The sequence below is a fragment of the Novosphingobium sp. UBA6272 genome, from assembly GCF_002440635.1.
Classification (GTDB): Bacteria; Pseudomonadota; Alphaproteobacteria; order Sphingomonadales; family Sphingomonadaceae; genus Novosphingobium.
Genome location: NZ_DJUW01000028.1, coordinates 54523 through 110913 on the forward strand (window position 1 = coordinate 54523; position 56391 = coordinate 110913).

Annotated in this window: 55 protein-coding genes and 2 tRNA genes (2 of these 57 cut by a window edge); 37 read left to right on the plus strand and 20 right to left on the minus strand. The window is 65.0% G+C overall.

Features of this window, described 5'->3' with window-relative positions:
• The 6 genes from B2V17_RS13235 to B2V17_RS13260 all read left to right on the plus strand — a co-directional run.
• Window positions 1-872, plus strand: the final stretch of a protein-coding gene (locus B2V17_RS13235) for a putative bifunctional diguanylate cyclase/phosphodiesterase (RefSeq protein ID WP_292998450.1). The gene continues 1501 nt to the left of window position 1, outside the view; only the last 872 of its 2373 coding nucleotides appear in the window; its start codon lies off the left edge, out of view; its stop codon occupies window positions 870-872.
• 92 nt (window positions 873-964) lie between these two features.
• A complete protein-coding gene (zwf, locus tag B2V17_RS13240) occupies window positions 965-2404 on the plus strand; it encodes a glucose-6-phosphate dehydrogenase (protein WP_292998452.1) in 1440 nt (479 codons plus the stop codon).
• Entirely contained in the window at window positions 2397-4211 is a 1815-nt protein-coding gene (gene edd / locus B2V17_RS13245; protein WP_292998454.1) for a phosphogluconate dehydratase, read from the plus strand. Before zwf ends, edd begins: the two co-directional genes overlap by 8 nt.
• On the plus strand, window positions 4208-5185 hold the full coding sequence (glk, locus tag B2V17_RS13250; protein WP_292998456.1) for a glucokinase: 978 nt from the start codon (window positions 4208-4210) through the stop codon (window positions 5183-5185). Before edd ends, glk begins: the two co-directional genes overlap by 4 nt.
• The gene (gene eda / locus B2V17_RS13255; protein WP_292998458.1) at window positions 5182-5796 is read left to right on the plus strand and encodes a bifunctional 4-hydroxy-2-oxoglutarate aldolase/2-dehydro-3-deoxy-phosphogluconate aldolase; all 615 of its coding nucleotides are present in this window, start codon (window positions 5182-5184) and stop codon (window positions 5794-5796) included. The genes glk and eda overlap by 4 nt, the downstream gene beginning before the upstream one ends.
• Complete coding sequence (locus tag B2V17_RS13260; RefSeq protein WP_292998460.1) at window positions 5793-8567, plus strand: phosphoenolpyruvate carboxylase; 2775 nt, start codon at window positions 5793-5795, stop codon at window positions 8565-8567. Before eda ends, B2V17_RS13260 begins: the two co-directional genes overlap by 4 nt.
• Window positions 8568-8710: 143 nt before the next feature.
• Here the strand turns inward: B2V17_RS13260 and B2V17_RS13265 are convergent, their stop codons facing one another.
• Window positions 8711-9829, minus strand: coding sequence for a phospholipase D-like domain-containing protein (locus B2V17_RS13265; RefSeq protein ID WP_292998462.1), 1119 nt, complete (start codon window positions 9827-9829; stop codon window positions 8711-8713).
• A 161-nt stretch (window positions 9830-9990) separates the two neighbouring features.
• On the opposite strand from B2V17_RS13265, the gene B2V17_RS13270 reads away from it, so the two are divergent.
• Entirely contained in the window at window positions 9991-10629 is a 639-nt protein-coding gene (locus B2V17_RS13270; protein WP_292998464.1) for a L,D-transpeptidase family protein, read from the plus strand.
• A 149-nt stretch (window positions 10630-10778) separates the two neighbouring features.
• Here the strand turns inward: B2V17_RS13270 and B2V17_RS13275 are convergent, their stop codons facing one another.
• Window positions 10779-11570: an SDR family oxidoreductase gene (locus B2V17_RS13275; RefSeq protein WP_292998466.1), complete on the minus strand. Its 792-nt coding sequence runs from the start codon at window positions 11568-11570 to the stop codon at window positions 10779-10781.
• 12 nt (window positions 11571-11582) lie between these two features.
• Window positions 11583-12365 (minus strand): SDR family oxidoreductase, encoded by a 783-nt coding sequence (locus B2V17_RS13280; RefSeq protein WP_292998468.1) that lies wholly within the window; start codon window positions 12363-12365, stop codon window positions 11583-11585.
• 82 nt (window positions 12366-12447) lie between these two features.
• Between B2V17_RS13280 and B2V17_RS13285 the strand changes: the two genes are divergently transcribed.
• Together B2V17_RS13285 and B2V17_RS13290 are read left to right on the plus strand one after the other, a co-directional pair.
• Window positions 12448-13491 carry an NAD(P)-dependent alcohol dehydrogenase gene (locus tag B2V17_RS13285; protein WP_292998470.1) on the plus strand — a complete coding sequence of 348 codons (1044 nt, stop codon included), beginning with the start codon at window positions 12448-12450 and terminating at the stop codon, window positions 13489-13491.
• Window positions 13488-14138: a 2-hydroxychromene-2-carboxylate isomerase gene (locus tag B2V17_RS13290; protein WP_292998472.1), complete on the plus strand. Its 651-nt coding sequence runs from the start codon at window positions 13488-13490 to the stop codon at window positions 14136-14138. The genes B2V17_RS13285 and B2V17_RS13290 overlap by 4 nt, the downstream gene beginning before the upstream one ends.
• Here B2V17_RS13290 and tilS read toward each other — a convergent pair.
• From tilS to B2V17_RS13315, 5 genes are all read right to left on the minus strand, one after another.
• Window positions 14135-15097, minus strand: coding sequence for a tRNA lysidine(34) synthetase TilS (gene tilS / locus B2V17_RS13295; RefSeq protein ID WP_292998474.1), 963 nt, complete (start codon window positions 15095-15097; stop codon window positions 14135-14137). The two genes, B2V17_RS13290 and tilS, sit on opposite strands and share 4 nt — an antisense overlap.
• A 9-nt stretch (window positions 15098-15106) precedes the next feature.
• Window positions 15107-16060, minus strand: a complete 954-nt coding sequence (locus tag B2V17_RS13300) for a tetratricopeptide repeat protein (RefSeq protein ID WP_292998476.1) — start codon at window positions 16058-16060, stop codon at window positions 15107-15109.
• Window positions 16061-16209: 149 nt separating this feature from the next.
• On the minus strand, window positions 16210-17184 hold the full coding sequence (locus B2V17_RS13305; protein ID WP_292998478.1) for a helix-turn-helix domain-containing protein: 975 nt from the start codon (window positions 17182-17184) through the stop codon (window positions 16210-16212).
• A gap of 164 nt (window positions 17185-17348) precedes the next feature.
• On the minus strand, window positions 17349-19625 hold the full coding sequence (gene ptsP / locus B2V17_RS13310; protein WP_292998480.1) for a phosphoenolpyruvate--protein phosphotransferase: 2277 nt from the start codon (window positions 19623-19625) through the stop codon (window positions 17349-17351).
• Window positions 19626-19731: 106 nt separating this feature from the next.
• Window positions 19732-19887, minus strand: a complete 156-nt coding sequence (locus tag B2V17_RS13315; RefSeq protein WP_292998482.1) for a YdcH family protein — start codon at window positions 19885-19887, stop codon at window positions 19732-19734.
• Between the two features lie 182 nt (window positions 19888-20069).
• On the opposite strand from B2V17_RS13315, the gene B2V17_RS13320 reads away from it, so the two are divergent.
• The 3 genes from B2V17_RS13320 to B2V17_RS13330 all read left to right on the plus strand — a co-directional run bounded on the left by B2V17_RS13320 (window position 20070) and on the right by B2V17_RS13330 (window position 21406).
• Entirely contained in the window at window positions 20070-20267 is a 198-nt protein-coding gene (locus B2V17_RS13320) for a YdcH family protein (RefSeq protein WP_292998753.1), read from the plus strand.
• Window positions 20268-20426: 159 nt separating this feature from the next.
• Entirely contained in the window at window positions 20427-20882 is a 456-nt protein-coding gene (locus B2V17_RS13325; protein ID WP_292998484.1) for a DUF1465 family protein, read from the plus strand.
• 155 nt (window positions 20883-21037) lie between these two features.
• A complete protein-coding gene (locus tag B2V17_RS13330) occupies window positions 21038-21406 on the plus strand; it encodes a hypothetical protein (RefSeq protein ID WP_292998486.1) in 369 nt (122 codons plus the stop codon).
• A gap of 15 nt (window positions 21407-21421) precedes the next feature.
• Here the strand turns inward: B2V17_RS13330 and B2V17_RS13335 are convergent, their stop codons facing one another.
• The 3 genes from B2V17_RS13335 to B2V17_RS13345 all read right to left on the minus strand — a co-directional run bounded on the left by B2V17_RS13335 (window position 21422) and on the right by B2V17_RS13345 (window position 24151).
• Window positions 21422-21730 (minus strand): hypothetical protein, encoded by a 309-nt coding sequence (locus B2V17_RS13335; RefSeq protein WP_292998488.1) that lies wholly within the window; start codon window positions 21728-21730, stop codon window positions 21422-21424.
• Window positions 21731-21744: 14 nt separating this feature from the next.
• Complete coding sequence (locus B2V17_RS13340) at window positions 21745-23040, minus strand: spinster family MFS transporter (protein ID WP_292998490.1); 1296 nt, start codon at window positions 23038-23040, stop codon at window positions 21745-21747.
• Window positions 23041-23185: 145 nt separating this feature from the next.
• Window positions 23186-24151: an SEC-C domain-containing protein gene (locus B2V17_RS13345; RefSeq protein WP_292998492.1), complete on the minus strand. Its 966-nt coding sequence runs from the start codon at window positions 24149-24151 to the stop codon at window positions 23186-23188.
• 373 nt (window positions 24152-24524) lie between these two features.
• On the opposite strand from B2V17_RS13345, the gene B2V17_RS13350 reads away from it, so the two are divergent.
• From B2V17_RS13350 to nadA, 4 genes are all read left to right on the plus strand, one after another.
• Window positions 24525-25451: an MBL fold metallo-hydrolase gene (locus tag B2V17_RS13350; RefSeq protein ID WP_292998494.1), complete on the plus strand. Its 927-nt coding sequence runs from the start codon at window positions 24525-24527 to the stop codon at window positions 25449-25451.
• Complete coding sequence (locus B2V17_RS13355; protein ID WP_292998496.1) at window positions 25430-26095, plus strand: DUF4230 domain-containing protein; 666 nt, start codon at window positions 25430-25432, stop codon at window positions 26093-26095. The genes B2V17_RS13350 and B2V17_RS13355 overlap by 22 nt, the downstream gene beginning before the upstream one ends.
• 80 nt (window positions 26096-26175) lie before the next feature.
• Window positions 26176-26937 carry a hypothetical protein gene (locus B2V17_RS13360; RefSeq protein ID WP_292998498.1) on the plus strand — a complete coding sequence of 254 codons (762 nt, stop codon included), beginning with the start codon at window positions 26176-26178 and terminating at the stop codon, window positions 26935-26937.
• Window positions 26938-26989: 52 nt separating this feature from the next.
• The gene (nadA, locus tag B2V17_RS13365; RefSeq protein WP_292998500.1) at window positions 26990-27976 is read left to right on the plus strand and encodes a quinolinate synthase NadA; all 987 of its coding nucleotides are present in this window, start codon (window positions 26990-26992) and stop codon (window positions 27974-27976) included.
• 10 nt (window positions 27977-27986) lie between these two features.
• Here the strand turns inward: nadA and B2V17_RS13370 are convergent, their stop codons facing one another.
• The gene (locus B2V17_RS13370; RefSeq protein WP_292998502.1) at window positions 27987-29771 is read right to left on the minus strand and encodes a DUF885 domain-containing protein; all 1785 of its coding nucleotides are present in this window, start codon (window positions 29769-29771) and stop codon (window positions 27987-27989) included.
• A 62-nt stretch (window positions 29772-29833) separates the two neighbouring features.
• Entirely contained in the window at window positions 29834-30715 is an 882-nt protein-coding gene (locus B2V17_RS13375) for a DMT family transporter (RefSeq protein ID WP_292998504.1), read from the minus strand.
• A 43-nt stretch (window positions 30716-30758) separates the two neighbouring features.
• On the opposite strand from B2V17_RS13375, the gene B2V17_RS13380 reads away from it, so the two are divergent.
• A complete protein-coding gene (locus B2V17_RS13380) occupies window positions 30759-31862 on the plus strand; it encodes an alkene reductase (protein WP_414690813.1) in 1104 nt (367 codons plus the stop codon).
• A 15-nt stretch (window positions 31863-31877) separates the two neighbouring features.
• A complete protein-coding gene (locus B2V17_RS13385) occupies window positions 31878-32762 on the plus strand; it encodes an HpcH/HpaI aldolase/citrate lyase family protein (RefSeq protein WP_292998506.1) in 885 nt (294 codons plus the stop codon).
• Here B2V17_RS13385 and B2V17_RS13390 read toward each other — a convergent pair whose 3' ends face one another.
• Window positions 32763-33050 (minus strand): hypothetical protein, encoded by a 288-nt coding sequence (locus B2V17_RS13390; RefSeq protein ID WP_292998508.1) that lies wholly within the window; start codon window positions 33048-33050, stop codon window positions 32763-32765.
• 4 nt (window positions 33051-33054) lie between these two features.
• Window positions 33055-33723, minus strand: a complete 669-nt coding sequence (lipB, locus tag B2V17_RS13395) for a lipoyl(octanoyl) transferase LipB (RefSeq protein WP_292998757.1) — start codon at window positions 33721-33723, stop codon at window positions 33055-33057.
• 67 nt (window positions 33724-33790) lie between these two features.
• On the opposite strand from lipB, the gene B2V17_RS13400 reads away from it, so the two are divergent.
• Window positions 33791-34603: a DUF7544 domain-containing protein gene (locus B2V17_RS13400; RefSeq protein WP_292998510.1), complete on the plus strand. Its 813-nt coding sequence runs from the start codon at window positions 33791-33793 to the stop codon at window positions 34601-34603.
• Here B2V17_RS13400 and B2V17_RS13405 read toward each other — a convergent pair.
• A complete protein-coding gene (locus B2V17_RS13405; RefSeq protein WP_292998512.1) occupies window positions 34596-34976 on the minus strand; it encodes a VOC family protein in 381 nt (126 codons plus the stop codon). The genes B2V17_RS13400 and B2V17_RS13405 overlap by 8 nt on opposite strands.
• A 13-nt stretch (window positions 34977-34989) precedes the next feature.
• Complete coding sequence (locus B2V17_RS13410) at window positions 34990-36102, minus strand: S-(hydroxymethyl)glutathione dehydrogenase/class III alcohol dehydrogenase (protein ID WP_292998514.1); 1113 nt, start codon at window positions 36100-36102, stop codon at window positions 34990-34992.
• Window positions 36103-36247: 145 nt separating this feature from the next.
• Here B2V17_RS13410 and B2V17_RS13415 point away from each other — a divergent pair, with 145 nt between their 5' ends.
• The 6 genes from B2V17_RS13415 to B2V17_RS13440 all read left to right on the plus strand — a co-directional run bounded on the left by B2V17_RS13415 (window position 36248) and on the right by B2V17_RS13440 (window position 41250).
• Window positions 36248-37633 (plus strand): RNB domain-containing ribonuclease, encoded by a 1386-nt coding sequence (locus tag B2V17_RS13415; RefSeq protein WP_292998516.1) that lies wholly within the window; start codon window positions 36248-36250, stop codon window positions 37631-37633.
• A gap of 63 nt (window positions 37634-37696) precedes the next feature.
• Window positions 37697-37770 (plus strand) — tRNA-Cys (locus B2V17_RS13420).
• A 17-nt stretch (window positions 37771-37787) separates the two neighbouring features.
• Window positions 37788-37863, plus strand: a tRNA-Thr gene (locus tag B2V17_RS13425).
• Window positions 37838-39883: a TonB-dependent receptor gene (locus tag B2V17_RS13430; protein WP_292998518.1), complete on the plus strand. Its 2046-nt coding sequence runs from the start codon at window positions 37838-37840 to the stop codon at window positions 39881-39883. The genes B2V17_RS13425 and B2V17_RS13430 overlap by 26 nt, the downstream gene beginning before the upstream one ends.
• A gap of 42 nt (window positions 39884-39925) precedes the next feature.
• On the plus strand, window positions 39926-40699 hold the full coding sequence (locus tag B2V17_RS13435) for a class II aldolase/adducin family protein (RefSeq protein WP_292998520.1): 774 nt from the start codon (window positions 39926-39928) through the stop codon (window positions 40697-40699).
• A gap of 14 nt (window positions 40700-40713) precedes the next feature.
• Complete coding sequence (locus tag B2V17_RS13440; RefSeq protein WP_292998522.1) at window positions 40714-41250, plus strand: (2Fe-2S)-binding protein; 537 nt, start codon at window positions 40714-40716, stop codon at window positions 41248-41250.
• 79 nt (window positions 41251-41329) lie between these two features.
• On the opposite strand, the gene B2V17_RS13445 is transcribed toward B2V17_RS13440, so the two are convergent.
• A complete protein-coding gene (locus tag B2V17_RS13445) occupies window positions 41330-43408 on the minus strand; it encodes a TonB-dependent receptor (RefSeq protein WP_292998524.1) in 2079 nt (692 codons plus the stop codon).
• A 146-nt stretch (window positions 43409-43554) separates the two neighbouring features.
• On the opposite strand from B2V17_RS13445, the gene B2V17_RS13450 reads away from it, so the two are divergent.
• Window positions 43555-43899, plus strand: coding sequence for an arsenate reductase family protein (locus B2V17_RS13450; protein ID WP_292998526.1), 345 nt, complete (start codon window positions 43555-43557; stop codon window positions 43897-43899).
• Here the strand turns inward: B2V17_RS13450 and B2V17_RS13455 are convergent.
• Window positions 43896-45254: an MFS transporter gene (locus B2V17_RS13455; protein ID WP_292998528.1), complete on the minus strand. Its 1359-nt coding sequence runs from the start codon at window positions 45252-45254 to the stop codon at window positions 43896-43898. The genes B2V17_RS13450 and B2V17_RS13455 overlap by 4 nt on opposite strands.
• A gap of 95 nt (window positions 45255-45349) precedes the next feature.
• Here B2V17_RS13455 and B2V17_RS13460 point away from each other — a divergent pair, with 95 nt between their 5' ends.
• Window positions 45350-45976, plus strand: a complete 627-nt coding sequence (locus B2V17_RS13460) for a class I SAM-dependent methyltransferase (protein ID WP_292998530.1) — start codon at window positions 45350-45352, stop codon at window positions 45974-45976.
• Window positions 45977-46051: 75 nt separating this feature from the next.
• Here B2V17_RS13460 and B2V17_RS13465 read toward each other — a convergent pair whose 3' ends face one another.
• Window positions 46052-47017 (minus strand): GlxA family transcriptional regulator, encoded by a 966-nt coding sequence (locus tag B2V17_RS13465; protein WP_292998532.1) that lies wholly within the window; start codon window positions 47015-47017, stop codon window positions 46052-46054.
• A gap of 122 nt (window positions 47018-47139) precedes the next feature.
• Here B2V17_RS13465 and B2V17_RS13470 point away from each other — a divergent pair, with 122 nt between their 5' ends.
• The 10 genes from B2V17_RS13470 to B2V17_RS13515 form a co-directional block, all read left to right on the plus strand.
• Complete coding sequence (locus B2V17_RS13470; protein WP_292998534.1) at window positions 47140-47823, plus strand: corrinoid protein; 684 nt, start codon at window positions 47140-47142, stop codon at window positions 47821-47823.
• 1 nt (window position 47824) lies between these two features.
• Entirely contained in the window at window positions 47825-48541 is a 717-nt protein-coding gene (locus B2V17_RS13475; RefSeq protein WP_292998536.1) for a DUF1638 domain-containing protein, read from the plus strand.
• Window positions 48525-48974, plus strand: coding sequence for a methylenetetrahydrofolate reductase C-terminal domain-containing protein (locus B2V17_RS13480; protein ID WP_292998538.1), 450 nt, complete (start codon window positions 48525-48527; stop codon window positions 48972-48974). The genes B2V17_RS13475 and B2V17_RS13480 overlap by 17 nt, the downstream gene beginning before the upstream one ends.
• On the plus strand, window positions 48967-49998 hold the full coding sequence (locus tag B2V17_RS13485) for a methylenetetrahydrofolate reductase (RefSeq protein WP_292998540.1): 1032 nt from the start codon (window positions 48967-48969) through the stop codon (window positions 49996-49998). Before B2V17_RS13480 ends, B2V17_RS13485 begins: the two co-directional genes overlap by 8 nt.
• A 10-nt stretch (window positions 49999-50008) precedes the next feature.
• Window positions 50009-50914 (plus strand): dihydropteroate synthase, encoded by a 906-nt coding sequence (locus B2V17_RS13490; protein ID WP_292998542.1) that lies wholly within the window; start codon window positions 50009-50011, stop codon window positions 50912-50914.
• Window positions 50907-51314 (plus strand): GFA family protein, encoded by a 408-nt coding sequence (locus B2V17_RS13495; RefSeq protein ID WP_292998544.1) that lies wholly within the window; start codon window positions 50907-50909, stop codon window positions 51312-51314. The genes B2V17_RS13490 and B2V17_RS13495 overlap by 8 nt, the downstream gene beginning before the upstream one ends.
• Entirely contained in the window at window positions 51314-53272 is a 1959-nt protein-coding gene (locus B2V17_RS13500) for an ASKHA domain-containing protein (RefSeq protein ID WP_292998546.1), read from the plus strand. Before B2V17_RS13495 ends, B2V17_RS13500 begins: the two co-directional genes overlap by 1 nt.
• A 13-nt stretch (window positions 53273-53285) precedes the next feature.
• Window positions 53286-54821: a trimethylamine methyltransferase family protein gene (locus tag B2V17_RS13505; RefSeq protein ID WP_292998548.1), complete on the plus strand. Its 1536-nt coding sequence runs from the start codon at window positions 53286-53288 to the stop codon at window positions 54819-54821.
• A 184-nt stretch (window positions 54822-55005) separates the two neighbouring features.
• Window positions 55006-55860, plus strand: coding sequence for a bifunctional 5,10-methylenetetrahydrofolate dehydrogenase/5,10-methenyltetrahydrofolate cyclohydrolase (locus B2V17_RS13510; RefSeq protein WP_292998550.1), 855 nt, complete (start codon window positions 55006-55008; stop codon window positions 55858-55860).
• A gap of 77 nt (window positions 55861-55937) precedes the next feature.
• On the plus strand, window positions 55938-56391 hold the beginning of the coding sequence (locus tag B2V17_RS13515; RefSeq protein ID WP_292998552.1) for a BCCT family transporter. 1112 nt of this gene lie beyond the right edge of the window; the window shows 454 of its 1566 coding nt (coding positions 1-454); it begins with the start codon at window positions 55938-55940; its stop codon lies beyond the right edge, outside the window.

The window sequence follows — 56391 nt, forward strand, 5'->3', positions numbered from 1 at the left end:
AGATGTTCGAGCCCGGGATGGATGCCCAGTTGCACGAACGGCACAGCCTGGCGCGCGACCTGCGCCATGCAGTAGGGCGCGGTGAACTGCGTCTGTTCATCCAGCCGTTGGTCGATGTCGCCAGCGAAACGATGACCGGTTACGAAGCCTTGCTGCGCTGGCAGCATCCCGAACGCGGGATGATCGCGCCCGACAACTTCATCCCGATCGCCGAGGAAACCGGGCTGATCGTGCCGATTGGCGAATGGGTAGTCCGCAGCGCGCTGGCCGAAGCCGCGCAGTGGAGCGGCAACGAGACCATCGCGATCAACCTTTCGCCGGTCCAGATCGAGAGCCCCGGCCTTATGCCGATGGTGATCAACGCCCTGGCCGAAAGCGGGATCGATCCGGCCCGGGTTGAATTCGAAATTACCGAGGGCGTGCTGCTCAGCAATTCGGAAGCCAATCTCGAAGTGCTGAAGCGCCTGCAATCGCTCGGCGTGAAGATCGCGCTCGACGATTTCGGGACCGGCTATGCCTCGCTCAACTATCTGCTGACCTTCCCGTTCGACAAGATCAAGATCGACCGCCGGTTCATTTCCGAACTGGCCACCCGCGAGGAATCGCGGGCGATCGTCAGCGCGGTGATCGCGCTCGCCAACCAGCTTGGCATGTGCACCCTGGCCGAAGGGGTGGAAGAACGCGTGCAGCTTGACCAGCTGCGCGAGGACGGCTGCCGGATGGTTCAGGGCTGGCTGTTCGGCAAGGCCCTGCCTAGCGAGGAATATCATCCCCGCCCGGTCCGCCCGGTCCAGCGCGGCCGTCCGGCCCGGGTTGCCGGGGCCCGGACCCGCCACGCCTTACAGACGTATTCACGCGCCAGCGGGGGCTGAGCGATCCTGCCCGGTCTGGCGCCGCCGTCCACCGGCTGCTAACCCGCCGCTTGCTTTCCGCCGCCTGACCGGCGGAGGCAAGAGGATATGCCATGAGCTTTACCGCAGACCGATTGCTGCTGTTCGGCGCGACCGGAGACCTGGCCCAGCGAATGCTGCTGCCTTCGCTGTGCGCACTCCATGCCGATAAACTGGTGGCCGAGGATCTGGAGATCGTTGGCACCGCGCGCCAGCCGCTCGACGATGCCGGCTATCGTAACTTCGCGCGCGAGGCGCTGGAAAAGTTCATGCCGGCCGAACGCCGCGGCGGCATGGCCACTTTCCTCAACCGGCTGCGCTACCAACCGCTCGATGCCAACGACATGGCCGGTTATGAAGCCCTGGCGGCCAAGGTCGGGACCCCCAAGCAGGGGCTGGCGATCTTCCTTTCGACCGCGCCCAGCCTGTTCGAGCCGACCATCGCCGGGCTTTCGCGCGGCGGCCTGACCGGCGAAAATGTTCGCATCGGCCTGGAAAAGCCGCTCGGCACTTGCCTTGAATCGAGCCGCGAGATCAACGACGCGGTGGCGCGAGCTTTCCCGGAGGACCGCACCTTCCGGATCGACCATTACCTGGGCAAGGAAACGGTCCAGAACCTGCTCGCCCTGCGTTTTGCCAACATCCTGTTCGAGCCGCTGTGGAACGCCGCCCATATCGATCACGTCCAGATCACGGTTGCAGAAACAGTCGGACTCGAAGGCCGCGTCGGGTTCTACGACGGCGCCGGCGCACTGCGCGACATGGTCCAGAACCACATGCTGCAACTGCTGGCGTTGGTCGCGATGGAACCTCCGGCCAATTTCGACGCGACCGCGATCCGCGACGAAAAGGTCAAGGTGCTGCGCACCCTGCGCCTGATCGCGCCGGATGAGACCGTGACCGGCCAATACCGCGCCGGGGCGATCGGCGGCCAGCCGGTGCCGGGCTATGATGACGAACTGGGCAAGGACAGCGACACTGAAACTTTCGTCGCGATAAAGGCCCATCTCGATAACTGGCGCTGGAAGGGCGTGCCCTTCTACCTGCGCACCGGCAAGCGCATGCCCGAACGCAAGACCGAAATCGTCGTCCAGTTCCGCCACGTGCCGCACTCGATCTTTGCCGGAAAGGGCGCGCTGACCGTGCCCAACCGGCTGGTGATCGGGATCCAGCCGCAAGAGAACATTACCCTCTCGCTGATGGCCAAGGTCCCCGGGCTTGACCGCGAGGGAATCCGCCTGCGCGAGGTCCCCCTCGATATCGCCATGGCCGATGCCTTTGCCGGGCCGATGAAGCGGATCGCCTATGAGCGGCTGCTGCTCGACCTGATTGAAGGCGACCAGACCCTGTTCGTTCGCCGCGACGAGGTGGAAGCGCAGTGGGACTGGATCGACGGCATCCGCGCCAGCTGGGCAACGCATGGGCTGCGGCCGAAGAACTATACCGCCGGCACCTGGGGACCCAGCGCCGCGATTGCCCTGACCGAACGCGATGGGGTTCACTGGCATGAGTAAGCTTCACCCTACCATCGAGCGCGTCACCCAGCGGATTATCGACAAGTCGAAGGACAGCCGCCGCCGCTATCTCGAGCTGATGGACGCCGAGGCGGAGCGGTTCCCCAACCGCAACGCGCTGTCCTGCTCCAACCTGGCCCATGGCTTTGCCGCCGCGCTGGAAGACAAGGGCGCGATCAAGAGCGGACGCGGGGCCAACCTGGCGATCGTCACCGCCTACAACGACATGCTTTCGGCGCATCAGCCCTATGCCCGCTATCCCGAAGCAATGAAGATCTATGCCCGCGAAGTCGGCGCCACCGCGCAGGTCGCGGGCGGCACGCCGGCGATGTGCGACGGGGTTACCCAGGGCCAGGACGGGATGGAGCTGAGCCTGTTCAGCCGTGACGTGATCGCGCTGTCCACCGCCGTCGCGATGAGCCACGCGATGTTCGACGGCATGGCGCTGCTGGGGATCTGCGACAAGATCGTCCCCGGCCTGGTGGTCGGCGCGCTGCGGTTCGGCTATCTGCCGGCGATTTTCGTGCCTTCCGGGCCGATGCCCTCAGGGCTCGCCAACAAGGAAAAGCAGAAGGTCCGCCAGCTCTATGCTGAGGGCAAGGCCACCCGCGCCGACCTGCTGGAAAGCGAAAGCGCCAGCTATCACTCGCCCGGTACCTGCACCTTCTATGGTACCGCCAATTCGAACCAGATGATGATGGAGCTGATGGGGCTGCATGTGCCCGGCGCGGCCTTCGTCCCGCCGAACACGCCGCTCCGTTCCGCCCTGACCCGCAAGGCCGTGCACCGTTTGGCCGAGATCGGCCGCGAAGGCGGCGACTATCGTCCGATGGCGCGGGTGGTCGATGAGAAGGCGATCGTCAACGCCGCGGTAGGCCTGCTCGCCACCGGCGGTTCGACCAACCATGCGATCCATATCCCCGCCATGGCCCGGGCGGCCGGGATCAAGCTGGACTGGCGGGACCTCGACGAGCTCAGCGCGGCGGTGCCGCTGATCGCCCGGGTCTATCCCAACGGCGCGGCCGACGTGAACCATTTCCATGCCGCCGGCGGGATGGGCTATGTAATCCGCGAATTGCTGGATGCCGGCCTCGCCCATGGCGATGTGCTGACCGTGGCCGAGCGCGGCATGGCCGCTTATGCCGAGGAGCCGATGCTGGATGGCGAGGCGCTGGCCTGGCGTCCGGCCCCGGCCGCCAGCCTCGACGCTACGATCCTCGCCCCTGTCGCCGCCCCGTTTCACCCCGACGGCGGCATGCGGCTGGTTGAGGGCAACCTGGGCCGCGGAACTTTCAAGACCAGCGCGGTCGAGCCTTCGCGTTACACGATCGAGGCCCCGGCCCGCGTGTTCGACAGCCAGGAAGCGGTCCAGGCCGCGTTCAAGGCCGGTGAGTTGAACCGCGACGTGATTGTGGTCGTGCGCTTCCAGGGGCCGCGCGCCAACGGCATGCCCGAGCTGCACAAGCTGACCCCGCCGCTGGGGGTCCTGCAGGACAAGGGCTTCAAGGTTGCGTTGGTCACCGATGGCCGGATGAGCGGGGCCAGCGGCAAGGTCCCCGCCGCGATCCACGTCACCCCGGAGGCGCTGGGCGGCGGTCCGCTGGCCATGGTGCAGGATGGCGACGTGATCCGGCTCTGCGCCGAGAGCGGCAGCCTTGAAGTGCTGGCCGATCTTTCAGGCCGCAGCGCCGCGAGCCGGACCGAAGGCATGCAGGGCATGGGCCGCGAGCTGTTCGCCTTCATGCGCCACCACGCTGACGGGGCGGAGCAAGGCGGGTCGGCGATGCTGGCGGAGGCGGGGCTGTGAGCACGCGCCTCGTCACCGTCGATATCGGCGGGACCCATGCCCGTTTTGCCCTGGCCGAAGTGGCCGACGATGGCGCAGTCACGCTGGGCGAGCCGGCGACACTCCACACCAAGGATCACGCCAGCTTCCAGACCGCGTGGGAGGACTTCGCGCGGATGCAAGGCGGCACCCTGCCCGCCGCGGTATCGATCGCGATCGCCGGCCCGGTTGGCGGTGAGGTGATCCGCTTCACCAACAACCCATGGGTGATCCGCCCGGCGCTGATCCCGGAAAAGCTGGGCGCGCAGCGCTATACGGTGATAAACGATTTCGGCGCGGTTGGCCATGCGGTCGCCTGCGCCGGGGACGAGCATTTCGTCCACCTGGCCGGACCCGACACGGCGCTGCCAGCCGAAGGGACACTCTCGATTGTCGGCCCCGGGACCGGGCTGGGCGTTGCTCACGTCTGGCGCGACGGGCACGGGCATTACCGGGTCCAGGCGACCGAAGGCGGGCATGTCGACTATGCTCCGCTCGACACCATCGAAGATGCGATCCTGGCCCGGCTACGCCAGCGCTATCGCCGGGTATCGGCCGAGCGGGTCGTCTCGGGTCCGGGACTGGTCGATATCTACGAAGCGCTCGCCCAGCTGGAAGGCCGCGCGATCCAGCCGCTCGACGACCGGACGCTGTGGCAACTGGGGACCAGCGGGGAAGACAGTCTGGCTGCTGCCGCGGTCGACCGGTTCTGCCTCTCGCTCGGCTCTTTCGCCGGAGACATTGCTCTGGCTCAGGGTGCCAGCGGCGTGGTGATCGCCGGAGGCCTCGGCCTGCGGATCAAGGACACCTTGCTGCGCTCGGGCTTTGCCAACCGCTTTACCGCCAAGGGCCGGTTTGCCGAACTGATGGCCGGTCTTCCGGTCAAGCTGATCACCCATCCCCAGCCCGGCCTGTTTGGCGCGGCTGCCGCCTTTGCCAAGGAACACCTGTCATGAGCCCGATCGAGACCCTGATGCGCAAGGCGCCGGTCATTCCGGTACTGGTGATCGAAGATGTCGCCCATGCCGCGCCGATCGCCGAAGCCCTGGTCAAGGGCGGCCTTCCCGTTCTGGAAGTAACCCTGCGCACCGCCTCCGCGCTCGAGGTGATCCGCGAGATGAAGCAGGTGCCCGGCGCGATCGTCGGCGCGGGGACCGTGCTCAACGAATTCGCGCTCGAAGACGCGCTTGAGGCCGGCAGCGAGTTCATCGTCTCGCCGGGCCTGACCGAGAGCCTCGCCAAGGCGGCGATTGCCTCGGGCACCGCTTTCCTGCCCGGCACCGCCACCTCGTCCGACATCATGCGCGGGCTTGATCTGGGGCTGGACCGATTCAAATTCTTCCCGGCCGAGGCCAATGGCGGGATCCCGGCACTGAAGGCGATCGCCGCGCCGTTCGGCATGGTCAAGTTCTGCCCGACCGGCGGGATAACCGCCGCGACCGCGCCGGACTGGCTGGCGCTCGACGCCGTGCTGTGCTGCGGCGGCTCATGGCTGGTGCAAAAGGGCGCGCCCGATGTCGCGGCGATCGAAGCCGCAGCCCGGGCGGCCTCGGCATTCGGCCAATGACCCTGCTCGGCGAGCTCGACGAGCGGTTGCAGGCGCTCCACGCGCACACCGCCGAGACGCCGCTGTTCAACCCGGTGTTCCAGCTCAGCCTGGAACTGTCGCGGCGGATCGAAAGTGGCGAACTGACGCTCGATCAGGTCGCGGCGCTGGTCGCCGAACTCGATTGCGAGGGGCTGCTGGCCCGCTCTGAGCGGTTGCGGCGGCTGGTCGCCCCGCTTGACCGCCAGGCCAACCACGACCGGCTTGCCGGGCTGGTCGCCAGTGCCGACTTCGATGCTTTTGCCGCCCGCTGGCGGCACCCCGGGGTGCACGTGGTATTTACCGCGCATCCCACCTTCCTGCTCACCGCGCGCCAGTCCGAAGCGGTTGCCGGTGCGGCCAGTTCGGGTGAGATCGGCGCGGCCACAGCCTGCGTCGCCCCGCACCAACGCGATGCCATAACCCTCGATTCCGAGCACCGCGCCGCGATGGACGCCGTCGCCCGCGCCCAGACCGCCCGCGATGCGATGGTCCGCACCCTGCTGGGTCAGGCACGGAAGAACTGGCCTGATCGCTGGCGCAGCCTGAACCCGATGCCGCTGCGCTTCGCCACCTGGGTCGGCTATGACATGGACGGGCGCACCGATATTTCCTGGGCCACCTCGCTGCGCTATCGGCTGGAGGAAAAGGCCGAGCGACTCGGCACTTACGCCCAGAAACTGGCCGATACAGCGCCGGACATAGCCGAGCGCCTGCGTGCTGCCGCAGGCTATGCCGCGACCCAGGCCGAGCGGATCGCCGCGACCGACATTGCCGATCCCGCCGCGCTGTCGGCTATGGCCAACCAGCTGACCGCCGACCATCCGTTCAAACTGACCAGCCTGTCCGCTATCATCACCGAGCTGGAGCACGAGGCTGCCCACGCCGACGACACGGCAGCCGAGACTCTGCTGACCGCCGCCGCCGCGATGCGCGCCGATGGCCTGGGCATGGGCTGGATCCACTTCCGGGTAAATTCCAGCCAGCTCCAGAACGCTATCCGCCGCCGGATCGATCCCGACGGCAAGCTCGATCTCGCCAGCCAGGCCGCGCTGGTCCGCATGCGCGAGCTGCTGGCCGAGGCCAAGCCGCTGCGCTCCAACTTCGCCGCACTGGCGATCGAGAACAGCACCGCAATTCGGCAGTTTCTGGCCATGGCGCAGATCCTGGCGCATATCGATGCCGATGCACCGATCCGGATGCTGGTGGCCGAATGCGAGCAGCCGACGACGGTGCTCGCCGCGCTCTACTTCGCCAAGCTGTTCGGGATCGACGGCAAGGTCGATGTTTCGCCGCTGTTCGAGACCGAGGGTGCACTGGAGCACGGCGGGCGGTTCCTCGACGCACTGCTCAGCGAAGAAGCCTACCGCGATTATGCGCGGGCGCGTGGGCGGGTGTCGATCCAGACCGGTTTTTCGGATGCCGGGCGGTTCGTCGGGCAGATCCCGGCGGCGCTCGCGATCGAACGGCTGCAAGGCCGGCTGAGCGAGGCGATGGCCAGCAACGGGCTGAGCGATGTTGCCGCGCTGATTTTCAACACCCATGGTGAAAGCATGGGACGCGGCGCGCATCCCGGCAGCTTTGCCGATCGGTTGGCCTGGCCGCTTTCCCCCTGGGCGCGGCGGCGGTTCGTTCGCGCCGGCATCCGCCTCGAGCCCGAAGTCAGCTTCCAGGGCGGCGACGGATACCTGTTTTTCGGCACACCCGAACTCGCGCTGGCCACCCTCACCCGCTTCGCCGAAATGCCACCGGGCCATACCGATGCCGAAGCGCCGACCGACCCCTTCTATCGCCGCACCGACCTAAGCCTCGATTTCTACCGCGCGATCCGGCGCTTTCAGGCCGCGCAGCTGACCAGCCGGACCTATCCGCGCGCGGTCACCGCCTTCGGGCTCGGCCTGCTCAATGACACCGGCAGCCGCAAGAGCCGGCGTCAGTCCGACCTCGCCGCTGATCGCGAGATGAGCCTGCGCCAGATCCGCGCGATCCCGCACAATGCGGTGCTTCAGCAGCTGGGCTATCCGGTCAACGTGATCGCCGGGTTCGGCACCGCAGCCGAGGGCAATTACGAGGCGCTGGCGGAACTACTGCGCGACAGTGATCGCGGCCGGCAATTGGTCCGCTTGGTGCGCAGCGCCAATGCACTGGCCAGCATCAAGACCGTCGCCGCCTTTGGCGAGCTGTTCAACTCGGCCTATTGGGCCAGCCGGCCCTATCGCGGCGGCGAAGGCCGGATCGCCGATGCCTGTCTGGCCTTGGCCGAATACCTGACCACCGATGACCGCACCGGGGTGTTCCGCCGGATGGCCAGCCGCCTGCGCGTCGATGCGCTCAAACTGCACCGCCTGCTCGCGCTGATCCCCGACGAGGCTCCGGCGCAGGACCGTGAGCATACCCGCCGGCTGCTCGGCGTGCTCCAGGCACTGCGGCTGGCGCTGATGCAGCACATGTTCCTGCGCGCGGTCTCGGTCCCGGCCTTCAGCCGCGCCAACGACATTTCGCGCGAGGACGTGCTGGAGATGGTCTTCACCCTGCGGGTCGACGAGGCTCTGGCCCAGCTGCGCCGCGCCTTTCCGGCCAGCGAGCCGCACCTGGGCGATTACAGCGTGGCCGAGCCAAGCGACTATCCGGACGAGGCGGCGGTCGGCTATTCAGCCATCCACCGAGACTTTATCGATCCGATTGCCCAGGCCCAGGCGCTGTCCCTCAGGATCACCACCGCGATCGCCAACCTGTTCGGCGCGCACGGCTAAGTTCTGTTTCCACTGATAGAATCTTCCCTCCCCGACGGGGAGGGGTTGGGGGTGGGGGCTCCCGACCTCGAGGATGAAGTACCCCCATCCCAACCCTTCCCCAGGGGGAAGGGCTTTGTGTTGCTGGGCGCACCGACAGAATTCTAACGCCGCCGCCACTCCGCGATGCGAGGGCCCTGGTCAAGCAGGCTGACCAGCATGTCAGCGATCCGCAGGCCCGCATGGGCCTTCCATGCGCGCCAGGAGGAATGTTCTTGCGGCTGGGGTACTTCGGCACCCTGGCGGAGAGCCTCAAGCACGCGGGTGGTGAATTCGCCGATCAGCGCAGGATCGCGGATTGTCGCAAGATATTCTGCATTGGCACGGTGGCTGACGAAATCGAAGTTGGATGATCCCACGACCAGCGTTCTGCCATCGACCAGCAGCGCCTTGGCGTGGGTCATCATCGGGGTCAGCCGCAGGTCGAGCCCAGATCTGCGGGCCACGCCGAGCAGATAATCGCGGATCACCGGCTTGTTGTTGGGCCGCGGGGTGTAGAGCCGCACCGGTACCCCGCGCGCCGCCACCGCCGCCAAGGCATCGACGAAGGGAAAGGTCGGATAGGCGCTGACAACTTCGATCTCGCTTTGCGCGTTGCCGATCAGCTCCAGCAACGGTTCGAACCCGGCTGCGTTGGCGGTTCCATCCAGGCTGAGCAGGTCGATATCGCTGACCGATGCCGCGTTGCTGCCGACTTCGCCGGCCCAATCGCGCTCAAACTCTCTGGCCAGCCAGTCCGCCACTTCGGAATGCTCGATCCGGACCATCATGTCGTGCCATGCAAAGTTGTGGTCGGAAAAGTTGATCCCGCCGATCCACGCCGCATCGTCGATCACCAGCAGCTTCTTGTGGTTGCGGGTGGCGTAGCGCAGCGGATTGGCGCCGACCGGGTTGGTCAGCCGCAGGCCAATGCCGCTTCTTTCCAGACTGTCGAACATCGCCCAGGTCGCTTCCGCCTCGGCAGAAAGCGCGAGGTCGCGCGAGAATGAGAGGAAGCGGTCATTGATGACGTGGCGGGTATAATCGTCGACCAGCACCCGGCGATCCTGCGCCGGACTGGCCGTGATCGCCGCCGCGACCGCCTGCCCCGCCGCATCGCCTTCGAAGGTCATCGCCTGGATCAGCACGCGGCGGCTGGCCCGGGCCAGATCGGCCTGAGCGCGCGCCAGGAATTCAACCGATCCGACCGCCAGCTCGATGTGTGATGGGTTGCCCCGTGCCATGGCCCGCGCTTGCCAGTCTGCCGCAAGCGAAGCAAGCGACGCTGCGTTAACCTTTGAAAGATAGGCAGTCCCGGCCCGGAACGCGGCTAATCGCTTGCTGGTCTTGACCATCTTGCGGCATTATCGGGCAGGATCGACGCAATCTCTTCGGGACGCAGGTGATGAAGTTCAATTCCAGCTATGCCTTGCTTGGCCTGTTCGGGGCTGCCGTAATCGGCGGCGCGGCGCTGCTGCTGAGCCAGCCGAACGAACGCGCGACCACGCTTTCGCCGCAGGCCGATCCGGCGCTGGTGCCGCAGCCGACCGCCGCGCCCGCCCCGGCCGCTCCGCCCAAGGACGAACGTTTTGTGATCAAGCGGATCCTGCCGATCACCGGCCCGATCAAGTACGGCGAATGGCATTGGGACGACAAGGGCGTCGCCGACGGCCCGATCGTCGTCACCGTCGATCTCGACGCGCGCGTGCTATCGGTGTTCAAGGGTGGTTACGAGATCGGCGCGACGGCCGTTCTGCTCGGCACCAGCGAAAAGCCGACCCCGCTCGGCGAATTTCCGATCAAGTGGAAGAAGGCCGATCACTATTCGAGCACCTATGACGGTGCACCAATGCCCTTCACCCAAAACCTCACCCCCGACGGCGTCGCAATCCATGGAACCAAGGTGGAAAAGGGCTATGCCAGCCACGGCTGCATCGGGGTGCCTGATGGCTTTGACAAGAAGCTGTTCGGAGTGACCAAGGTGGGTGACAAGGTAATCATCACCAAGGGCAAGACCGCGAAGGCGGGGGATAGCTTGATTTGAAGACGGTCCTCCCTGTGAGCAAAGCTCATGGGGAGGGGGACCGCCGCGAAGCGGTGGTGGAGGGGCTTTCCGCCCTTGCGCAATTGCCCCTCCGTCAGCCCCTGCGGGGCTGCCACCTCCCCATCGGCTGCGCCGACAGGGAGGTTTTTCTACGCCAACCCTTTTTCCGTGCTCCGCTGGGTCGCATCGCCCAGGCTGCTGCCGCCGTCGATGTCGAGGATCGCCCCGGTGATGTATTTCGCGGCGGCGCTGGACAGGAACACCGCGCCCTCGGCGATTTCCTCGATATAACCCCAGCGCTTCATCGCGATCCGGTCGAAATGCTTCTGCTTGGTCGAGGCATCGGGGGCGAGGCGGGCCATACCTTCGGTCCCTTCGATCGGGCCCGGCGAGATGCCGTTGACCCGCACATTCGGACCCCATTCGAGCGCGAGCACCCGGACCAGTTGGTTGATGCCGGCCTTGGCCGCGCAGGCGTGCGCCTGAAGCTGCATCGGCTGCTCGGCCTGCCCCGCCGTGATCGCAATCAGGGAGGCATTGGGAGCGAGCAGATCGTGGCAGCCGCGGAACACGTTGAAAGTGCCGAGCAGGTCGATGTCGACTACGGTCTTGAAGGCATTGGCGCTCATCCCCAGCGCCGGCGCGAGGAAATTTCCCGCCGCGCCTGAAACCACGATGTCGAGCGGGCCGAACTGGTCGCGAACCTGCGTCATCGCGGCGACAATCGCGCCATAATCGCGCACGTCCGCCGTCAGCCCGATCGCGTCGTGGCCGATTTCGGCAGCGGCGTTCGCCGCCTTCTCCGGATTGCGGCCCAGCACCGCGACCTTGGCGCCCAATTCGGCATAGCGCTTGGCGATGCCCAGATTGATGCCCGAAGTGCCGCCCGCGATAAAGGCGACCTTGCCGGCCAGCAGGCCGTCCTTGAAGGGTGATGTCATGTCAATCGCTCCTCAGCGCGGGGCCATGCGGATCGCGCCGTCGAGGCGGATGCATTGGCCGTTGAAATAGGAATTGCGGACCAGTTCCATGGCCAGGCTGCCGAACTCTTCGGGCTTGCCCAGCCGCTTGGGGAACGGGACCGAAGCGGCCAGGCTGTCGAGCACGTTCTGCTTGGCTCCCAACATCAGCGGGGTGGCGAAAATGCCTGGCATGATCGAATTGACCCGGATGCCCAGGTCCGACAGGTCACGGGCCATCGGCAGGACCAGCCCGTTCACGCCGGCCTTGGCTGAGCCATAGATGATCTGCCCGATCTGCCCGTCTTGCGCGGCAACCGACGCGGTGAGCGTGATGCAGCCGCGCTCTCCATCCTCCAGCGGATCGAGGCTGGCCATGCCCTCGGCCGAGATCGAAGCGATCCGGTAAGAGGCGACCAGTATGCCCTGCACCCCGTATTCGTAATCCTCGGTAGGCGTGCGGCGCAACTTGCCCAATTCCTTGTCATAGGCCAGCGTCTTGCCGCGCTTGCTGGTCATCGCGCAGTGGACGGTGATCCGTTCTTGGCCATGCGCGGCGCGCGCCTTGGCGAAGCCATCGAGCACCGACTGTTCCGAGGTAATGTCGACCCGGCAGAACAGGCCGCCGATCGCCTGGGCGACTTCTTCGCCTTTTTCCTCATTGACGTCGAAGATGGCGATTTTGACCCCGGCCGCGGCCAAAGCCTCTGCCGTGGCCCGGCCCAAACCCAATGCACCGCCGGTCACCACCGCCGCAGTCGTTGAATCAATCCGCATTTGACTCTCCTGTTAATCGAGCGATTAATGACGCGAGCGGCGATGCTGGGCAAGCACCAATCGCCGAACGGGAGAGCAAGCGATGACCGCAACCAAGGCCTATGGCGCAACAGCCCCGGATTCGGGGGTCAACCCGCTGACGATCGATCGCCGGACCTTGCGCGACGAGGACGTGGCCATCGACATCGCCTTTTGCGGAGTCTGCCATTCGGACCTGCATGCCGCGCGCAACGACTGGAGGCGGACCAATTATCCGTTCGTGCCCGGGCACGAGATCGTCGGCACAGTCAGTGCGGTTGGCGCCGGGGTAACCCAGTTCAAGGTGGGTGACCGGGTCGCTGTCGGCACCACGGTCGATTCCTGCCGCAAGTGCGATGCCTGCCACGACGGCGAAGAAAATTACTGCCGCGAAGGCGCAACCGGCACTTACAACGGCAAGGACCGGATCGATGGCAGCCCGACCTACGGCGGCTATTCCAAGGCCATCGTGGTGGCCGAACCTTATGTGCTGCGCGTGCCCGATGGCCTCGACATGGCCGCCGCTGCCCCGCTGCTTTGCGCCGGGATCACCACTTACAGCCCCTTGCGCAACTGGAACGTTGGGCCGGGGACCAAGGTTGGTGTCATCGGCCTGGGCGGCCTGGGCCACATGGGGGTCAAGTTCGCCAAGGCGCTCGGCGCCGAAGTGACCATGATCACCACCTCGCCCGAAAAGGGTGTGGACGCGCGCAAGCTGGGTGCTGATCACGTGCTGGTCTCGACCGACAAGGCCGCGATGCGTGCCGCAGGGCGCAGCTTCGACTTCCTGCTCGATACGGTGCCGGTCAAGCACGATGTCACGCCCTACCTGTTCCTGCTCGATCGCAAGGGCACGCTGTGCATCGTCGGGATGATCGAGATGATGGAGCCGTTCCATTCCGGCTTGCTGCTGCAGGGCCAGAAGGCGGTATCGGGATCGGGTGTTGGCGGAATCGCGCAGACCCAGGAAATGCTCGACCTTTGCGCAGCCAAGGGCATCGCGGCAGAGACCGAAGTGATCAGGATGGATCAGATAAATCACGCCTTCGAACGCATGGAGAAAGCCGACGTTCGCTATCGCTTCGTGATCGACATGGAGACGCTATGACGCACACCGTCGACCTCTACTGGAGCTTCCGCAGCCCCTATTCGTACATCGTCGTGCCCAAGCTGCTGGAGCTGGAGCGCGATTGGGACGCGAAGGTGAACGTCAAGCCGGTGCTGCCGATCGCGGTGCGCCAGCCGGAATTCTTCACCAATTCCGACCCGCTGTGGTTCACCTATCTGATGCGCGATTGCATTCGCAGCGCCGAATTCGCCGGAATGCCGATGCGCTGGCCGCGGCCCGATCCGGTGGTGATGGACTTTGCCACCCGGACCTATCCCAAGGAGCAGCCCTACATTCATCGCCTGACCCGGCTGGGAACGCTTGCGGCGGAGCGCGGCAAGGGTCTGGCCGTGCTGCGCGCGATCAGCCACCTGATCTGGTCGGGAGAGACGCAGGACTGGCATGAAGGCGATCATCTCGCCAAGGCGCTGGCAGCAATTGGGCTCGACCTGGCCGAGATGGATGCGGTGCAAGAGGCAGAGGCCGAACGGCTCGACGCCGCGATCAAGCAGAACGAGGCCGACCAGCGCCTCGGCGGGCATTACGGCGTGCCGCTGATGGTCTATGACGGCGAGCCGTTCTTCGGGCAGGACCGTTATGATCAGCTGGTTTGGCGGATGCAGCAGAAGGGCATGGCGGGCCGCTAGCTGCGTCGGCGCGGGGCTCTAGTGAAGGTCCAGCCTTCGGGCATAGTCCGTGCGACGAGATTGCCGATCGAGGCGGGCTGGCGGGCGATCAGACTGTCGAATAGGCGCGCTACCGCCGATCCGCGCGGAGCTTCGCCGTCCAGCTCGGTTACGATCCGCGTGATCACCCGCAAGGCCACGGCGCGGGGGGCCTGGGGGCGATAGGTCAGCCCCATCGGACCCTTGCTGACCGCTTCGCCCCACTCGCGCGCGGCTGACCAATCCAGCGCTGCGTCGGCATCCGCGAGGTTGGCGGCGCTGAGCGCAAGCGCGGGGACATCGAGCCAGTCGGCCCCGGCAATTGCCTTGCGGACCCGCGCGCGGTCGAAACGGTCATCGCGGTTGGACGGATCGTCGACTGCGTGCAGTCCGGCCACGGCCACAACCTCTGCCAGCTCGCTCCGCCGCCAGCCCAGCAGGGGGCGTACCAGCGGCAGCCGGGTGCCCGGGACAGTGCCGCGCGCGCGGACACCGGCCAGCCCCGCAACCCCGCTGCCACGGTTAAGCCGGAGCAGCAGGGTCTCCGCCTGATCGTCGGCGTGATGCGCGGTGACGAGCGCCGACAGCCCTTCGCGCTCCATCCAGCCAGCCAGCGCGGCATAGCGCGCGGCGCGGGCATTGGCCTGCACATTGCCCGGATCCACCTGCACAATCAGTGCAGCATGAGAAACCTCAACTATACTTGAGATCTGCGAAACGAAGGCGGATTCCGCCGCGCTCTCTGCCCGCAGGCCATGGTCGACAGTGGCGGCGGCAACCCTTCCGGGCAGGGCGGCAGCGGCGAGCAGCAGCAAGGCCAGACTGTCCGGCCCGCCCGATACCGCCACCCCAAGCCGCCCCTCGCCTTGCCACAGCGCGGCCAGATCGGCAGCGAAACGCGCCGTCAGATTGGGATCAGGCGAAAGCGCGGAAGCGGACAAGGCGCGGCATCAAGCCGGGCACTTCAGCCCGCCCCGGGTCGCATCGTACTGCGCCTTGAGCCGGCCGGCGGCTTCCTTGGGGAATTCGCGCCCGAACTGCTCAAGCGCCACGCAGGCGCGATTGGTGTCCTTCATCTGGCGCATCGATTCCGCCAGGTAGAGCACCGAATCCGGCGCGCGATCGCCCTTGGGGTCGGCCTTGTAGTTCTGCAGGAACCAGCTCGCCGCCTCGCGCGGATTGCCTTCGTCCAGATAGGAACGGCCCAGCAGGTTGCGGGCATAGGAGACCCGGGCATGCTTGGGGTACTTGGTCAGGAACAGCTTGAGCTGCTGCTGCGCCTCGGGCTGGAACTTCGCCTCCCACAGCCGGAAGCCATAGGAATATTCGTCGTCGCCCGGATCGCTGGTCTCCGGCTTGGCGATCGCGCGCACCGCGGCAAGGCGCTTGGCCGAAGGATCGGCGGGCTTGGCAGTGGGCGTCGATGTCGCCGGCTTGGGCGTTGCACTCGTGGTCGGGGCGGGGCTCGAGGCACCGCCTGTCATCGCCGAATGGTTGCTGCCAGTGCTTGAACCGCCAGCCTGCGCCGGAACCGCCGACTTGCCGGCTTCCAAAGCGGCAAGGCGCGCTTCGAGCTTGTCGAGCCGGTTGCGGTCTTCCTCAACCTGCGCGGTCAGACGCGAGACCTGCCCTTCCAGCCCGTCCATCCGGGTCAGCATGTCGGCGTTGGGATTGCTGGCTGGCGTGCCTGCCGGGGTCGTCCCGGACTGGCTGGGCTGCAGCTGCGGAAAGAAACGGCCGTCTCCGCCCGGAAAGACCACACGCTGCAAGGCCGAGACTTCGGCTTCAAGCTTACGGATCCGGGTTTCAAGGCCGGTATCGCCCGCGCTCTGCGCCAGGGCCGGCGCGGCGATCGCCAGCGATAGGGCCAGCAGCAAGGGCTTCTTGTGGATCAGGTGCTTCATCGTGTGCAGTCCATGCAAAAATCGAATTGACGCGGCCATGCTCCAGCCCCGCCGAACCGGAGATGAACCGGGAGTTTGGCTTAGACAGATGGACCGGGCGCTGTCGAGCAGCCGGGCAAAGCTATCCGCAGCCCAGTTGCTGGATTTCCTCAAGTTGCCGAAGCAGACGGCGCCGCGGCAGGAGCAGGTGGCGGCTCGTTGGCCGGCGCAACAGCCGGCGTTGACGCTGCCGGGCTTGCGGCCGGTTGCGCGACCGGAGCGGAACGCCGGTCCCGCTGGCGCGGCTGAGATTGCTGCTGGCGGGGTGGCTGCGCATTGGGCGTTTCGACCGGCACCGGCACAGCGGCGGCGGTACCCCGCGACAGCAGGGCGCTAGCCGTTACCGGCACATCGCGAATGGTCGTCTGCACTTCTGCCAATTTGGGTACCGATTGTCCGCCAATAGTTATTGCCAGAGCTTCGGGCCGCGCGGTCATGATCCGCACATCGGTCTGGTCAGCCGGGACGGTCCAGCTTTCACCCTGAACCATCTCTTTCTGGAACAGCTGGTTGCCGGCACCATCGGTGAATTTGACCCAGACCTTGCCATCCAGCGCGGTGAATACAACCGGACCGGTCGGGGCCGGCACAGCCGCCGGTGCAGCCTCGCTTTGCGCGGCCACGGCCGGTTCGTCAGAAAGGATCGAAGGGAGCGTCATGCCCGGGGCGATCATCGAGCGGTAGAGGAAGAACAGCCCGGCCAGCACTGCGATAATTCCCAGAGCGGACAGCCAGACCAGCCGCGAACCCGGCACCCGGGCAGGATCGCCAGGCTCAAAAGTGGGAATGCCCCGACGCGGTTCGGCCGGTTCAAAATCGACCAGTTCGCCCCGCACTGCAGTAACGATCTCATCTGCATCGAGACCCACAGCCTTGGCATAGGATCGCGAAAACCCGACTGCATAGGTCCGCGAAGGCAGGGCCGAAAAATTCCCGTCCTCGATCGAGGTCAGGTGACGTTCGGGAATTCTGGTTATGGCCGCAACCTGGGCGCGGCTCATCCCCGCCGCCTCGCGTGCGCGGAGCAGGCGTGCCCCAATCCCTTCAAGAGGCAGTTCAGCCTCTTCCACGTCAGTTTCCGACATTCCGACCCCGAAAGTTGCAACCCTGGTATTCCAGTCGGGCGGGACAATCCGCTTTTACCGCACAGAGTCAACGGAAAAGCAGCGCGGACAGGCCAACCAGACGGCAGGATGGCCCGGAAATGTGACAGGCCGGTGTCGCCCGCAGTTCAGGGCCTGTCGTGGGACTAGTCGGTATCAATCCCACGCTCCGCAGCCCAGGCTGACAGGGTGTCACGCAGGCTCGGGGGTGGGCTGGCGAGCCATTGGGTCATGGCCTGGCCCAATTCGGGCAGATCAACCTTGCGGACCAGTTCCTTGATCGGCCCGACGCTGGCCGGGGTGATCGACAGGCGGCGGATTCCGATCCCCAGCAGCGCCAGGGCTTCCAGCCGCCGTCCGCCCATTTCCCCGCAGACGGTGATATCGATCGGGTAGCCGGCCAGGTTCAGCTGAACCCGCTTGAGAAACCGCATGATCGAAGGGCTGAGCCAGTCATAGCGTTCGGCCAGTTTGGGATTGGCGCGATCGGCCGCGAACAGGAACTGAGTCAAGTCGTTGGTCCCGATCGACAGGAACGACAGCCTGGGGGCCAGCACATCGAGCTGCTCGGCCAGAGCCGGCACCTCGAGCATCGCGCCATAGCGCACCGCCTCGGGCAGCAGCTTCTTCTGGCCCTTGAGGAATTTGCGCTGAGTCTCGAACACCGCGCAGGCCGCATCGAATTCCCACGGTTCGGAGACCATCGGGAACATCACGTTGAGCGTGCGCCCGGCCGCCGCTTCGAGCAGCGAACGGGCCTGGACCTTGAGCAGCCCTTCGCGCTCCAGCGCGACGCGCAGCGCGCGCCAGCCCATCGCCGGGTTCTCCTCATGCTCGCCATCGTTGTGGCGCAGGTAGGGCAGCACCTTGTCGCCGCCGATGTCGACCGTGCGGAACACGACCGGCTTGTCGCCTGCGGCATCGAGCACGTCGCGGTACAGCCGGGTCTGCCGTTCGCGCGCCGGAAGCGTGGCGGAGACGAGGAACTGGAACTCGGTCCGGAACAGCCCGACCCCGTCGGCCCCGGCCAGGGCCAGGTTGGGCATGTCATCGCGCAGGCCGGCGTTCATCATCACGGTGATGCGGGTGCCATCGCGGGTGAACGGCTCGACATCGCGCAAGGCGGCATAGGCGGCCGCGCGTTCCTTGCTCTTGACGAAGCGCAGGTCAAAGGCCTCGACCATTGCCTCGATCGGGCGAACGGTCGCTTCGCCCTTTTCGGCGTCGAGCAACAGCGGATCGCCATCGCGGACCACCCCGCGCAGGCTGCGGACCCGGCCCAGCACGGGAATCCCCATCGCCCGGGCGACAATCACCACGTGCGCGGTAAGCGAGCCTTCCTCAAGGATCACGCCCTTGAGCCGGCGCTTGTCATATTCGAGCAGCTCGGCCGGGCCGAGGTTGCGGGCGATCAGGATCGTGTCACTGCGCAGGCCTTGCGATGCCGCCGTACCCATCTGGCCCGAGACGATCCGCAGCAGGCGGTTCGACAGGTCTTCCAGATCGTGCATCCGGTCAGCCAGCAGCGGATCGTCGATCTGCCGCATCCGCATCCGGGTGCGCTGCTGGACCCGCTCGATCGCCGCCTCGGCGGTCAGTCCGGAATCGATCGCCTCGATGATCCGGCGGCTCCAGCCTTCGTCATAGGCGAACATCTTGTAGGTCTCGAGCACCTCCTCATGCTCGCCCCCCACGCCGAACTCGGCCTGGCTCGCCATCTTGTCGATCTGCTCGCGCATCTTGTCGAAGGCGAGATAGACGCGCTGCAGTTCGGCATCGCGGTCTTCCGCCATGACGTGTTCGATGGTGATCCGCGGCTGGTGGAACACGGCGTTGCCCGCCGCCAGCCCCTTGACCAGGATCAGCCCGGGAAGCCGCGCGGGACCAGTCTGCTGGGGGCCGAGCGCGACGTCCTCATCATCAACCAGTCCGGCGCCGGCGATCAGTTCGGACAGGACCATCGCCACGGTCTGCAGCGCCTCGATTTCCACTTCCTCATAGCGGCGCGGATCGGCATGCTGGACGCAGAGCACGCCGACAGCGCGCTCACGGCGAACGATCGGCACTCCGGCAAAGGAGTGAAACTTCTCTTCGCCGGTCTCGGGGCGGTAGGAGAAGTCCGGGTGCGCGGTCGCCTCGGCCAGGTTGAGCGTTTCGATATTGTCGGCGATCGTCCCGACCAGACCCTCGCCGATCGCCATGCGGGTGACGTGGACCGCTTCCTGCGCCAGCCCCTTGGTGGCGAACAGTTCCAGCATGCCTTCGCGCAGCAGGTAGACCGAGCAGACCTCGCTATCGAGCCCCTCGCCGATCACCTCGACCACGGTGTTGAGCTTTGCCTGGGCATGACTGCGCGAAGCCATCACGTCGTGCAGGCGCGTGAGGATGGTGCGGGCGGCGGAAACGGCGCTGGTCACTGGCATAGCGCCAGCCTAGACCAAAGGTTGGCCCTTGGGAACGGACGCGGTCGTTACTGCAAACGAATTTTTGGCGGCCCCGCCGAGGCGACGGGGCGCTGCCATCTGGCGACTAGATGTGCGCCAGCTCTTCCTTGATCCTGAGCTTTCGCTTCTTGAGCGACTGGATCATCGCGACATCAGGCAACGGGCGGCTCTGTTCTTCCTGAATCTGCCGTTCAAGACCGGCATGCTTGAGCTGCAACGCGCTGGTATGCGATTGTTCCATCCGGGATTCTCCTTGTGTTAGCCCCAGGGCTGCAAGGACACCGCCGATAACCGACTCGGCATTCGGCGAGTCACTGCGATTGTCATGAAAACATATTAAGCCTATCTTGCGAAGCACCTTCGTAAAGTCCGGCGTCAGGGCGCAGCGGCTTTGCGGTGAACCGGCACATGGAGTTTGCGGGCGTGAACGAAGAGGAGATGCGCAAGCGCCTGGAAATGCTGAAGGTGGAGCATCGCGATCTTGACGCTGCCATCGATGCCTTGACGGCGGCCGGATCGAACGACCAGCTTCAGATTGCCCGACTCAAAAAGCGCAAGCTGCGTCTCAAAGACCAGATCATGATGATCGAGGACTATCTGATCCCCGACATCATCGCCTAAGCAGCGGCGCGGTGGCCGGACCGGCCCGCAGATCACCCGCAGCCGGATCGGTTCGTCCCGAAAAACCGTCCCCCCAAGGGACAGTCCCGAAATGGTGTGGCAAACTTTCCGTGAGCCTGTTGGCAAGCATGATTCCGCGCGCCTATCGCGGCCCCAGACATGGCAAGCCCGGCAAGCATCAATCCCCGGATCATCGAGGGACTCTATTGTGAGGCCCTGGTCCTTTCGGACGAGGTCCGCGCAGCCTTTGCGATGTCGGGGCGGCTTGAGCAAACCGGCGATGACGAGACAACCGTCGCGCTGAGCTGCGAGGCGCTGCGCACGACCACGCGGATGATGCACGCGGTCGCCTGGCTGCTCAACCACCGCGCCTTCTTTGCCGGAGAGCTGAGCGAATTCCAGCTGCGCCGCCATGGCAAACTGGCCGATTTCCCGGAAGCCGATCCGCACCGACTGGGCCTGATCGACGGGCCGACCCGCGAGCTGATCCAGGCCACCGAGCGTTTCCACGCCCGGCTCAAGCGGCTCGACAACGGCTGGCGCGAGCGCGATCCCGCCAGCCCCAGCGCGATCGCCGCGCTGCGCGAACGGCTGGGCGCGCAAGTCAGGGGTTAGAATTTTTCCCGCGCGCCGATTGAACCGCGCAGGTTCATCCGACGACATCTCCTGCGAAGTCGTTGTTCGGCAGAGTGGCGATCGCGCGATCAGCCGCGGCGGGACCTTTGGTTTCGATTCCCGAGGGAGACCCCAAGTCCCGAGGGAGACCCCAAGTGACGACAGTGCTTAGATCCGCCCTGGCCCTGGTGCTGTTCAGCCAGACCACCGCAGCCCAGGCCACGTGCACCCTGCCAGTGGAAACCGCGCTGCCGCGCACCCAGGTCGTGCTGGTGGCACCAAATGGCCAGACCACCACACAGGTCACCGGTGCCGACGGCAAATTGACCCTCAAACGCCTGCGCAGGGGTGCATGGCTGATGCGTCTCGCCAGCCAGACCGGCGCTGTCCCGGTCCAGGTCGGCGGCGACCGCAAGCTGGTGATCCAGACAGTGACCGTCAGTTATAGCTGCAGCGCGCCCGGTGGACCCGCGCGGCACGCGGCTCACCCCGGGCTCAGGCAGCTGAACCGGAAAGCCGACTAGACGCGGGCATCAGGACTATTCCCGATCATCCGATGGCTCGAACCGTGTTACCCAACGCGGCGCGCCGTGTTCGGACCGTTCGATATCGGGCACGGGTACCGGATCGTCCCCCGTCTCGATCCAGCCGCGCCCGTCGCACTTGTCGCAAATGCAGCGCTTTGAGCGCTGGCTGACAAGATCGAACTCGCGGTTCCACTGGCCGTGCCCCGCGCATAGCGGGCATCGCCGGTCGAGATCGCCACTGCGGTGCCGCAACGGAATCCCGTCAAAAGCATGCGGATCATGCGGGCCGGTGCAAGTGACAATCCGTTTTTCGTGCGACATGCGGCAAAGCGATCCTAGGCCTGCGCCGCATCCACCCGCGCCTTGTCGCGGTGGAACCAGTGCCCGGCCAGGAAGAAGGCCGGCAGCGCCAGCATCGATACCACGGACATGCTCAGCGCCGCGCTGCTGTAAGGCTGGGCACTGCCCGCCGCGCGGAACAGATCGATCAGCGCGCCGGTGGCGGTGATCCCGATCCCAAGGCCGACCGCGTTGACGCAGAGGATGTTGAACGCCACCACCGTCGCCCGCGAGGAAGGCGGCGAAAGCTCCTGAATGGTTGAGACCGCCGGGCCATAATAGGCGCAGAGCAGAAAGATCCCCGCGCCGATCCCCGGCACGAACCAGATCGAATCCGCCGGGACGATCCGGAAGCCCAGCGTCAGCGGGGCCAGCGCGAGGATCATCCAGAACAGCAGCATCGCCCGGCCCGATTTGCGGGTGCGGTACCACCAGTCCCCGGCATAGCCGCCGAACAGGCTGCCGGCGATTCCCGCAACCACGGTCATGAACCCGGTCAGCTTGGCGATTTCGGCCCGTTCGAACCCGCGTTCTTCCACGAACCACAATTGGTCGAACGCCGCCGCGCCAACCGCGATGTGCAGCGCCACCCCGCCGCCGATCACCAGGCACAGCGCCGGCGATTGGCGCAGCGCGGCAATCAGCACCCGCATATGCCCGCGCCAGCCGGGGCCGTGGCTGTGGACTGGCGGCCCCACCACCCGGTCATCGCGCACCAGCCACATCAGCGCCGCCAGCACCATGCCGATTGCGCCGAGCAGGTAGAAACAGTTGCGCCAGCCGATCGTCGGCCCGAGATAACCCGCGACCAGCAGGCTCGCCCCCGCCCCGATCGGCACACCAAGGTAATAGAGCGACATCGCCAGCCCCAGTTGCGACGGCTTGAACCGGTCCGCCACCAGCGACGCCGCCGCCGGGGTCAGCGCGGATTCGCCCACCCCGATCAGCGCGCGCGGCACGGCCATCGAGACAAACCCCTTGGCCGCCCCGCTCACCGCGGTCAGCAGCGACCAGGCCGCAATTGCCAGCGCAATCAGCCGCCCACGGTGCATCCGGTCGGCCAGCACCCCCATGAGCAGCCCGGCGACCGCATAAAAGACGATAAAGAACAGCCCTGTCAGAAGGCCAAACTGGGTATCGCTCAGCCCCAGCTCGGGCTTGATGAAATTGGCGAAGCTGGGCAGCAACTGGCGATCGACGAAGTTGAGCACGTTGATCACGGTGAGCAGCGCGAGCAGCCCCCAGGACGAGACGGATGAGTGCTCCGATGCGTTAGGGCCTGTGGCAGACATCGGCGCGCTCTCCTGGTTTGTGCTTTGGCGCATGGTGGCGGAGGCCGGCGGCGATGGGAAGGGGGAATGGTGGGGTGGGGGGGCATCACTCACCAGTTTGGGGTCGCCGAAGCTACCGAAGCAGTTGGTCAAGACTCTTTAGCGCTTAGGCAAATCCTCCTGCGACACAGAAAGACTTTCCTGATGGCCTAGGATCATCAAAAGATATTCTCGAGACGTAGGTCAAAGGTCGATTGAATCCTGGCAATTTAATGTAGCTTGAGCCGAATTTTCGCATGTGGCAGCTTTTGAAAAGGAGTCCGCTTCCGCACCAGCACGGATCACGCTTCTTGATCTCAGGTCCAGTCAACAAATCTTCGCCTCGGAGCATAGGTCCATATGAATACATACCCTTCGTAACAACACTGTTCGGCCCATAAACGGTACGATCAGCCTTTCCGACATGATATGTAGTTACAATGGTGGTGTCTACTCGTGCATCGATTACAGCACTATTACAATTCATCCCAATTGTCTTCATTGCATCTTTGTGTTTAGAAGCCTTTTGTAGCGAAAGGACAGCTTTACGCAGTGCGTGCTGATCTCTAGATTCAGATTTCGCAATCTTCTTTATACTAGCTCTTGTTCCCGGCTCGACCGCTGGCGTCCAACCTTCAATTTGAACAATCACACCATCTTCATCTAGAGTTCGACGGTTAATCACAAACCTGCTTGACGGCTTTCCACTTTCATCTAAATTTGAAATATTTAGACAGACAGGCTCTGTTGATTTGTCATATTTGAATCCGCAAATTAGAAACGTGAGAGAATTGGAAGTTAGCTTGTTTTTTACGAACTCAATTTCTATTTCACGTCGCAGCCCCTCCATCAAGCTGTCAAACGCGTCGTCTGTGTCGCCAGCGCGGTTCAAATAGGACATGATCCATTCGTCGGTGTCAAATCCATTGAATCTTGCTAAGCCAGTAAACGCAATCGCGACCCTAGCGTCATTGCAGCACAACACAGTCAGCTTGTTATAGTAGTCATCTACTACAGAACCGCTCGCCGTAATCCGACGATCACAAAGCAATATCGTGTATTTAGAATTCTGTATTGAAATCAGAAGAGTCACGGAATTTTCTCCTAGCACACTCTCGAGATGTCCCCATCATCCGTCCAATCTTTTGAGGTTGCAAGGGTACACGGAATACCGTGTCCCCGGCCTACGCACGCGCCCCACCAACTTTCCTACACCGCACCAATCTGCCAAACTCCGCCCCGCTCTTTCCCATTGTAACCGATCCCGCCCCCGCACAGCCGCGCCCACGGTGGAAGCTCACATAAGGTGACCAAAGGTAACAGGGTGAACGCGCGGCGTGTGGAGCTTTGTTACCTTTGCGTGGCACCCTTCGACAGGCTCAGGGTGGGCGGAACTTGCTTTAGGTTCCTTACTCGCTTCCCCATACCCCTCGACACTCGCCCCTACCCGCCCCATATCGACCGCTATGGAAGCCCCGCCCAAACCTTGGCCCACCGGCCTGTCAGAACAATGCGAGCCGCTGGTGCGGCGGGTGCTGGCGCCCAATGCTTCGCCCTATACCTTCACCGGGACCCAGACCTACATCGTCGGCGCGGGCGATGCCGTGGCGGTGATCGATCCTGGCCCGGCCGACAGCGGCGATGATGCCGATCCTTCGCCGTTCAAGGGCGCCGATACCAATGGCCGGGGCCATGTCGAGGCGATCCTCGCCGCAGTTGGCTCGGCCAAGATCGCCGCGATCCTGTGCACCCATACCCACCGCGATCATTCCCCCGCCGCCGCCGTGCTCAAGGCTCGCATCGGCGCACCGATCATCGGCTGCGCGCCCTTGGTGCTGAGCGACGACGGCCCGCGCGCCGACAGCGCCTTCGATCACAGCTATGCCCCTGACCGGGTGCTGGCCGATGGCGAACGGCTGTCTGGCCCGGACTGGACGATCGAAGCGGTCGCCACCCCTGGCCATACCAGCAACCACCTGTGCTATGCCGTGCTGGAAAGCGGCGCGCTGTTTACCGGGGACCATGTGATGGCCTGGTCGACTAGCGTGGTCTCTCCGCCGGACGGCGACATGGCCGCCTATATGGACAGCCTCGCCAAGCTCTATGAGCGCGAAGACACGGTGCTCTACCCCGCCCACGGCCCTGCCATCGACAAGCCGCGCCAGCTTGTGCGCGGGATGCTCGGCCATCGCCGCCAGCGCGAGGCGCAGATCCTGCGGCTGCTCGGCGAAGGGCCCCAAGCGATCCCGCAATTCGTCAGCGCGATGTACAAGGGCCTCGATCCGCGCCTGACCGGGGCGGCAGGGCGTTCGGTGCTGGCGCATCTCTATGACCTGAGGACGCGCGGCGTGGTGGCGGAGCAAGGCGAGACATGGCGGCTGAGCGCAGCATAACCGAGACCGAACGCCAGAACGCGCGGGCCATTGCCCGGCAGTTTGCCCTGCCCTGGTACCTGCTGTTCTTCACCGCGGCATTGGCAACCTGGGCCCTGTGGCAAGCCTATGGCCCGAAGGATCACGGCGACCCGATCGCCACCAGCCTCGCCGCCTTCGAGAAGGCCAACCGGCTGACGGTGTTCTCGGCCCAGCTGGCCCCGGTGGTCAGCGCTGATGACGAGCGCGGTTTTGGCCTGCTCAAGAGCCGCCAGGTCGCGGTGATCCCGGCGCGGGTGGACTATACGCTCGATCTCGCCAAGCTCGATTCCGGACGGTTCCGCTGGGATGCGGAGGGCAAGCAGCTGGCGGTCACCCTGCCCCCGCTGCAACTGTCCAAGCCAAATCTCGATGAGGCCCGCGCCCAGTACCTGCGCGAGGGGATCTGGATCACCGGCCCGGCCCAGGCCAAGCTGACCCGCGACAATACCCTGCTGGCCGAACGCCAAGCCGCCGAGCAGGCCGCCAACCCGGTTCTGCTGGACCTTGCCCGCAGTGCGGCCAAACAGGCGGTAGCACAGAACCTCTCGGTGCCCCTGAAGGTGGCCGGCTATGGCGACGTCAAGGTGACGGTGCGGTTCGACGGAGAGCCGAATTTGCCTTGACGAGCGGCATTGCAGTAAGGTTCATCTGGGTGTATTAGTTGCCTACAACGGGTCGCGGAGTCCAAGAGGGAGAAGCCGCGATGGCAACTGCATTCGATTCACCCGGTTCGCTGCAAGGCACGGAGGAGCGGTTCTTTTTCAAACTGGCCTGCGCGATCAGCCTGGTCATGGTCGCCGGCTTCTCGTTCCAGCTGGCCGCGGGGCGTTCCAGCTTCGCCGTGCCGCTGGTCTACCACCTCCACGCCGTTGTCTTCTTCGGCTGGATCGCGCTGTTCCTGACCCAGAGTTTCCTGGTCGCCAGCGACAACCTCGCGCTGCACCGCCGGCTCGGCTGGCTTTCCGCCCTGTGGGTGCCGCTGATGGTCGTGCTGGCCCTGGCCATTACTGTAACCTCGATGCGCCGCACCGGGGGGCCGTTCTTCTTCGATGCCAACGAATTCCTGTTCGGCAACCCGACCGGCATCCTTGCCTTCGCCATCATGGTCGGCGCGGCAGTAGCGATGCGCAAGCACACCGATTGGCACCGGCGGCTGATGCTGTGCGCCATGGCCGCAATCACCGGGCCGGGCTTCGGCCGTCTGCTGCCGATGCCGCTGCTGATCCCCTGGGCGTGGGAAATCAGCAACATGATCGGCATGATCTTCATTTTCGCCGGGATGATCCGCGACAAGCGGCATACCGGCGCGATCCATCCGGCCTGGTTCGTCGGGCTTGCCGCGATTCCGCTGTGGATCCTGGTGGGCGAACTGATTGCCTACACCCCCTGGGCGATCGACTTCACCCGCGAACTGATGGCCGGATATCCCGGCGCGGCGCGGCCGATGGAAGCATACCTGCCTTGATTAGTCGGGCCTGACGGGCCATCTGGAGCACTCTCCCAAGGAGTTGCCCCAGATGACTGTCCAGACCGAAAACCTTGCCGGGATCGACCTGCGCGCCGAGATCGAGCGGCTGCGCAAGGAGCGCAACGCGGTGATCCTGGCGCATTATTACCAGCGCCCGGAAATCCAGGACCTGGCCGACTACATCGGTGACAGTCTGGAACTGTCGAAGAAGGCGGCAGCGACCGATGCCGAGGTGATCGCGTTCTGCGGGGTCAAGTTCATGGCCGAAACGGCCAAGATCCTCGCCCCGCAAAAGACCGTGATCCTGCCCGACCTCGACGCCGGCTGCAGCCTTGAGGATTCGTGCCCGCCCGAAAAGTTCGCGCAGTTCCGCGCCGCGAACCCGGACCACATCGCCCTCACCTACATCAACTGTTCGACCGAGGTGAAGGCGCTGAGCGACATCATCGTCACCTCATCGAGCGCCGAGACGATTCTCGCCCAGATCCCGCCCGAGCAGAAGATCATCTTCGGCCCTGATCGGCACCTGGGCGGGTACCTCAGCCGCAAGTTCAATCGCGAGATGCTGCTCTGGCCGGGCGTCTGCATCGTCCATGAGGCGTTCAGCGAAACCGAGCTCTTGAAGCTCATGGCCCAGCACCCCGGCGCCCCGGTCGCCGCGCATCCCGAATGCCCGCCGCACATTATCGACCACGCCGATTACGTCGGCAGCACCAGCGGGATCCTCAACTACGCCAAGGGCTTTGAAGGTGACACGCTGATCGTTGCGACCGAGCCGCACATCATCCACCAGATGGAACTGGCGATCCCCGAAAAGACCTTTATCGGCGCGCCCGGCGCAGACGGCCAGTGCGCCTGCAACATCTGCCCCTACATGGCGCTCAACACGCTGGAAAAGCTATACCTCGCGCTGCGCGATCTGAAGCCGCAGATCCAGATCGAGGAAGGGCTGCGGTTGCAGGCGAAGAAGAGTCTGGACCGGATGCTGGAGATGGCCGGCGGGACAGTCGGCAAGGGGGATCTGGGGGCGCGGTGACCCCTGGATCCTACCGCACCGGCAATCCAAACATCAGCGCCCGCGCGTATTTCACCGGCGGCGAACCATAGCTCAGCACGGTGTCGTGATAGCGCCGCAGGGTGAAGCTCTTGCCCCAGCGCTGCTGCGCCTCGGCCCGGAGCATGCGGTGTTCTTCGTAGCCGGTGAAATAGCTCAGCAGCTGGACCGAGCTGAGGTTGGCCCGCACCCATTTGCCCGAGGCTTCGCGTTCGGCCTGGAAGGCGCCTTTCTGCATCAGCTCCATCGCCTGATCGCGGGTCATGCCTTCGGTGTGGATGCCGATGTCGAGCAGGGTGTTGGTGACCGAGCGCAGCCGCATCTTGAGCACGGTCAGCTTGAACAGCGGATCGCCATTCAGATAGCCCTGATCCTTCATCACCCCTTCGGCATAGACCGCCCAGCCCTCAACGAACGGCCCTGACCACAGCATTGCCCGCAGCGGATTGTCGGTGCGGTTGGAATGATCGAGCTGGAGGTAATGCCCCGGCATCGCCTCGTGGATCGAAAGGTCGTGGATCATGTATTCGTTGTATTCGGTGAGGAAACTGTTGGCCTGCTCGTCGCTCCACTCTTCCGGAATCGGGCTGACCGCATAGAAGTTCTGCTGGCCCTTTTCGAACGGCCCCGGCGGATCGTTGTAAGCGACCGCGTTGCCCTGCTGGAACTTGGGCATGGTGATGATCCGCACCGGCCCATCGGGCATGCGGATGAAGCCCTTTTTACGGACGAAGTTGGTCGCCTGCTCGGTCGTTTCGCGGGCGCGCTTCTCGAGCTCGCGGCGCGGCGGCTTCTTGGCATAGGACAAGGCCAGCGCCGCCTCGATTGCGGCCTGCTGCTGGCTGGCGCTCGGCTGTACGGGCAAGGCCGGAGCGCCGGGCTTGCCGGCCAGCACGGTCCGCGCCAGAGAATACATCTCGGCGCGGGTTTCCGCCTTGGCCTTGAGCGCGCGGGCTTTCAGCACCGGACGGGTCAGGTCGCTCATCAGCGCGAACTTCATCTTCTGGTCGTACTTGGCGGCACCCAGCCGGAAGTCGCCCCTGGCCTGCGGGACCAGCACCTCGTCGAGCCACTTCTGATGCTCGGCCACGGCAGTCTTGAGGCCGGCCAGCGCGGCATCGAACCGCGCCCGGTCCGCGGCGGACAGCACGCCCGCCTGCGGGGCCAGCATCGTCTCGGCGATCTCGACGATGCCGCCGTTCTGGCGCGACACGGTTTGCGCAAAGATCGCCGGGACGCGGGCCGGAACCAGCTGTGCGCGGCTTTCGGCCAGCATCGCGGGCAATGCCTCCATCCGCGCGGTCGCCGCCTTCAGCCGCACGTCCCACGGCGCGAAATCGCGGGCGGCCAGCGTGTAGAGCGCTCCCCCGGCGATATCGTTGTAGAGCTGCGGGTTCCACGCCCATTCCTGCAGCACATCATTGGCGAACAAGCGGTATTCGAGCTCGTTCCTGAGCATTGCATAGTCGACCTGATGATCGCGGCTGAGCAGCGCCGGGTTGATCCGGGTGAGTTCGCCCAGCAGCGCGCGCCATTCTGCGCTGCGGGCGGCGCGGGCCTGGGCGGTAATGCCGGGCAGCTGCGCGTCATAGTCATGCACCCCCAGCGCGGTCGCCTCGACCGGAGAGAGCCGCAACGCGGAAGCAATGAACCGCTCGCTCAGGACCTTGAAGGCGGCGTCACTCCTTGGCGAGCAGACCGCCGCGGCAGGGCGTTTGGCGGCATCGACTGGCAAAGCCGTCAGCGTCAGGGCAGCGAGCGGGAGGGCGGCAAGCAAGGCAAATGGCTTCATCTGATCTCTCCCCGGGGGAAACGCGTTCCGCTCAGGCTAGCGGGCGATCAGTCCTGCGTCGAGCGGGCAAGCGCAAGGCCCAAGCCGACCATCGCCATACCCAGGAAATCGATCGGCACCAGGGCCTCACCAAAGGCCACCCAGCCCAGCGCCACCGCGATTGCCGGCTGGGTCAGCAAGGCCAGGCCAAAGACCAGCGGCGTGAAGTGGCGCATCGCATAGATCAGCAGGCCCTGCCCGGTAACCTGCCCCAACAGTGCCAGCGCAACCAGCGGCCACCACAGCGTGGGCCAGACCGGTTCGCCCAGCAGAAGCGCCGTCACCAGCATTACCGGCGCCCCGGCCAGGCTCGACCAGGCCACCAGGGCCCATGACCCAAGCTCGGCCCGCGGTTTTTGCAGCAGCAGGATATAGCCCGCGTAGAGCAGCCCTGCGGCAATGCAGAACAGATCGCCAATCAGGGTCTGCTGCCCGATTTCCAGGCTGCGACCCAGCAGGATCGCCGAACCCGCGATCGCCAGGGCAAAGGCCAGCCATTCCCCGGCGCGCGGCGCGCGATGCAATGCGTAAAGGCCCACCGCGATCACAACCAGGCTGCCCGAATTGCCAAACAGCGTGGCATTGGCCATCCGGGTCATGCCGATGCCGATGTGCCAGCTGGCAATGTCGAGCCCGAAGAACACCCCCGCTCCGGCCATGGCCCACCAGGTCGTCGGCGTGAAACCGCTCAACTTCTCCCGGTTTAGCCGCGCCAGCAGGAACAGCACAGGCAGGGCCAGGAGCAACCGCCAGAACCCCGCACTGACCGGCCCGCTATCGGCGTGGCGGACAAACAGCGGGCCTACTGCCAGCGCCGCATTGCCGCCCATCAGCGCGGCGAAATGCAGCGCGTTCCAGCCCTTCTGCTCTGCCCCCGTTGCATTGCCCATTGGCTTGCCTTAGCGCTCGGCATCGAATTGCAAAATGAAATTGATGGAGGGATTCTTGCACGACGCCTTGTTTCTGCCGATCCAGCTTGGTGCGATCGACGCGAAGAACCGCATCCTGATGGCCCCGCTGACGCGCGGACGGTCCGACCCGGGGATGATCCCCAATGCGATGATCGCCGAATATTATCGCCAGCGCAGCGATGCCGGGCTGATCATCAGCGAGGCAACTGGAATTACCGTCGAAGGTTCGGGCTGGCCCGCCGCGCCGGGCGCCTGGAGCGAAGCGCAGCGCGATGGCTGGAAGCTGACCACTGAAGCGGTCCATCAGGTCGGCGGCAAAATCGTGCTGCAGCTGTGGCACATGGGCCGGCTGGTGCACCCCGATTTCCTGGGCGGCGAAGCGCCGGTTTCGGCCAGTGCCACCACTGCCCCCGACCACGCCCATACCCCGACCGGGCGCAAGCCCTATGAGCAATCGCGCGAAGCGACCAAGGCCGACATCGCCCGGATCGTCGGCGACTATGCCCATGCCGCGCAGATCGCCAAGGATGCCGGGTTCGACGGGGTCCAGTTGCACGGCGCCAACGGCTATCTGGTTGACCAGTTCCTGCGCGCCTCCAGCAACCTGCGGACCGACGAATACGGCGGCAGCCCGGAAAACCGCACCCGCTTCATGCGTGAAGTACTGGAAGGGCTGATCGGTGTGTGGGGCGCAGAACGGGTATCGATCCGGCTTTCGCCCAACGGCGAGACCCAGGGCTGCGACGATCCCGATCCGGCCAGCGTGTTCGGGGCTGCGGCCAGGGTCTGCGAAGAGCTGAGGCTCGGCTTCGTCGAACTGCGCCAGCCGGGGCCGCAGGGCACCTTCGGCCGCACAGATGTGCCTCAGCAAGACGCGCTGATCCGCTCGCTCTACACCGGGCCGCTGGTGCTCAATTCGGACTATACCGCCGCCGAGGCCGATGCCGATGTCAGCTCAGGCCGCTGCGATGCAGTCAGCTTTGGCAGGCCGTACATTTCCAATCCCGACCTTGCGACCCGGATCCGGCTGGGCGCGGATTGGGCGCCAAATGTTAACGTGCCGAAAACCTGGTATCTTCCAGGACCGGAAGGGTACATCGACTATCCGGCACTCGAAACCGCGTAGAACAAGGGTTTGATCATGGCACTTCGGTCGTGGCTGTTCATCCCGGGCGACAGCGAAAAGAAGCTTTCCAAGGCAGCCGCGACCGGCGCCGATGCGATCATCCTCGATCTGGAGGACTCGGTCGCTTCATCCAACAAGCAGCGGGCGCGCGAACTTACCGCCGCCTGGCTTGGCATGCACCGGTCGCAGGTGACCGGCGGCAAGCGGATGGGCCGCTGGGTGCGGATCAACGCGCTCGACAGCCGGCAGTGGCGCGAAGACCTGATCGCGGTGCTGCCGGGCGCGCCCGACGGGATCATGCTACCCAAGAGCGCCGGGCCCGAATCGGTTCAGCAACTCGGGGCCGAACTCTACGAGCTCGAGGGCCGTAGCGGAGTTCAGGCGGGTTCGACGAAGATCCTGCCGCTGGTGAGCGAGACCGCCCAGGCCGCGATTACAATCCCCGCCTATGCCAGCGCCCCGCTGCCGCGCCTGGCCGGGCTGACCTGGGGCGCGGAAGACCTTTCCGCGGCGATTGGCGCCAGCCGCAAGCGCGACGATCAGGGCAACTGGACCGACGCCTTCCGCTTTGCCCGGATCCAGACGCTGCTGACCGCCCATGCCCGCGGGGTCTTCGCGTTGGACACCCTGCATGCGGATTTCGCTGACGAGGACGGTCTGCGCCGCGTGGCGGAAATGGCCAGGGCGGACGGCTTCTCGGGTATGTTGGCGATCCACCCCGCGCAGGTTCCGGTGATCAATGCCGCCTTTACCCCCAGCGAGGCTGAGCTGGAAGAAGCTCGGGCGATCGTATCTGCCTTTCAAGCCAATCCCGAAGCCGGAGCACTGCAAATCGACCGGCGGATGATCGACCGGCCACACCTCAAGCTGGCACAGCGGCTGCTCGGGATCGAGGAATAGTTACTCGGTTGCGGGTTCGGCTTCCGGTTCGTCGGGGGGCGGCGCAGCCGCTACGGCGGTCGTTTCCTTGGTGCTCGGCTTGGTCTTGTCGTCCTTCTTGTCCCCGTTTTCGCTCTTTGGTGCGAGCGGAGCCTGCGACTTGACCTGATCGACCGCGATCATCGCATCGCTGACCGAACCGGGCAGGACCTCGCCTTGGGCCGTGCCGCTCTGGGCCTTATTGCCATTCTCCCCGCCGCAGGCGGACAAGGTCAGGACCAAGGCAAGCGGCACAATCCGAAGGTTCATACAGTCACTCCACCGGGCAAGGCCGGTCCAGCGCGGCCAGGAATTGGTCGGCGCGCGCCAGCAATGCCCTATCCCAGCTGTCGAAATCAACTGCCACGCCCAGCCGGGCCAGGCTGGTCACGCCGAATTCGTCGATCCCGCAGGGCACGATCCCGCCGAAATGGGACAGATCGGGCGCGATGTTGACCGAAAAGCCGTGCATCGTCACCCAGCGCCGGACCCGCACCCCGATCGCGCCGATCTTGGCCTCTCGCCCGTCGATGTCACGGGTCCAGATCCCGATCCGGCCCGGCGCGCGCCAGCTTTCCACGCCGAAATCGGCCAGGGTATCGATCACCCAGCCCTCGATCGCATGGACAAAGCCGCGCACGTCGCGCGCGCGGGTCTTTAAGTCGAGCAGGACATAGCCGACTCGCTGGCCCGGCCCGTGATAGGTGTAGCGTCCGCCGCGCCCGGCTTCGACCACTTCAAAGCGCGGATCGAGCAGTTCACCCGCGGCGGCGCTGGTTCCGGCGGTATAGACAGGAGGATGTTCGAGCAGCCAGATCAGCTCTTGCGCGGTCCCGGCGGCAATTGCCGCGTTGCGATCGGTCATCGATTCAAGGGCTGTGCGATAAGGCACCGGCTCGCCATCACGGCGCAATTCGATCGAAGGCGAGAGTGGTCCGGTCATCACCCGAGTTGCGTGGCGGCAATTGCTGTGGTTATCAAGTGCCAACCAGCCAAACGGGGTCTTGATCATGAAGCTTGATATCGGCGCAATCTGGAACGAGGCAACCGAACTCGTGCGCGCCAACAAGGAAGTACTTGCAGCGCTGGCCGGGGTATTCTTCCTGCTGCCCAGCTTCGCATTCACACTGCTTATGCCCGCACCGCAGCCCCAGCCCGGCGATTCGCCCGAGCGGATGTACAAGATGATGACAGACTTCTACGCCAGTGCTGCGCCTTGGTTGCTGGCGATGGTGCTGGTTCAGGCGCTGGGCCAACTTGCCGCTTTTGCCTTGCTGGCCAGGTCAGGCCGGACAACCGTTGGTGACGCGCTGCGCGAGGGGCTTCAAGGAATGTTGCCGTACATCGGCACCCAGCTAATCTTTGGGCTTGTGCTGACGGTTATCGCTGGAGTGCTGGTTGGCATTGCGGCAGGAAGCGGTTCGGTCGGGCTGGCTGTGCTGCTCGGATTGGTTGCGGCCGTTGGCGTGATTTATGCCTCGCTCAGATTGGCGATGATGCTGCCGGTGATCGCGATTGAGCGCGTCCGCAACCCCTTGGCTGTGCTCAAACGGTCGTGGGATCTGACGGCAGGCAATGTTGGGGGCATCCTGCTGTTCATGCTGATGCTGTTCATTGCTTTTATTGTTGCAGCGATCGTTCTCGGGATCGTGACTGGCTTGATCGCCGGGTTGTTCGGCGGCGGACGAGCGATTGAGCTGACCGGCGCAGCCACCTCTTCCACTTTGGGTGCAGCATTCACGGTCTATGTAATCGCCGCGATCGCGGCGATGCACCGCCGCCTCTCCGGCGGCGAGGCATCGCGCGCAGACGTTTTCAATTAGACCCTAGCTGGCAGAACGCGCAGACCTTGTTGCCATCGGGGTCGCGCAAGTAGGCACCGTAAGCATTGCCCGGTGCGCCGGGGCGCGGCCCAGGTTCGCCTTCGCAGGTCCCGCCATTGGCAAGGCCAGCGGCATGCCAGGCATCTACTTGTTCCTTGTTTTGGGCGCCAAAGCCGATCGTTCCGCCATTGGCATGGGTTGCCGCGCCGCCATCGGCAGGCGCGCCAACACCGAAGTTGCCGCCGTTGTGGCTGTAGAAGGCACGGCCGTTGAACTCGGCCCCGGCATTGCCGCCGATCGCCTGGATCGTCGCATCGTAGAATGCCTTGGCCTTGGCGATGTCATTGGTGCCAACCATTACGTGGGTAAACATGATCTCTCTCCTCTTAGAAAACGACGACGCTGCGGATCGATATGCCGGCGTGCATCAGGTCGAAGGCGGTGTTGATTTCCTCCAGCCCCATCACGTGGGTGATCATCGGGTCGATTTCGATCTTGCCGGTCATGTACATGTCGACGATCTTGGGCACGTCGGTGCGGCCCTTGGCCCCGCCGAACGCGGTCCCGCGCCAGTTGCGGCCGGTCACCAGCTGGAATGGGCGGGTGGCGATTTCCTTGCCGGCCTCGGCCACGCCGATGATGATCGAGGTGCCCCAGCCGCGGTGGCAGGCTTCCAGCGCGGTGCGCATCACTTCGGTGTTGCCGGTGGCATCGAAGGTATAGTCCGCACCGCCGTCGGTCATCGCGACGATCCTGGCCACGGTATCCTCGCGGCTCATGCCCTTGGAGTTGAGGAAGTCGGTCATCCCGAACTTGCGGCCCCATTCCTCGCGGTCGGGATTGATGTCGACCCCGATGATCTTGCTCGCACCGGCCAACCGCGCGCCCTGGATCACGTTGAGCCCAATTCCGCCGAGCCCGAAGACTACAACATTGTCGCCAACCTGGACCTTTGCGGTGTTGATCACCGCACCGACCCCGGTGGTCACCCCGCAGCCGATGTAGCAGCTGGTCTGGAACGGCGCGTCCTCGCGGATCTTCGCCAAGGCAATCTCGGGCAGGACGGTAAAGTTGCTGAAGGTCGAGCAGCCCATGTAGTGGAAGATCGTTTCGCCCTTGTAGCTGAACCGGCTGGTTCCGTCGGGCATCAGCCCCTGGCCTTGGGTCGCGCGGATCGCGGTGCAGAGGTTGGTCTTGCCGCTGAGGCACGACTTACACTGGCGGCATTCCGGGGTGTAGAGCGGGATCACGTGATCGCCGGGCTTGACCGAGGTTACCCCCGGGCCAACCTCGCGCACGATCCCGGCGCCTTCGTGGCCGAGGATCGAGGGGAATATCCCCTCGCTGTCGAACCCGTCGAGCGTGTAGGCATCGGTATGGCAGATCCCGGTCGCCATGATTTCGACCAGCACTTCGCCGGCCTTGGGGCCTTCCAGATCGACCTCGACGATTTCGAGCGGCTGCTTGGGTGCAAACGCGACGGCGGCACGTGTCTTCATTGTGGCGAACTCCTCTTCCATTCCGGTCCGGATGCTGTTGCCGGGCGCTTACCGCCCTGCTCAAACCGCCGTCAATGCCCGCAGCCGCGCAATGCGGAAAAGGCATGCGCTTGGCAAGCGGCCGCCAAAAGGATAGCCCAAAGCGATGAAAGCAATCAGCGATCCAGATCGACTGCTGGCCGAAGGGCTGACCGCGATCCGCGCGCAGTTTCAGGTACCGGCGCATTTTCCTCCGCAGGCCGAAGCCGCGGCCGAGCAAGCCGCGCGCCGCGATCCGTCGGACCATGCCGACTGGACCGCGCGGCCGTTCGTCACGCTTGATCCGGCCAGCTCGACCGACCTCGACCAGGCCTTCGCGATCGAGCGCGCCGGCGGCGATATTCTGCTGCACTATGCGATTGCCGATGTGCCGTGGTTCGTTGGCGATGGCGATCCGGTCGATACCGAAGCCTGGCTGCGGGGCGAGACGACCTATCTGCCCGATGGCAAGGCCGGGCTCTATCCCCGCGTGCTGAGCGAGGGTGCGGCCAGCCTGCTGCCTGACGGGCCGCGCCCGGCGGTTATCTTCACCAGCCGGATCGATCCGGCCGGCAAGGCGGTGCTCCAGGGCGTGGAGCGCGGGCTGATCCACAGCCGCGCCAAGCTGGCCTACGATTCGGTCCAGCCCGCTGAACTTCCCGACGGCTTTGACGAGCTGGCGCGCCGGATCAGCGAGGCCGATGATGCGCGCGGCGCGGCCCGGGTCGATCCGCCCGAGCAGGAGGTGGAGCGAGACGCCACTGGCCATTTCACCTTGCAGCTGCGGCCCCTCGCCCTGGCCGAACGGCAGAACGCAGCGCTTTCGCTCGCCACCAACCTGGCGGTCGCCGATGCGCTGTTCGCCGCCCGGACCGGCCTGTTCCGGGTGATGGAGGGGCCGACGCCCCAGGCCGAGGCGCGGCTGCGCCATACTGCCGAGGCCTTCGGGCTCGATTGGCCGCGCGAAGCCAGCCTCGCCCAGTTCGAGCGCCTGCTCGATCCGCAGGAACCGCGCGCCGCCGCCTTCATGCTGGCGGTGCGCCGGGCCGGCAACGGGGCCGGCTATGTGCCTTACCGCGAAGGGGTGATCCCCTGGCACGCCGCGATGGCCGCCACCTATTGCCACATGACCGCGCCGCTGCGGCGGCTGGCCGATCGCTATGTGATCCGCGCCGCGCTGGCGATCGCCAATGGTCAGCCGGTCCCGGACGGGGTCGAAGCCGCATTCCAGCGGCTCGGCCCGGTGATGGGCAAGGCCGGCGCGCGCTCCAGCCAGATCGAGCGCGCGGTGATCGATCTGGCCGAAGCGGCGATCCTCTCTGGCCGCGAGGGCGAGGATTTCCAGGCCGTGATCACCGACCAGGGCGAAAGCGGCGCCCGTTTCCAGCTGTGCGACCTGCCGGTGGTGGCGCGGACCACTGCGCGCCGGGTCCAGCCGGGCGAGCGGATCACGGTCCGGCTCGAAAGCGCCGACCCGGGGCGCCGCGAAGTGCGGTTCGCCCGGATCGCATGAATCGAGTTGCACCTCCGCGCTGCCTCGGCTAGTGGCGCGGTCCTCTCGGTAAAACGGGGGTGAGGCCCGATGGCGGAGTGGTTACGCACCGGACTGCAAATCCGTTTACGCCGGTTCGATTCCGGCTCGGGCCTCCACAATCGAAAGTTGGTTCGCCGCTTTAGCTCAGTTGGTAGAGCACATCATTCGTAATGATGGGGTCACGTGTTCGAGTCACGTAAGCGGCACCACTCCCGCGCGATCATAAAGGTAGCATTGCTGCTGGCCGCTGCGGCGGTCGGGCCGCCGGCGTTTGCGCAGGAGGCTGCCGAGGAAGAGCGCGAGATTGTCGTGACCGGGCGGGGGCTGGATCCCTCGCCGATGCTGACGGCCTATTCAGCGATCGTCGTCGAGCGTGACCGGACTGCGGCTTCGGCTTCGGGGCGGCTGGAGGACGTGCTGGGCGGTTTCGCCGGGTTCCAGCAGTTCCGCCGCTCGGACAGCCGCTCGGCCAATCCGACCGCGCAAGGCGTAACGCAGCGCGGGCTGGGGGGCAATGCCTCGAGCCGGACGCTGGTGGTGCTTGACGGGGTGCCGGTAACCGATCCGTTCTTTGGCCATGTCCCGTTCTCGGCCTTGCCGTTCGAGCGGCTCGACCGGGTGACGCTGATCCGCGGCGGCGGATCAGGCGCATTCGGGGCGGGCGCGGTGGCGGGTACGGTCGATATGGTCAGCGCCAATCCGGTCGGCCTGCCACTAGCCGAGGCCGGGCTGCTGGCCAACGACCGCAGCGAGAGCGAGCTTTCGGCCAGCCTCGCGCCTGGGCTGGGCGGCGGCTATGCCGTAGTCAGCGGGCGGTGGGACCGGGGACAGGGGTTCTGGACCACTCCTATGGCGCAGCGGGTACCGGCGAGCGTTCGGGCGCGGTTTGACAGCTGGTCGGGCTCATTGCGGACGGTGGTTCCGGTCAGCCCAGATCTCGAGCTTCAGGCCAGGGTGCTGCTTTACGAAGACCACCGCACCCTGCGCTTTGCCGGGGCGGACAGCTTTCAGGGCGGGCAGGATGCTTCGCTGCGGCTGGTCGGACGGGGCGACTGGCAGTTCGATGTGCTCGGCTACGTCCAGGCCCGCGACTATTCCAATGTGGTGATTTCCTCGACCTCGTTCCGCAAGACGCTGGACCAGCGCGCGACGCCGTCGACCGGTCTCGGCGGCAAGCTTGAGCTGCGCCCACCGGTCGATGCCGACCATTCGCTGCGACTGGGGATCGACTGGCGCCGGGCCGAGGGCGAGATGCAGGAAGTAGCCTACAGCGGGGTGACCGGTGCGGTCACCGCACGGCGCCGGGCCGGGGGCACCAACGATGACCTGGGGTTCTATGCCGAACATGACCGTCAGCTTGGCCCGCTGCGGCTGACCGGTTCGGCGCGGCTCGATCGCTGGTCGGTTCGCGATGGCCGGTTCGTGGAGAGCAACGCGGCCGGGTTGATCACCGCCAATTCCGCGTTCCCGTACCGGGCCGGCTGGGACCTGTCGCTGCGCGGCGGGGCTTTGCTGGGCCTCAGCGAAGGGCTGTCGCTGCGCGGCTCGGTCTACAACGGCCTGCGCCAGCCGACGCTCAACGAATTGTACCGACCCTTCGTGGTGTTCCCGGTCACCACCCGCGCCAATGCCGCGCTGGCCAACGAGGACCTGTTCGGTTTCGAAGCCGGGTTCGATCTGAAGACCGGTCCGATCGAGCTGTCAGCGACGGCCTTTGACAACAAGGTCAAGGGCGCGATCGCCAATGTCACAATCGGGCCGAACCTGCGCGAACGCCGCAATGTCGATGCGGTCCATTCACGCGGGATCGAGCTGGTCGCCAAGGCGCGAGTCGGGCAGGTCAGCTGGGATGGCTCGCTTTCGCTGATTGACGCCAAGGTTGAAGGCAGCGGCGTTTCCGCCGGGCTGAACGGCAAGCGCCCGGCGCAGGTCCCGAACTTTGCGGCCAGCACCACATTGGCCTGGCGGCCGGGCGAAGGCTGGCTGCTCGCGGCGACGCTGCGCCATACCGGGGCGCAGTATGAGGACGATCTCGAGACCGACCGGCTGCCCGCAGTCACCACGCTCGATGCCGTGGTCTCGGTGCCGCTGACCAAACGGGTGTCGCTGGTCCTGCGCGGCGAGAACCTGACCGACGCCGAGATCGTCACCCGCAACCAGGCCGGATCGATCGATCTTGGCGCGCCGCGCACGATCTGGGCCGGATTGCGGATTTCCATCGGGCGCTGATCGCTCTAAGGTCAGTGGCGAAACGATACCGGAGAGAGCGCCATGGCCACCCACCTCAGCATGCACAGCAGGAACATCGATTGCAGCGAGGAGGAGTGGCAGCTGCGCCAGCAACTGGCCGCCTGCTACCGGGTATTCGATCATCTCGGCTGGTCGGAATCGATCTACAACCACATCTCGGTCAAGGTTCCGGGCGAGGAAGGGGCCTTCCTGATCAACCCTTTCGGGCTGCTCTATTCCGAGGTTTGCGCATCGAACCTGGTCAAGATCGACATCGACGGCAACACGCTCGATGGCAGCCCCTATCCGGTCAACAAGGCCGGGTTCGTGCAGCACAGCTATTTCCATCGCCATGTGCCCTGGGCCCACGCGATCTGCCACACCCACACCACTGCGACCATGGCGGTTTCGAGCCTTGAGGGCGGGTTGCAGCCGGTCAATTTCTACGCCTGCAACTTTGCCGGGCGGATCGGCTATCACGAATTCGAAGGCGTGACGGTCCGGGCCGAGGAAGGCGAACGCTTGCTGGCCAACCTGGGCGACAAGCGGATCCTGATGCTCAAGAACCATGGTCCGGTCATCCTCGGTCGCTCGATTCCGGAAATCTTCGTGATGCACTGGTCGTTGCAGCGGGCCTGCGAGATCCAGCTGGCGACCATGGCGGCGGGCCAGCCGCTGGTCGTGCCGGACGAGGTGATTGCAGTGCACCAGCGCGACCTGCATGAATCGCAGGTTCCGGGGACGCAGCCCGGCGCGGCCGATTTCGAGGCCTGGGTCCGCGCGGTCGACAAGATCGACCGCTCCTGGCGCGACTGATCCAGGCTCGCTGAATGCCCCGCCTGACCGTCAACGACCGGCCGGTCGAGTTCAAGATGGATGTGCAGACGCCCTTGCTCTGGGCGCTGCGCGATGCCGCCAACCTGACCGGAACCAAATATGGTTGCGGGGCGGGCGATTGCGGGGCCTGCATGGTGCTGATCGATGGCGAGGCGCTGCGTTCGTGCCTGGTCACCCTGGCCGAGGTTGAGGGGCGCAGTGTGACCACGATCGAGGGTCTCTCGCCCGATCGCTCGCACCCGGTGCAGCAGGCGCTGGTGGCCGAACAGGCGATCCAGTGCGGCTATTGCACGCCGGGCATCGCGATCGCGGCGGCGGCGCTGCTGGCCCGCAATGCCGATCCGACTCCGGAAGATATCGCTGCCGCCGTGCCCAACCTGTGCCGCTGCGGTGTCTATCCGCGGCTGGTCCGGGCGATCCAGCGCGCCGGGCGGGTGATGCGCCGGGTCGAAACGATCAGCGCCGCGCCGGCCCCCGGGATCACCCCGCAGGATGCTGCGCAGGCGGTTCCGGCGATCAAGGCCGATTGAATTTTCGGAGCCGCCGGCCGGGGGGGGAGGGGGCTTAGGCCAGCGGCTCCGGCCCTGCGCCGGGTCTGGACGCAGGAAACTAGAACTTCACCCGCAGGGTCGCCTTGGCGTTCAGCGGCTTGCCGGTCGAAATGTTGTTGTCGGTGTGCGCTGCCGGGAAATAGTCGGCGTCGGTCAGGTTCTCGACATTGACCTGCAGGCTGACTGTGTCGGTCAGGTTCAGAAACGCCGCCGCATCGATCCGGGTGAAGGCCGGCAGGCGCACCGTGTTGCTGATCGTCGCGAATTGGCTCGACTGGTGGATCACGCCGAGGCCAAGACCGAACCGCTTGGAGAAATTGTAACGGGCCCAGCCCGAGGCCTGATGGCGCGGCAGTTGCGCCAGCTTGCGGCCGGCCGGGGCGGCAGCGGTGGTGGCGCTGATTTCGCCATCCTGAAACGCATAGCCAAGCGACAGGTCCAGCCCCGGCGCGAGATGGCCGACCAGCGCGAGCTCGAGTCCCTCGGTCCGGCTCTTGCCGCTTTGCACGACCAGACCGCTGACCGGATCGGTGGCACGGGTGTTGTTGCGATCCAGCCGGAAAACGGCGCCAGTAAAGGCCAGAGCATCGCTGATGTCCCATTTCACCCCGGCTTCGAGATTGCGGAACTCTTCGGGCGCCAGTGCTTCGGTGGTCGCATCAAGAACGGTGAACTGGTCGCCAGACTGCGGCAGGAAGCTCTTGGCATAGCTGGCGTATAACGAAACGTTTTCGCGCGGCTTGAGGATCAGGCCGACTCGCGGAGACCACTTGCCGTCGGTCCGATCTCCGGCAAAGCCGTTGACGAGGTTGACCGAACTGATCTTGAAGCGGTCATAGCGAAGTCCGCCGACGATCTTGACGTGATCGCCGATGTCGATCTGGTCCTGGGCATAGACCGACCAGAAGCTGGCGTCGGAATTGCTGGCGCTCGTCAAAGTGGGGAAAGTCACCAGAGGAACGGTGATCCGCTCGGCCAGCGTAACGGTCGCGCCCGATGGGAACACGGCATTATGGCGGTCGGCCAGGGTTGACTGGTCGCCGGCCTCGAACCCGAGCAGCAGGGTGTGGCCGATCCCGCCGGTATCGCCCTTCCACACCAGGTTGCCCTGGCCGATCAGGTTTTCGCGCACGGCGCCGCTGTTGTAGCCGGCAAGGACCACGGTGTTGGTCGCGGTGTTGACGGGCGCGTTCGGATAGACGTTTTGATAGAACTTGTCGTAATGGGCATATTGCACGGAGATGTTGGCGCTCAGGCTGCCCGAGAATTCGTGGTCGATCCGCCCGTGGACCAGGTGCGCGGTCACCTCGCTGAAATTGGTTGCGGGTGAGCCGAACAGGGTCTCGTCATAGCCGGTCAGCGGCAGACCGCCGCGCGAAGGCACGCCGCGATCGGTCAGGCGGCGGTCCTCGACATATTCGTAGGTCAAGGTCGCGGTGGTCGCTTCGCCCAGCTTCGCGCCCAGCGTGGGGGTGACGCCAAAGAAGTGGCCTTCATAGTCCTGGCGGTGGTTGTTGAAGGCTTCGTAAGTGGTGTTGAAGCGCAGGCCGAGGTTCTCGCCCAGCGGTGCGCCAAGGTCGACGGCCCCGGACCAGGCCCCAAGCGTATCGACCCCTCCGGAGACCGAGCCCTTGAGCCGGTCGAACTCGGGCGCTTTGGACACCCGGTTGATCACCCCGCCGCCGCCGCCGCGGCCGAAGATCAGGGCATTGGCGCCTTTCAGCACTTCAACGCGCTCGATATTGTAAAGCGGGCGGTAGTACTGCGCGTCGTCGCGGATCCCGTCGACGAAGAAATCGGCGGTGCTGCTCTGTCCGCGCAGGGTAATCTGGTCGCGGTGGCCTTCGCCCTGGCCGAGGGTCACCCCGGGCACGAAGCGCAGCGCATCGCCCAGGGTGACGATGCCCTGGTCGTCCAACTGCTCGCGGCTGATCACCGTGACAGCCTGGGGTACGTCGACCAGCGGGGTATCGGTCTTGGTCGCTGTCGGGGTCTTGTCGAGGTCATAGCCATCGGAGCGGCCATAGACGATGATCGTAGGTGCCTCGTCTTCAGCCCGCGCCGGCGCCGCCCAGCCCGCACTGGCCAGTGCGGCGGTGGCGGCCAGGACAAGACGGAGACGGAGCGAGGAGGGCATGGACAATCCTTATTGCGAATGATTTGCAAGAACGAAAGTGCCGATAATGAGAATGACTCGCATTGACAAGAATCAAATTTGGCGGCGGCCACTTTTCATCGCCGCGGTCCCGGTCTAGGCGCGCGGCAGCAACCAAGGAGGCGGCGATGAAAGCGACCATCTGGCACAATCCGGCTTGCGGCAATTCGCGCAAGACGCTGACGATTCTGCAGGAAAGCCCCGGCGTGGAGCTGACCGTGGTCGAATATCTGGTCGATCCGCCGAGCGCCGCAAAGCTGGCGCAGCTCTATCGCGACGCCGGCCTTACCCCGCAGCAGGGCCTGCGCCTGCGCGGCACCGATGCGGATGAGCGCGGCTTGCCCGAGGCCAGCGATTCGGTGGTACTGGCGGCGATGGTTGCCGAACCGAAGCTGATCGAGCGTCCGCTGGTCGAGACTGACAAGGGCGTGCGGCTCTGCCGCCCGCAGGACAGGGTGCTCGAGATTCTCTAGGTCCGGCGCTGGCCGATCAGATCGTCGTCGCGGGTCAGGCCTTTCAGGCCCAGCACTACCACGGCCAGACACAGCAGCTCTATGACGCCAAAGCCGATCCACGGTGAATGACCATAGAGCCAGACCCCGATTGCCGGAGCGACGATATAGGCCGCGCCGTTGACCGAAGCGACGATCCCGGCCGACTGGCTTTGCTCGGCCCGGCTGACCGCCAGCGAGGCCCCGGCGGTAAAGCCCGGACGGAAAAGGCCAAAGCCCAGCGAGATCAGCGCCACGGCGATCGTGATCGCATGGAGGTTGCCCGCAACCGAAAGGATCGCGGCACCGACGGCGGCCAGCGAAATTCCCCACAGGCAGGATGCGCGCGGGCCCAGATGCAGGACCGGGATCAGGCCCCATTGCGCCAGCAGCGTGGCCAGCGCACCAGAGGTCATGACCAGGCCGACCGGACCAGCGCCTTCGCTGGGATTTGCGCGCAGTCCCAGCCGGTCAAGCACGAGGAAGCCGACCAGCCCCATCACCGCGGCCTGGGCGTGGCCGCCCAGCAGGCCAGCGATCATCCAGGGCCGCAGCCGCTGGTCGAACCAGCTGAGCTTGGGCACTGCACCGGATTCGGTTACTGCGCCCTCGTCACTGTCGCTAGGCATCGGCCGGCTGTCGGAGCTGGCGCTGAACGGCGCGGCGATCACGTCGCCCTTGGCGGCATAGGCCGGGGTATCGTCGGGCAGGCGCAGGCGCAGCGCGATCAGCACGGCCACCGCGATCAGGGTGAAGGCCAGGAACGGCCCGACCAGCCCAACGCCGGGCAAGATGAAGAACGGCGCCAGGGTCGGCCCTATAACCGTCCCCAGGCCAAAGCTGGAGGAGATCAGCGAGAGCGATTTGGTCCGCTCGACCCGGCTGGTCCGGCTTGCGACATAGGCCTGAACCGCCGGCGGCGCAGCTGAACCGAACCCGCCGTAGAGCGAACGGCATACCGCGAACAGGATCAGGGTGCCGATCGCGGAAAGAATTCCGTTGAGCCCCAGCCACAGCGCCAGACCGCATAGCCCGAAGCTGAAGATGAATCCGGTCAGGCCGATCGCCATCATCGCCTTGCGGCCGCGCCGATCGGACCGGCGGGCCCACATCGGGGCGCAGATCATCCACAGCAGTGCCGACCAGGTATAGGCCAGGCTGATCCAGAAATCGTGGACCTTCAGCGCGGTGCCGATCGAGGGCATCACCGATTGCATCGCGGTGTTGCCGGCGGCGGTGACCAGCGAGACGGTGAACAGCAGCACCAGCCGCCCGCTCGGCAAGCTGGCCGTGCCGGCGCCCGTGCTGTCCAGTCGGGTTGGGTCCGCTCGGTTCATCGTTTTGTCGCTAAGCCTGTCGCTCACGCCTTGCAATGGGCAGGCAAATTTGAGAAGGGCGAGCCCCCACGAAAGAAGTCAGGCTAATATATTTAATGATCTCCACCGATATTGTGCAACCGGAGCTGGGCGATCGGATCAAGCGCCGGATCATGCAGGCTCTGGGGCCGTGGGGTGTTTTCCTGCAAGGCTTCATCGAACATCCGGTGATGGTCGGCTCGATCATCCCGTCCTCGCGCTTCACAATCCGCAAGATGCTGGCGCCGGTCAAATGGAACGAGTGCAAGCTGTTCGTCGAGTACGGCCCGGGCGTGGGGACCTTCTGCCGCCCGGTGCTGGAACGCCTGCCGCGCGATGGCATGCTGATCGTGATCGATACCAACCCGCTCTACATCGACTACCTCAAGGCCACAATCGCGGATTCGCGGTTCGTCCCGGTGCTCGGCTCGGCCGCGGACGTCGAGGCCATCGTCCGCGCCCACGGCCATGACCATGCCGACTATGTGCTGTCCGGACTGCCGTTCTCAACCCTGCCCGATGGAGTCGGCCCGGCGATTGCCGCAGCGACCCACCGCGTGCTGCGTCCCGGCGGAGCCTTCCTGGTCTACCAGTTCAGCGCCAAGGCTCGCGACTATATGGCGCGGCACTTCAGCCGGATCGATGCCGGTTTCGAAGCGCTCAACGTATTGCCCTGCAAGCTGTTCTGGGGCTGGAAAGACTAGAGCGGCAACCTCACGTCCTTTTGGCGGGCGCAGCCCGCCAGCAATAAATCCTCCGAAATGCGGCCCTCGAATCACCTAGCGCTCGGAACTTGGGCTTCGCCCAAATGCCGCTCGATAGGACCGCGCGAAATGGGTGCCCGAGGAAAAGCCAGTCGCCACCGCCACTTCCAGCATCGAGAGTCCGGTCTTCTGGATCAATTGGCGGGCGCGCTGCAGCCGCAGCTGCCGGTAATAGCGCCCCGGCCGGCTTCCTTGCTCTGCCGCGAACAGCCGCTCCAACTGGCGCAATGAAAGACCGGCCACCTCTGCCAGTTCGCTGAGTGACAGAGGGTTTTCCAGGTTCGCTTCCATCGCCGAAATAACATCGAGCAGCCGCGGATTGCGCACCCCGGTACGCTGCGACAGGTCAAGCCGCTGCGGTCCGGCGGCTTGACGCGCCGAATGGTGCAACATCTGGTCCGCGACTTGAGCCGCCAGGTCTCGACCGAAATCCATCGAGATGAAGTGGATCATCAGATCGAGCGGCGCGGTCCCGCCCGAGCAGGTGAAGCGGCTGCCGTCGATCTCGAAAATGCTCTTGGTCACTTCCAGCGCCGGATAGTTTTCCGCCAAGGTTTCGAGATCTTCCCAGTGTCCGGTGCAGCGCCGGCCTTCAAGCAGGCCGGCATCGGCCAGAATGATGCTGCCCGAACAGACGCTGCCGATCAGGCAATCGCGCCGAGATAGCCGGCGCAATTGCGCGGCGAGCGCGGGATTGATCCGGTCGTAAGCGTCGATCCCGGCGCAGACCACCACCGCATCAAACTCACCCGCCTGCGCCAGTGCGCCGTCGACCTCGACGAGCGTGCCGTTGCTGGCTCGCACCGGGCCGCCATCGCTGCTTAGCGTGCTCCAGCGGTACAGTTCGCTTTCGCGCATTCGGTTGGCGACCCGCAGCGGCTCCAGCGCAGCGGTGAACGGCATCATCGAGAAATCCGGAACCAGCACGAAAGCAAAGCTTCGCGGCCAGTTCGATTGCGTGCGATATGTTGAAGCGCTCACGGTTTATGCCAAATGCTCATGTCGAAATCAGTCTATAATATGTCGTTTTTGGGACACACGGACAAGGGCCTTTACCGCATAGTCTGGCAACCCCGGGGCACACCGTAGAACGAGGATGCACAATGGCCGACGAAGAAATCATCTTGCGCGACCTGAACGACGCCGACCTGGTCGAGCAGATGAAGGACGATTTGTACGACGGCCTGGCCGATGAAGTGCATGAAGGCACCCAGATCCTGCTCGAACGCGGTTGGGATGCCAATGACGTGCTGTCCGAAGCCCTCGTCGAAGGCATGCGGATCGTCGGGATCGATTTCCGCGACGGGATCCTGTTCGTTCCCGAAGTGCTGCAATGCGCCGGCGCGATGAAGGCGGGCATGGAACTGGTCCGCCCGATCCTGACCGCCAGCGACAACAAGACCAGCCTGGGCACTTACGTGATCGGCACGGTCAAGGGCGACATTCACGATATCGGCAAGAACCTGGTCGGCATGATGCTCGAAGGTGCAGGCTTCGAAGTGGTCGATCTGGGGATCAACAACCCGGTCGACAACTATCTGGCCGCGATCGACAAGCACAATCCGTCGATCCTGGGCATGTCCGCCCTGCTCACCACCACGATGCCTTACATGGGCGTGGTGATCGAAGAGCTAGACAAGCGCGGGATCCTGAAGAACCTGCCGGTGATGGTCGGCGGCGCGCCGCTCAACCAGGAATTCGCCGACGCGATCAACGCGACCTCCTATGGCCGCGATGCGGCCGTCAGCGCCGAGCTGGCCAAGGCGCTGGTCGGCAAGAACCGGTAACATGAGCGAAACCGCTGCTCGCCGGACCGGTGGCCGCCAGGCCAGGCTGGGCCGCCGGGCGCGGCCGCAGGAAGCCGAGGCGCTGGCGCCGGAAGCGCTGGTCACCACCAGCGCCAATCCCGATGGACCAGTGTTGGTGCTGGCCTGCGGCGCGATTGCCAACGAGATCATTGCCCTGCGCGAGCAGCTGGGCGTTACCGACGATGCGATGGTCCTCCATTGCCTGCCCGCCGAATTGCACAACCGCCCCGGCCAGATCGCGCCGCGGGTCGATGCTTTCCTGAGCGAACATCGCCACAAGTATTCGCGGGTGATCCTGGGCTATGGCGATTGCGGCACCGGCGGCGCGCTCGACAAAGTGCTCGAACGGCACGAGGCAAGCCGCCTGCCGCATGCGCACTGCTATGAATTCTTTGCCACCAAGCCGCGCTTCAACCAGATCTCCGATGCCGAGATCGGCAGCTATTTCGTAACCGATTTCCTGGTCCGGCATTTCGACCGCCTGGTGTGGGAAGGTTGCGGCCTCGACACCCGACCCGAGATGCTTGAGACCTATTTCGGCAACTACAAGGACCTGGTTTACCTGGCCCAGACCGAAAACCCGGCGCTTCAGGCGAAGGCGCAGGAAGCGGCCGAGCGGCTTGGCCTCAACTATGTCTATCACCTGGTCGGCTATGGCGATCTGGCCGATGCGATCCGGGATGCCGCCGATGTATAGCGTGCGGCTGTGGTCGGTGCGGCATTCGCGCCGGATGGAATGGCTTTACAACACTTTCAACCCGCTGGTGGTCAAACTGCTGCGCGGGGTGGTGAAAGTGTTCGGGCGACGGCTCGACAAGCCGATCACCAAGGCCGAAGCCCTGGCCAAGGGCTTCTTCTTCGATTGCAAGATGTGCGGCGATTGCGCGCTGTCCAGGACCGGGATGTCATGCCCGATGAACTGCCCCAAGACCCTGCGCAACGGCCCCTGTGGCGGAGTGCGCGAGAACGGCCACTGCGAAGTGAAGCCGGAAATGCGCTGCGTTTGGGTGGCCGCTTGGGACGGGGCTTCGCGAATGAAGAATGGCGATGTGATCCGGGAAACCAATTTTGCGCTCGATCACCGGCTGAAGGGCCAGAGTTCGTGGCTGAAGATGGCCCGCGATGACTGACCGCGCGCAGATCGATGCCGAAGGGCTCAACCCCGGCGATCCGCTGCCGATGCTGCCCGGCCATGTCTCGCACGGGCGCTTCGAACGCGTCCTGCGCGCCGGCCACTTCGCAGTTTCGACCGAGATCGCGCCGCCGGATTCGGCCGACCCGGACGAAGTGCTGCGCCGCGCCGCGCTGTTCGATGGCCATGTCGATGCGATCAACGCCACCGATGGATCGGGCGCCAATTGCCACATGTCGAGCCTTGCGGTCTGCGCGCTGCTGACCCGCGAAGGCTATTCGCCGATCATCCAGATATCCTGCCGCGATCGCAACCGGATCGCGATCCAGGGCGATCTGCTCGGCGCATCGGCGCTGGGGGTCTGTTCGGTGCTGTGCCTGTCGGGCGACGACGTTTCGGTGGGCGATCACCCCGAGGCAAAGCCGGTGTTCGATTTCGATTCGGTGTCGCTGCTACAAACCGTGCGGACCTTGCGCGACGAAAGCCGGTTCCTGTCGGGCCGCCAGCTTGATCTTCCGCCGCGCCTGTTTCTGGGCGCCTCGATCAATCCCTTCGCCCCGCCTCACACCGCGCGGGTCGACCAGTTCGCCAAGAAAGTCGCCGCCGGCGCGCAATTCGTCCAGTCGCAGTATTGCTTCGACGTGGACATGGCCCGCGAATTCATGGCCCGTTCGCGCGATCTGGGGCTGACCGAGCGCTGCTTTGTCCTGATGGGAGTAGGCGTGCTCGCTTCGGCCAAGACAGCCAGGTGGCTGCGCAGCGCGATCCCCGGCGTGCATATTCCAGATGCCGTGATCCGCCGCCTTGAACAGACCGAAAAGCCCAAGGCCGAAGGCCGCCGGATTGCCATCGAGCTGATGCAGCAACTGGCCGAGATCGACGGGATCAGCGGCGTCCATCTGATGGCTTTCAAACAGGAAGAATGGGTTGGCGAGATCGTCACCCAATCGGGCGTGCTGCAAGGACGCAAGCCTTGGGCGCCCGCGCACCTCGCACACCTCAAACAACCCGCTTCAGCCTAAGGGAAACCCGATGTCCAGAACCGTTCTCGCCTCTGCCTCCAAGGAAGTCATGATCGGCTTCGACCAGCCATTCGTGATGATTGGCGAGCGGATCAACCCGACCGGGCGCAAGCTGCTGGCGGCCGAGATGAAGGAGGGCAATTACGACCGCGTCGTCGCCGATGCCCTCGCCCAGGTCGAGGCCGGCGCGCAGATGCTCGACGTCAACGCCGGGATCCCGCTGGCGGATGAGCCGCGGATCCTCGCCGAAGTGATCCAGCTGGTCCAGTCGGTCACCGACGTGCCGCTGTGCATCGACAGCTCGATCATCGAAGCGCTCGAAGCAGGCCTTGCGGTCTACAAGGGCCGCGCGCTGGTCAATTCCACCACCGCCGAGGAAGAGGTGATGGAGCGCGTCCTGCCGCTGGTGAAGAAGTACGACGCTGCCGTCGTCGCGATCTCGAACGACGATACCGGCATTTCCGAAGACATCGACGAGCGCTTCCGGATCGCCAAGCTGATCGTAAACCGTGCGCAGGACCACGGGATCAAGCCCGAAGACGTCGTGGTCGATCCGTTGGTCATGCCGATCGGCGCGATCAACAACGCCGGGCGCGACGTGTTCAGACTGGTCCGCCGCCTGCGCGAGGAGCTAGGCGTCAACACCACCTGCGGCGCATCGAACATCGCATTTGGCCTGCCCAACCGCCATGCGATCGGCAACAGCTTCCTGCCGATGGCCGCCGCCGCGGGCATGACCAGCGCGATCCTCAATCCCTGCCACGAAGGCACGGTCGCCGCGATCAAGGCGGCCGATATCCTCAACGGGGTCGATCCCAATTGCACCAACTGGATCAAGATGTTCCGCGAGCCGAGCCCCGAAGGCGAAGGCCGCGGCGGACGTGGTGGGCGCGAGGGCCGTCGTCGGCGTGGGTGAAAGTCTGCATCACGGCCAGTGCCTTTGCGGCGCGGTCAGCTACCGCGCCCGCGGGCTTGCCGACATCTGGTATTGCCACTGCACCCAGTGCCGCAGCCTGACCGGGCATTACCTGGCCGCCTGTCGGACCACGCAGGATCGGCTGAGCATTGCAGGTGAGGTAGTCTGGGCACCGCATTCGGGAAGTTCCGAACATGCCCGCTGCGCGCTTTGCGGCAGCCTGCTGTTCTGGGCCAATCGCAATACCGACACTATCAGCGTGCTCCCCGGCTCGCTGGAAAGCAGCGATGGCATTGTCGAGCGCGGGCATGTCTACCTGTGCGAAAAGGGCAGCTACTATGAAATCAGCGACGGACTGCCGCAGTTCGATCGCTACCCGGACAAGGGACTGAGCGCCTGATGGGCACTACCGAACACAAGGTCATCTTTACCCCATCCGGCATCCGCGCCACCGCGCAGGACGGGCAAAGCGTCTATGACGTGGCCCTGGCTGCGGGGGTCGATATCCTCTCGATCTGCGGCGGCAAGGGCCTGTGCCGGCGCTGCCAGATCGAATTTGAACCGGGCGACTATTCCAAATTCGGGGTGAAGGTCGAGGAAGGCCACCTCTCGCCCTGGACCGACAGCGAGGAAAAGGCGGCGAAGCGCGGCGACCTGAAACCCGGCCGCCGGCTGGCTTGCCGCGCGCAGGTGCTGGGCGATGTGGTGGTCGAAGTGCCGGGCGATGCGCGTCACCAGGTCTCCAGCATTTCGAAAGATTCGACCGGCTTCGACACCGAGCTCAACCCCGCGATCAAGCTGTTCATGGTCAAGCTGCCGGTGCCCGAGCTGGACGACAACCCCAGCGATACCGAAGCACTGATCGCCGCCCTGCGCGAGTTCGGGGTCGAGACCCAGATCGAGCACCGCCCGCTGGCCAAGCTGCAACCGATCCTGGCCCAGAACGAGCGCGAGCTGATCGCGGTGGTCCGCGATAACAAGTGGATCATCGACGTCTGGCCGCCCGCCCCATTCGATGCCTATGGCGCGGCGATCGACATCGGCTCGACCAGCGTCGCTCTCTATCTCTATGACCTGACCAACGGCGCGCTGGTCCACCAGGCGTCGGCGATGAACCCGCAGATCCGTTACGGCGAAGACCTGATGAGCCGGGTCTCCTACGTGATGATGAACAAGGGCGGCGAGGAGCGGCTGACCGAGGAAATCCGCAAGCAGATTGCCGCCATGCTCGAAACCGCGCGAGCGAAGCTGGAGCTGGGGCCCAATCAGATTCTCGAAGTCGTGCTGGTCGGCAATCCGATCATGCATCACCTGTTCCTCGGCCTCAATCCGGTCGAACTGGGGCAGGCGCCGTTTACCCTGGCGGTCAAGGACTGGTTCGAGGCTCCGGCCTGGCGTTTCGACCTCGGCATTTCGGAGACCGCCCGGATCTCGATGCTCCCGCTGGTAGGCGGCCATGTCGGCGCCGATACCACCGGGGCTTACCTGACCCAGCTCGACGTGATGACCGGGCGCTCGGTGCTGCTGGTCGATATCGGCACCAATGCCGAAATCGTGCTGAGCCACGGCGGACGCGTTGCGGCCTGCTCCTCGCCCACTGGCCCGGCCTTTGAAGGCGCCGAGATCAGCGCCGGGGTTCGCGCTACCCCAGGCGCAATCGAACGCGTGCGGATCGACCGCGAAACCTTCCAGCCCAGCTTCAAGGTGATCGGCAGCGACGAATGGCTGTCCGACGCTGACCCCGATATCGCCGAGAAGCGCGTGGTCGGGATCTGCGGCTCAGGCATTTTCGAAGTGATGGTCGAACTGGCCAGCGCCGGGCTGATCAATGAAGGCGGGCTGTTCCAACCGGAAGCGGCACCGCATCGCTTCGTGCAGGAAGGACAGGGCTGGAAGTACCTGCTGCTCGACCGGCCTGAGAACCCGCTTTACGTCAAGCAGACCGATGTCCGCGCGGTTCAGCTGGCCAAGGCCGCGCTGGCCGCCGGGGTCAACCTGCTGGTCGATTTCCTGGAGTGCCCGGGCTTTGACGAGGTGCTGCTCGCCGGCGCGTTTGGGACGCACCTCGACAGCAAATACGTCGCTGACATCGGGATCATTCCCTTTGCCAGCGCCGGGCAGATCCGTTCGGTCGGCAATGCCGCCGGGATGGGCGCGGCCATGGCGCTCTACAACCAGGCCGAGAAGGCCCGGATTATCGAAGCGGTAAAGCATATCATCAAAGTTGAGACTGCTACCGAGCCCAAGTTTCAGGACTATTTCGTCGCTGCTATGAAGTTCCCGACCGCGCCCAAGCAGGAAGGTGATGCGACGACCGGTCGCGGCCGCCGTAGCGGCATGCGAAGCCGGGGACGTTAAGGAAGGAAGTTTGATGACCAGAGATGTGCGTTCCGGAGGCCGCCGTGGCCGCGCTGCAGCCAATGCTGCCGAGCTTGCCCCGCGCGAGCCCTATATCAAGCGCAACATCCCGCCCTATTCGGTGCTGGGCGATGCCGATCTGGCGATCCTTGAGCACAATGCCGACACGATCCTTGAAGAGATCGGGATCGACATCAAGGACGATCCCGAAGCGATTGCGCTGTTCGTCGCCGCAGGCGCCACGGCGGATGGCGTCCGCGTCCGCTTTCCGCGCGGGATGTGCCGCGAGATCATCCAGAACAACGCGCCCGCGATCTTCACCCAGTACGCCCGCAATCCGGCCAACAATGTGGTGATCGGTGGCGACAACATGGTGCTGGTCCCGGCCTATGGCAGCCCCTTCGTCTACAGCCGGGAAGGCGGGCGGCGCTATGCCACGATCGAGGATTTCCGTAACTTCGTGAAGCTGGCCTACATGGCCGACAGCCTGCACCATTCGGGCGGGACGATTTGCGAGCCGGTCGATCTGCCGGTCAACAAGCGCCACTACGATATGGTCTACAGCCATATCAAATATAGCGACAAGCCGTTCATGGGATCGGTCACTCATCCCAGCCGCGCCGAAGACACGGTCAGCATGTGCAAGATCGTGTTCGGCGATGATTTCGTCGAAGAGAACTGCGTCACGGTCAACCTGATCAACGCCAACTCGCCGATGACTTTCGACGAGACCATGCTCGGCGCGCTCAAGGTCTATGCCCGGCACAACCAGGCGACCATGGTCAGCCCGTTCATCGTTGCCGGCGCGATGTCGCCCGTCACCGTCGCAGCAGTCGCGGCGCAGAGCCTGGCCGAAGGGATGTGCGGGATGGCGCTGGCCCAGCTGGTCCGCCCGGGCGCGCCGGTGATCTATGGCAACTTCGTATCTTCGATGTCGATGCAGTCGGGCGCGCCGACTTTCGGCACCCCCGAAGCCTCGCTGATCATCAATTGCGGCGCGGCCCTTGCCCGCCGGCTTGGGGTTCCGTTCCGCAGCGCGGGCGGCTTCAACGCCGCCAAAGTGCCCGATGCCCAGGCCGCCTACGAAAGCGCCAATACGCTGCAGCAGGGCATGATCGCCGGGGTCAACTTCATGCTCCACACCGCCGGCTGGCTCGAAGGCGGCCTGGCGATGGGCTATGAAAAGTTCGTGATGGACTGCGATCAGGCGGCGATGATGGCGATCTATGCCAAGGGCGTCGACATGAGCGAGAACGGCCAGGCGCTCGATGCCATGCGCGAGGTTGGCCCCGGCCAGCACTTCCTGGGCTGCAGCCACACCCAGGCCAACTTCAAGACCGCCTTCTACCGCTCGACCATTGCCGACAACAACAGCTATGAACAGTGGGTCGAAGACGGCAAACTTGATGCCGAACAGCGCGCCGAAAAGATCTACAAGGAAATGCTCTCCAGCTATGTCGCGCCCGAGCTTGATCCGGAAGTGGATGCGCGGCTGATTGCCTTCATGGAAGAAAAGAAGGCCAGCTTCCCGGATTCGAATATCAGCTGACAGCGCGGGCCCTTACCTCCCAATCCGTTCGTCCTGAGGAGCGGCTGAGCTTGGCGAAGACGCGTCTCGAAGGACTGCGTTTGAACGCGGTGGTTCGAGACGGGCCTTCGCCAAGCTCAGTCCCTCCTCACCACGAACGGGTTTGTGGGCAGGCAGGGTGGGTCATGGTGACTGAGGATAGACTATGCACGCCGAGATAATTGATGGCCGTAAGCTCGCCCGCGAAGTGACCGATGCGGTTGCGGCGCAGGTACGCGGCCTGCCCCGCCCGCCGGGTCTGGCGGTCATCATCGTCGGCGACGATCCGGCCAGCCATCTCTATGTCCGCAACAAGGTGCGCACGGCGGAGAAGGTCGGATTCAAGTCCGAAACGATCCGCCTGCCAGCCGATACTGGCGAGGCCGATGTGCTCGCCCGGATCAACTGGCTAAACATGCGAGAGGATATCGACGGAATCCTGGTTCAGCTGCCCCTGCCCCCGCAGCTCAATACCTTGCGGGTGATGGCAGCGGTCGATCCGGGCAAGGACGTTGACGGGCTCCACGCCCTCAATGCCGGCAAGCTGACTCAAGGCAGCCAAGCGCTGATCCCCTGCACGCCGATGGGCTGCCTCAAGATCATCAAGTCGGTAATCCCGGACCTGACCGGCTGCCATGCGGTGGTGATCGGCGCTTCCAACATTGTCGGCAAGCCCATGGCGGCGCTGCTGCTGGAAGAGAATGCGACGGTAACCCATGCCCACATTCACACCCGCGATACCCAGTTCATCTGCCGCGGCGCCGATATCCTGGTCAGCGCGGTGGGCAAGCCGGGGCTGGTCCGGGGTGACTGGATCAAGCCGCGCGCGGTGGTGATCGATGTCGGTACCAGCCGGGTTGAACAGCCAGACGGCACGGTGCTGACCAAAGGCGATGTCGAGTTTGACGAAGCCGTCAACGTCGCCGGGGCGATCACTCCGGTACCCGGCGGGGTCGGCCCGATGACGATCGCTTGCCTGATGGAAAACACCCTGATCGCAGCCCGCGCGCGAATGGCCTGATACCTAACATAAATCGGGTCGATGGACTCGCCAGCATGGCCAGCGCCCGCTAGCCTTCCCGCAAAGGGGATTGGGACATGGCGGACTGGGCCGACAACATTGATGCCGGCGACTACGGCAAATCGACGCGCAGCTTTGCGGGTATGCAGATCGATCCGCTGGTATTCTGGCCGACCGCGCTGATTTCGCTGGCGGTAATTGTCTATTCGGTGCTGGCGCCCGAGCAATCGGCCAAGCTGTTCGGCGATGTTCGCGCCTGGTCGACCAACACCTTCGACTGGTTCCTGATGTCGGCCGGTAACCTGCTATTGCTGTTCTGCGTTGTGGTCGCGCTATCGCCGTTGGGCAAGATCCGGCTGGGCGGCAAGGGTGCCAAGCCCGACTATTCGCGGATGAGCTGGTTTTCGATGCTGTTTGGGGCCGGCATGGGGATCGGGCTGGTCTTCTACGGCGTGTCGGAGCCGGTCTCGCACTTTACCAGCGCGATGGCCGGGGGACCCGCGGCGCCACTGGGCGGCGCGGCCGGCAATG

Coding starts and splice junctions, on each gene's coding strand:
- B2V17_RS13350 (WP_292998494.1), top strand. CDS start 24,525: ATGGAAGCCCCGCCCAAACCTTGGCCCACCGGCCTGTCAGAACAATGC.
- B2V17_RS13500 (WP_292998546.1), top strand. CDS start 51,314: ATGGGCACTACCGAACACAAGGTCATCTTTACCCCATCCGGCATCCGC.
- B2V17_RS13440 (WP_292998522.1), top strand. CDS start 40,714: ATGCCCCGCCTGACCGTCAACGACCGGCCGGTCGAGTTCAAGATGGAT.
- B2V17_RS13450 (WP_292998526.1), top strand. CDS start 43,555: ATGAAAGCGACCATCTGGCACAATCCGGCTTGCGGCAATTCGCGCAAG.
- B2V17_RS13355 (WP_292998496.1), top strand. CDS start 25,430: ATGGCGGCTGAGCGCAGCATAACCGAGACCGAACGCCAGAACGCGCGG.
- B2V17_RS13290 (WP_292998472.1), top strand. CDS start 13,488: ATGACGCACACCGTCGACCTCTACTGGAGCTTCCGCAGCCCCTATTCG.
- B2V17_RS13475 (WP_292998536.1), top strand. CDS start 47,825: ATGAGCGAAACCGCTGCTCGCCGGACCGGTGGCCGCCAGGCCAGGCTG.
- B2V17_RS13265 (WP_292998462.1), bottom strand. CDS start 9,829: ATGGCACGGGGCAACCCATCACACATCGAGCTGGCGGTCGGATCGGTT.
- B2V17_RS13375 (WP_292998504.1), bottom strand. CDS start 30,715: ATGGGCAATGCAACGGGGGCAGAGCAGAAGGGCTGGAACGCGCTGCAT.
- B2V17_RS13460 (WP_292998530.1), top strand. CDS start 45,350: ATGATCTCCACCGATATTGTGCAACCGGAGCTGGGCGATCGGATCAAG.
- B2V17_RS13335 (WP_292998488.1), bottom strand. CDS start 21,730: ATGTCGCACGAAAAACGGATTGTCACTTGCACCGGCCCGCATGATCCG.
- nadA (WP_292998500.1), top strand. CDS start 26,990: ATGACTGTCCAGACCGAAAACCTTGCCGGGATCGACCTGCGCGCCGAG.
- edd (WP_292998454.1), top strand. CDS start 2,397: ATGAGTAAGCTTCACCCTACCATCGAGCGCGTCACCCAGCGGATTATC.
- B2V17_RS13410 (WP_292998514.1), bottom strand. CDS start 36,102: ATGAAGACACGTGCCGCCGTCGCGTTTGCACCCAAGCAGCCGCTCGAA.
- B2V17_RS13390 (WP_292998508.1), bottom strand. CDS start 33,050: ATGAACCTTCGGATTGTGCCGCTTGCCTTGGTCCTGACCTTGTCCGCC.
- B2V17_RS13435 (WP_292998520.1), top strand. CDS start 39,926: ATGGCCACCCACCTCAGCATGCACAGCAGGAACATCGATTGCAGCGAG.
- B2V17_RS13270 (WP_292998464.1), top strand. CDS start 9,991: ATGAAGTTCAATTCCAGCTATGCCTTGCTTGGCCTGTTCGGGGCTGCC.
- B2V17_RS13400 (WP_292998510.1), top strand. CDS start 33,791: ATGAAGCTTGATATCGGCGCAATCTGGAACGAGGCAACCGAACTCGTG.
- eda (WP_292998458.1), top strand. CDS start 5,182: ATGAGCCCGATCGAGACCCTGATGCGCAAGGCGCCGGTCATTCCGGTA.
- B2V17_RS13325 (WP_292998484.1), top strand. CDS start 20,427: ATGGCAAGCCCGGCAAGCATCAATCCCCGGATCATCGAGGGACTCTAT.
- B2V17_RS13340 (WP_292998490.1), bottom strand. CDS start 23,040: ATGTCTGCCACAGGCCCTAACGCATCGGAGCACTCATCCGTCTCGTCC.
- B2V17_RS13490 (WP_292998542.1), top strand. CDS start 50,009: ATGTCCAGAACCGTTCTCGCCTCTGCCTCCAAGGAAGTCATGATCGGC.
- B2V17_RS13480 (WP_292998538.1), top strand. CDS start 48,525: ATGCCGCCGATGTATAGCGTGCGGCTGTGGTCGGTGCGGCATTCGCGC.
- B2V17_RS13445 (WP_292998524.1), bottom strand. CDS start 43,408: ATGCCCTCCTCGCTCCGTCTCCGTCTTGTCCTGGCCGCCACCGCCGCA.
- B2V17_RS13455 (WP_292998528.1), bottom strand. CDS start 45,254: ATGAACCGAGCGGACCCAACCCGACTGGACAGCACGGGCGCCGGCACG.
- B2V17_RS13285 (WP_292998470.1), top strand. CDS start 12,448: ATGACCGCAACCAAGGCCTATGGCGCAACAGCCCCGGATTCGGGGGTC.
- B2V17_RS13470 (WP_292998534.1), top strand. CDS start 47,140: ATGGCCGACGAAGAAATCATCTTGCGCGACCTGAACGACGCCGACCTG.
- ptsP (WP_292998480.1), bottom strand. CDS start 19,625: ATGCCAGTGACCAGCGCCGTTTCCGCCGCCCGCACCATCCTCACGCGC.
- B2V17_RS13260 (WP_292998460.1), top strand. CDS start 5,793: ATGACCCTGCTCGGCGAGCTCGACGAGCGGTTGCAGGCGCTCCACGCG.
- B2V17_RS13275 (WP_292998466.1), bottom strand. CDS start 11,570: ATGACATCACCCTTCAAGGACGGCCTGCTGGCCGGCAAGGTCGCCTTT.
- B2V17_RS13485 (WP_292998540.1), top strand. CDS start 48,967: ATGACTGACCGCGCGCAGATCGATGCCGAAGGGCTCAACCCCGGCGAT.
- B2V17_RS13405 (WP_292998512.1), bottom strand. CDS start 34,976: ATGTTTACCCACGTAATGGTTGGCACCAATGACATCGCCAAGGCCAAG.
- B2V17_RS13510 (WP_292998550.1), top strand. CDS start 55,006: ATGCACGCCGAGATAATTGATGGCCGTAAGCTCGCCCGCGAAGTGACC.
- B2V17_RS13380 (WP_414690813.1), top strand. CDS start 30,759: ATGGAGGGATTCTTGCACGACGCCTTGTTTCTGCCGATCCAGCTTGGT.
- B2V17_RS13385 (WP_292998506.1), top strand. CDS start 31,878: ATGGCACTTCGGTCGTGGCTGTTCATCCCGGGCGACAGCGAAAAGAAG.
- B2V17_RS13505 (WP_292998548.1), top strand. CDS start 53,286: ATGACCAGAGATGTGCGTTCCGGAGGCCGCCGTGGCCGCGCTGCAGCC.
- B2V17_RS13315 (WP_292998482.1), bottom strand. CDS start 19,887: ATGGAACAATCGCATACCAGCGCGTTGCAGCTCAAGCATGCCGGTCTT.
- B2V17_RS13300 (WP_292998476.1), bottom strand. CDS start 16,060: ATGAAGCACCTGATCCACAAGAAGCCCTTGCTGCTGGCCCTATCGCTG.
- B2V17_RS13280 (WP_292998468.1), bottom strand. CDS start 12,365: ATGCGGATTGATTCAACGACTGCGGCGGTGGTGACCGGCGGTGCATTG.
- lipB (WP_292998757.1), bottom strand. CDS start 33,723: ATGACCGGACCACTCTCGCCTTCGATCGAATTGCGCCGTGATGGCGAG.
- B2V17_RS13305 (WP_292998478.1), bottom strand. CDS start 17,184: ATGTCGGAAACTGACGTGGAAGAGGCTGAACTGCCTCTTGAAGGGATT.
- B2V17_RS13415 (WP_292998516.1), top strand. CDS start 36,248: ATGAAAGCAATCAGCGATCCAGATCGACTGCTGGCCGAAGGGCTGACC.
- B2V17_RS13360 (WP_292998498.1), top strand. CDS start 26,176: ATGGCAACTGCATTCGATTCACCCGGTTCGCTGCAAGGCACGGAGGAG.
- zwf (WP_292998452.1), top strand. CDS start 965: ATGAGCTTTACCGCAGACCGATTGCTGCTGTTCGGCGCGACCGGAGAC.